The organism is Streptomyces sp. NPDC091209, from assembly GCF_044757755.1.
GTDB lineage: Bacteria > Actinomycetota > Actinomycetes > Streptomycetales > Streptomycetaceae > Streptomyces.
Window position 1 is genome coordinate 81,239 of sequence record NZ_JBIVVR010000003.1, and the last position, 56,685, is coordinate 137,923.

Annotated in this window: 45 protein-coding genes, 1 tRNA gene and 2 pseudogenes (1 of these 48 running past the window's edge); 22 read left to right on the forward strand and 26 right to left on the reverse strand. The window is 70.9% G+C overall.

All coding sequences use genetic code 11. The annotated features are described in order from the left end of the window. Positions 1 to 266: 266 nt before the first annotated feature. The 3 genes from ACIQRL_RS10580 to ACIQRL_RS10590 all read right to left on the reverse strand — a co-directional run bounded on the left by ACIQRL_RS10580 (position 267) and on the right by ACIQRL_RS10590 (position 4,447). Positions 267 to 1,595: a PP2C family protein-serine/threonine phosphatase gene (locus ACIQRL_RS10580; protein ID WP_401329779.1), complete on the reverse strand. Its 1,329-nt coding sequence runs from the start codon at positions 1,593 to 1,595 to the stop codon at positions 267 to 269. Positions 1,596 to 1,998: 403 nt separating this feature from the next. After that, positions 1,999 to 3,090, reverse strand: a complete 1,092-nt coding sequence (locus ACIQRL_RS10585) for an NlpC/P60 family protein (protein WP_401329781.1) — start codon at positions 3,088 to 3,090, stop codon at positions 1,999 to 2,001. A 571-nt stretch (positions 3,091 to 3,661) separates the two neighbouring features. Beyond that, positions 3,662 to 4,447, reverse strand: coding sequence for a class I SAM-dependent methyltransferase (locus ACIQRL_RS10590; RefSeq protein WP_401329784.1), 786 nt, complete (start codon positions 4,445 to 4,447; stop codon positions 3,662 to 3,664). 423 nt (positions 4,448 to 4,870) lie between these two features. Here ACIQRL_RS10590 and mshA point away from each other — a divergent pair, with 423 nt between their 5' ends. From mshA to ACIQRL_RS10605, 3 genes are all read left to right on the forward strand, one after another. Continuing rightward, positions 4,871 to 6,208, forward strand: coding sequence for a D-inositol-3-phosphate glycosyltransferase (mshA, locus tag ACIQRL_RS10595; RefSeq protein WP_401329786.1), 1,338 nt, complete (start codon positions 4,871 to 4,873; stop codon positions 6,206 to 6,208). A 480-nt stretch (positions 6,209 to 6,688) separates the two neighbouring features. Continuing rightward, positions 6,689 to 7,210, forward strand: a complete 522-nt coding sequence (locus ACIQRL_RS10600; protein WP_401329788.1) for a YbjN domain-containing protein — start codon at positions 6,689 to 6,691, stop codon at positions 7,208 to 7,210. 135 nt (positions 7,211 to 7,345) lie between these two features. Beyond that, entirely contained in the window at positions 7,346 to 9,109 is a 1,764-nt protein-coding gene (locus ACIQRL_RS10605; RefSeq protein ID WP_401329791.1) for a glycosyl hydrolase family 28-related protein, read from the forward strand. Between the two features lie 24 nt (positions 9,110 to 9,133). Here ACIQRL_RS10605 and ACIQRL_RS10610 read toward each other — a convergent pair whose 3' ends face one another. After that, on the reverse strand, positions 9,134 to 9,925 hold the full coding sequence (locus ACIQRL_RS10610) for an AraC family transcriptional regulator (RefSeq protein ID WP_401329793.1): 792 nt from the start codon (positions 9,923 to 9,925) through the stop codon (positions 9,134 to 9,136). 232 nt (positions 9,926 to 10,157) lie between these two features. Between ACIQRL_RS10610 and ACIQRL_RS10615 the strand changes: the two genes are divergently transcribed. Beyond that, on the forward strand, positions 10,158 to 10,634 hold the full coding sequence (locus tag ACIQRL_RS10615; protein WP_401330792.1) for a DUF2000 family protein: 477 nt from the start codon (positions 10,158 to 10,160) through the stop codon (positions 10,632 to 10,634). Between the two features lie 91 nt (positions 10,635 to 10,725). On the opposite strand, the gene ACIQRL_RS10620 is transcribed toward ACIQRL_RS10615, so the two are convergent. Beyond that, entirely contained in the window at positions 10,726 to 12,063 is a 1,338-nt protein-coding gene (locus tag ACIQRL_RS10620) for an MDR family MFS transporter (protein WP_401329795.1), read from the reverse strand. A gap of 195 nt (positions 12,064 to 12,258) precedes the next feature. Between ACIQRL_RS10620 and ACIQRL_RS10625 the strand changes: the two genes are divergently transcribed. Then, entirely contained in the window at positions 12,259 to 13,020 is a 762-nt protein-coding gene (locus ACIQRL_RS10625; RefSeq protein ID WP_401329796.1) for a phosphoglyceromutase, read from the forward strand. 77 nt (positions 13,021 to 13,097) lie between these two features. Here ACIQRL_RS10625 and ACIQRL_RS10630 read toward each other — a convergent pair. Then, positions 13,098 to 13,307: pseudogene (locus tag ACIQRL_RS10630) on the reverse strand (tyrosine-type recombinase/integrase); the annotation flags it as partial. A gap of 129 nt (positions 13,308 to 13,436) precedes the next feature. Between ACIQRL_RS10630 and ACIQRL_RS10635 the strand changes: the two are divergent. Next, complete coding sequence (locus ACIQRL_RS10635; RefSeq protein WP_401330865.1) at positions 13,437 to 13,880, forward strand: hypothetical protein; 444 nt, start codon at positions 13,437 to 13,439, stop codon at positions 13,878 to 13,880. Positions 13,881 to 14,040: 160 nt separating this feature from the next. On the opposite strand, the gene ACIQRL_RS10640 is transcribed toward ACIQRL_RS10635, so the two are convergent. Beyond that, on the reverse strand, positions 14,041 to 14,319 hold the full coding sequence (locus tag ACIQRL_RS10640; protein ID WP_401329799.1) for a hypothetical protein: 279 nt from the start codon (positions 14,317 to 14,319) through the stop codon (positions 14,041 to 14,043). A gap of 270 nt (positions 14,320 to 14,589) precedes the next feature. On the opposite strand from ACIQRL_RS10640, the gene ACIQRL_RS10645 reads away from it, so the two are divergent. Both ACIQRL_RS10645 and ACIQRL_RS10650 read left to right on the forward strand, forming a co-directional pair. Next, positions 14,590 to 14,943: a DUF1330 domain-containing protein gene (locus ACIQRL_RS10645; protein ID WP_401329802.1), complete on the forward strand. Its 354-nt coding sequence runs from the start codon at positions 14,590 to 14,592 to the stop codon at positions 14,941 to 14,943. Positions 14,944 to 15,115: 172 nt separating this feature from the next. Next, positions 15,116 to 15,952, forward strand: coding sequence for a PhzF family phenazine biosynthesis protein (locus tag ACIQRL_RS10650; RefSeq protein WP_401330794.1), 837 nt, complete (start codon positions 15,116 to 15,118; stop codon positions 15,950 to 15,952). A gap of 127 nt (positions 15,953 to 16,079) precedes the next feature. Here ACIQRL_RS10650 and ACIQRL_RS10655 read toward each other — a convergent pair whose 3' ends face one another. The 5 genes and pseudogenes from ACIQRL_RS10655 to phoU form a co-directional block, all read right to left on the reverse strand. Further along, entirely contained in the window at positions 16,080 to 16,601 is a 522-nt protein-coding gene (locus ACIQRL_RS10655) for an HAD domain-containing protein (RefSeq protein WP_401330796.1), read from the reverse strand. A 27-nt stretch (positions 16,602 to 16,628) separates the two neighbouring features. Further along, positions 16,629 to 16,850 (reverse strand): annotated as a pseudogene (locus ACIQRL_RS10660) (ribosomal protein L7/L12); the annotation flags it as partial. A gap of 191 nt (positions 16,851 to 17,041) precedes the next feature. Then, positions 17,042 to 20,872 (reverse strand): ATP-binding domain-containing protein, encoded by a 3,831-nt coding sequence (locus tag ACIQRL_RS10665; protein ID WP_401329804.1) that lies wholly within the window; start codon positions 20,870 to 20,872, stop codon positions 17,042 to 17,044. A 419-nt stretch (positions 20,873 to 21,291) separates the two neighbouring features. Then, complete coding sequence (locus tag ACIQRL_RS10670; RefSeq protein ID WP_167455652.1) at positions 21,292 to 21,444, reverse strand: hypothetical protein; 153 nt, start codon at positions 21,442 to 21,444, stop codon at positions 21,292 to 21,294. 1,146 nt (positions 21,445 to 22,590) lie between these two features. After that, positions 22,591 to 23,280 carry a phosphate signaling complex protein PhoU gene (phoU, locus tag ACIQRL_RS10675; RefSeq protein ID WP_401329807.1) on the reverse strand — a complete coding sequence of 230 codons (690 nt, stop codon included), beginning with the start codon at positions 23,278 to 23,280 and terminating at the stop codon, positions 22,591 to 22,593. Positions 23,281 to 23,524: 244 nt separating this feature from the next. On the opposite strand from phoU, the gene ACIQRL_RS10680 reads away from it, so the two are divergent. Both ACIQRL_RS10680 and ACIQRL_RS10685 read left to right on the forward strand, forming a co-directional pair. Then, positions 23,525 to 24,802, forward strand: coding sequence for an ATP-binding protein (locus tag ACIQRL_RS10680; RefSeq protein ID WP_351860206.1), 1,278 nt, complete (start codon positions 23,525 to 23,527; stop codon positions 24,800 to 24,802). After that, positions 24,799 to 25,479, forward strand: coding sequence for a response regulator transcription factor (locus tag ACIQRL_RS10685; RefSeq protein WP_037622332.1), 681 nt, complete (start codon positions 24,799 to 24,801; stop codon positions 25,477 to 25,479). The genes ACIQRL_RS10680 and ACIQRL_RS10685 overlap by 4 nt, the downstream gene beginning before the upstream one ends. A 153-nt stretch (positions 25,480 to 25,632) precedes the next feature. Here the strand turns inward: ACIQRL_RS10685 and ACIQRL_RS10690 are convergent, their stop codons facing one another. Further along, the gene (locus ACIQRL_RS10690) at positions 25,633 to 26,274 is read right to left on the reverse strand and encodes a DUF461 domain-containing protein (RefSeq protein ID WP_401329811.1); all 642 of its coding nucleotides are present in this window, start codon (positions 26,272 to 26,274) and stop codon (positions 25,633 to 25,635) included. A gap of 712 nt (positions 26,275 to 26,986) precedes the next feature. Between ACIQRL_RS10690 and ACIQRL_RS10695 the strand changes: the two genes are divergently transcribed. The 6 genes from ACIQRL_RS10695 to ACIQRL_RS10720 all read left to right on the forward strand — a co-directional run bounded on the left by ACIQRL_RS10695 (position 26,987) and on the right by ACIQRL_RS10720 (position 33,666). Next, positions 26,987 to 27,469 (forward strand): CarD family transcriptional regulator, encoded by a 483-nt coding sequence (locus tag ACIQRL_RS10695; protein WP_003953493.1) that lies wholly within the window; start codon positions 26,987 to 26,989, stop codon positions 27,467 to 27,469. A gap of 347 nt (positions 27,470 to 27,816) precedes the next feature. Further along, positions 27,817 to 28,569 carry a 2-C-methyl-D-erythritol 4-phosphate cytidylyltransferase gene (gene ispD, locus ACIQRL_RS10700; protein WP_401329814.1) on the forward strand — a complete coding sequence of 251 codons (753 nt, stop codon included), beginning with the start codon at positions 27,817 to 27,819 and terminating at the stop codon, positions 28,567 to 28,569. Then, a complete protein-coding gene (ispF, locus tag ACIQRL_RS10705) occupies positions 28,559 to 29,083 on the forward strand; it encodes a 2-C-methyl-D-erythritol 2,4-cyclodiphosphate synthase (RefSeq protein WP_401329817.1) in 525 nt (174 codons plus the stop codon). Before ispD ends, ispF begins: the two co-directional genes overlap by 11 nt. 249 nt (positions 29,084 to 29,332) lie before the next feature. Continuing rightward, on the forward strand, positions 29,333 to 30,733 hold the full coding sequence (gene cysS / locus ACIQRL_RS10710; protein ID WP_401329820.1) for a cysteine--tRNA ligase: 1,401 nt from the start codon (positions 29,333 to 29,335) through the stop codon (positions 30,731 to 30,733). 119 nt (positions 30,734 to 30,852) lie between these two features. Beyond that, a complete protein-coding gene (rlmB, locus tag ACIQRL_RS10715) occupies positions 30,853 to 31,797 on the forward strand; it encodes a 23S rRNA (guanosine(2251)-2'-O)-methyltransferase RlmB (RefSeq protein ID WP_401329821.1) in 945 nt (314 codons plus the stop codon). 117 nt (positions 31,798 to 31,914) lie between these two features. Next, on the forward strand, positions 31,915 to 33,666 hold the full coding sequence (locus tag ACIQRL_RS10720) for a DoxX family protein (RefSeq protein WP_401329824.1): 1,752 nt from the start codon (positions 31,915 to 31,917) through the stop codon (positions 33,664 to 33,666). Positions 33,667 to 33,877: 211 nt separating this feature from the next. Here ACIQRL_RS10720 and ACIQRL_RS10725 read toward each other — a convergent pair whose 3' ends face one another. The 3 genes from ACIQRL_RS10725 to ACIQRL_RS10735 form a co-directional block, all read right to left on the reverse strand. Then, a complete protein-coding gene (locus ACIQRL_RS10725) occupies positions 33,878 to 34,609 on the reverse strand; it encodes a nucleotidyltransferase family protein (protein WP_261702030.1) in 732 nt (243 codons plus the stop codon). A 279-nt stretch (positions 34,610 to 34,888) separates the two neighbouring features. Next, positions 34,889 to 35,338: a hypothetical protein gene (locus ACIQRL_RS10730; RefSeq protein ID WP_401329827.1), complete on the reverse strand. Its 450-nt coding sequence runs from the start codon at positions 35,336 to 35,338 to the stop codon at positions 34,889 to 34,891. Positions 35,339 to 35,572: 234 nt separating this feature from the next. Next, positions 35,573 to 36,709, reverse strand: coding sequence for an ABC transporter ATP-binding protein (locus tag ACIQRL_RS10735; protein WP_401329829.1), 1,137 nt, complete (start codon positions 36,707 to 36,709; stop codon positions 35,573 to 35,575). 237 nt (positions 36,710 to 36,946) lie between these two features. Between ACIQRL_RS10735 and ACIQRL_RS10740 the strand changes: the two genes are divergently transcribed. Further along, positions 36,947 to 37,020 (forward strand) — tRNA-Thr (locus ACIQRL_RS10740). 135 nt (positions 37,021 to 37,155) lie between these two features. Here the strand turns inward: ACIQRL_RS10740 and ACIQRL_RS10745 are convergent. The 4 genes from ACIQRL_RS10745 to ACIQRL_RS10760 form a co-directional block, all read right to left on the reverse strand. Next, positions 37,156 to 38,601 (reverse strand): carboxylesterase/lipase family protein, encoded by a 1,446-nt coding sequence (locus ACIQRL_RS10745; protein WP_401329832.1) that lies wholly within the window; start codon positions 38,599 to 38,601, stop codon positions 37,156 to 37,158. Between the two features lie 81 nt (positions 38,602 to 38,682). After that, entirely contained in the window at positions 38,683 to 39,588 is a 906-nt protein-coding gene (locus ACIQRL_RS10750; protein WP_401329834.1) for an MBL fold metallo-hydrolase, read from the reverse strand. A 136-nt stretch (positions 39,589 to 39,724) separates the two neighbouring features. After that, entirely contained in the window at positions 39,725 to 40,690 is a 966-nt protein-coding gene (locus tag ACIQRL_RS10755; protein WP_401329837.1) for an SMP-30/gluconolactonase/LRE family protein, read from the reverse strand. Positions 40,691 to 40,871: 181 nt separating this feature from the next. Further along, positions 40,872 to 41,771: a helix-turn-helix domain-containing protein gene (locus tag ACIQRL_RS10760; RefSeq protein WP_401329840.1), complete on the reverse strand. Its 900-nt coding sequence runs from the start codon at positions 41,769 to 41,771 to the stop codon at positions 40,872 to 40,874. A 142-nt stretch (positions 41,772 to 41,913) separates the two neighbouring features. Here ACIQRL_RS10760 and ACIQRL_RS10765 point away from each other — a divergent pair, with 142 nt between their 5' ends. Both ACIQRL_RS10765 and ACIQRL_RS10770 read left to right on the forward strand, forming a co-directional pair. After that, positions 41,914 to 42,432: an SRPBCC family protein gene (locus tag ACIQRL_RS10765; RefSeq protein ID WP_401329842.1), complete on the forward strand. Its 519-nt coding sequence runs from the start codon at positions 41,914 to 41,916 to the stop codon at positions 42,430 to 42,432. 368 nt (positions 42,433 to 42,800) lie between these two features. Then, positions 42,801 to 43,097, forward strand: a complete 297-nt coding sequence (locus ACIQRL_RS10770; RefSeq protein WP_401329845.1) for a hypothetical protein — start codon at positions 42,801 to 42,803, stop codon at positions 43,095 to 43,097. Positions 43,098 to 43,446: 349 nt separating this feature from the next. On the opposite strand, the gene ACIQRL_RS10775 is transcribed toward ACIQRL_RS10770, so the two are convergent. Continuing rightward, the gene (locus ACIQRL_RS10775; protein ID WP_401329848.1) at positions 43,447 to 45,234 is read right to left on the reverse strand and encodes a hypothetical protein; all 1,788 of its coding nucleotides are present in this window, start codon (positions 45,232 to 45,234) and stop codon (positions 43,447 to 43,449) included. A gap of 194 nt (positions 45,235 to 45,428) precedes the next feature. On the opposite strand from ACIQRL_RS10775, the gene ACIQRL_RS10780 reads away from it, so the two are divergent. Next, positions 45,429 to 48,362, forward strand: coding sequence for an AfsR/SARP family transcriptional regulator (locus tag ACIQRL_RS10780; RefSeq protein WP_401329850.1), 2,934 nt, complete (start codon positions 45,429 to 45,431; stop codon positions 48,360 to 48,362). Positions 48,363 to 48,606: 244 nt separating this feature from the next. Here the strand turns inward: ACIQRL_RS10780 and ACIQRL_RS10785 are convergent, their stop codons facing one another. The 4 genes from ACIQRL_RS10785 to ACIQRL_RS10800 form a co-directional block, all read right to left on the reverse strand. After that, the gene (locus tag ACIQRL_RS10785; RefSeq protein WP_401329853.1) at positions 48,607 to 50,193 is read right to left on the reverse strand and encodes a glycosyl hydrolase; all 1,587 of its coding nucleotides are present in this window, start codon (positions 50,191 to 50,193) and stop codon (positions 48,607 to 48,609) included. Between the two features lie 103 nt (positions 50,194 to 50,296). Beyond that, positions 50,297 to 51,652 carry a hypothetical protein gene (locus tag ACIQRL_RS10790; RefSeq protein WP_401329856.1) on the reverse strand — a complete coding sequence of 452 codons (1,356 nt, stop codon included), beginning with the start codon at positions 51,650 to 51,652 and terminating at the stop codon, positions 50,297 to 50,299. A gap of 65 nt (positions 51,653 to 51,717) precedes the next feature. Further along, the gene (locus tag ACIQRL_RS10795) at positions 51,718 to 52,083 is read right to left on the reverse strand and encodes a hypothetical protein (RefSeq protein WP_401329859.1); all 366 of its coding nucleotides are present in this window, start codon (positions 52,081 to 52,083) and stop codon (positions 51,718 to 51,720) included. A gap of 229 nt (positions 52,084 to 52,312) precedes the next feature. Then, positions 52,313 to 54,226: a hypothetical protein gene (locus tag ACIQRL_RS10800; protein ID WP_401329861.1), complete on the reverse strand. Its 1,914-nt coding sequence runs from the start codon at positions 54,224 to 54,226 to the stop codon at positions 52,313 to 52,315. Between the two features lie 424 nt (positions 54,227 to 54,650). On the opposite strand from ACIQRL_RS10800, the gene ACIQRL_RS10805 reads away from it, so the two are divergent. Further along, positions 54,651 to 55,181 carry a DUF4913 domain-containing protein gene (locus ACIQRL_RS10805; RefSeq protein WP_401329864.1) on the forward strand — a complete coding sequence of 177 codons (531 nt, stop codon included), beginning with the start codon at positions 54,651 to 54,653 and terminating at the stop codon, positions 55,179 to 55,181. A 139-nt stretch (positions 55,182 to 55,320) separates the two neighbouring features. Here the strand turns inward: ACIQRL_RS10805 and ACIQRL_RS10810 are convergent, their stop codons facing one another. After that, positions 55,321 to 56,355 carry an NlpC/P60 family protein gene (locus ACIQRL_RS10810; protein WP_401329867.1) on the reverse strand — a complete coding sequence of 345 codons (1,035 nt, stop codon included), beginning with the start codon at positions 56,353 to 56,355 and terminating at the stop codon, positions 55,321 to 55,323. A gap of 162 nt (positions 56,356 to 56,517) precedes the next feature. Here ACIQRL_RS10810 and ACIQRL_RS10815 point away from each other — a divergent pair, with 162 nt between their 5' ends. After that, on the forward strand, positions 56,518 to 56,685 hold the start of the coding sequence (locus ACIQRL_RS10815; RefSeq protein WP_401329870.1) for a hypothetical protein. 225 nt of this gene lie beyond the right edge of the window; 168 of the gene's 393 nt are visible here — the first part of the coding sequence; its start codon is at positions 56,518 to 56,520; its stop codon lies off the right edge, out of view.

The following is a 56,685-nucleotide window of genomic DNA, read 5'->3' on the forward strand; positions in this document are numbered from 1 at the left end:
CGCGGGGACCCACGGCCCGAGACGCGCGGGGACCCACGGCCCGAGACGCGCGGGGACCCACCGCCAGAGACACGGCGGGGACCCACGGCCCGAGACGCGCGGGGACCCACGGCCCGAGACGCGCGGGGACCCACGGCCCGAGACGCGCGGGGACCCACCGCCAGAGACACGGCGGGGACCCACGGCCCGAGACACGGCGCACGCGGTGGACCCGATGCCTCGCGACGCGGCGGACGCGGTGGACCGCATGTCTCGCGACGCGGGCGCTACGGCGTCCTGTCCAGGAGCAGTACCGCCACGTCGTCCGCCAGTTCCCCGCCGTTCAGTTCGCGGGCCTCGTTCACCGCCGCGCGCAGCAACTCCTCGCCCTGGAGTCCCTGGGCGAGCTGGCGGCGGACCATCGCCACCATGCCGTCCAGGCCCAGGCGTTCGTTGCCCACGCCGGTGTGGCCCTCGATCAGACCGTCGGTGTAGAGCATCAGGCTCCACGCGGCACCCAGTTCCACCTGCATGCGCGGCCAGCGGGCGTTCGGGAGCAGACCGAGCGCGGGCCCGTTGTTCTCGTACGGCAGCAGTTGGGCGGGCCGGCCCGGACGGGCGATCAGCGGCGACGGGTGACCGGCGAGGCAGAGCCCGGCGCGGCGGCCGTCCGGCGCGATGTCCACGGTGCACAGCGTCGCGAAGATCTCGTCGTTCTCGCGCTCGTGCTCCAGGACCTGCTGCAGCGTGGACAGGAGTTCGTCTCCGCACAGGCCCGCGAACGTCAGCGCGCGCCAGGCGATGCGCAGTTCCACACCGAGCGCCGCCTCGTCGGGCCCGTGCCCGCAGACATCGCCGATCATCGCGTGCACCGTGCCGTCGGCCGTGCGCACGGTGTCGTAGAAGTCCCCGCCGAGCAGCGCGCGGGAGCGGCCCGGACGGTAACGCGCGGCGAAGCGCAGCGGGGAGCCCTCCAGCAGCGGGGTCGGCAGCAGACCGCGCTCCAGACGGGCGTTCTCCTGGGCGCGCAGCTTGGACTCGGTGAGTCGCCGCTCGGCCTTGTCGGAACGTTTCCTCTCCACCGCGTACCGGATCGCGCGGCTGAGCAGCCGGCTGTCCAGCTCGTCGCGGAAGAGGTAGTCCTGGGCGCCGACGCGTACCGCCTCGGTGCCGCGCTCGGCGTCGCCGGACGCGGTGAGCGCGAGGACGGCGTGGCCGGGCGCGAGGCGCAGGACGTGCTTGAGCGTCGCCAGCTCGTCGGCGCCGTCCGCCGCCCGGCCGGGCGCGGGCAGCGCGAGGTCGAGCAGGATGCAGTGGACGTCGTCGGTGAGCAGCCGCTCGGCCTCGGTGAGGTTGCGGGCGGTACGGATCCGGATCGGCTTGCCGGCCGCGTCGAGCATTTCGGGCACGCCGAGCGAACCCGCCGGGTCGTCTTCGATGACCAGGAGAGTCAGGTTGGTGGTGCCGGCGATCGGGGTCGTGGTGCGGGCTTCCGGTGCTGTCCCGGCGGGGCCGCCGGTGATGTCTCCGGATGGGCCGCCGGGTGAGAACACGGCTTGAGCCTGACCACTTTCCACGGCCGGGATCGCTCTCTGCCGCGGTACGGGTACGGGCATCGTCTGGGTTCCTTCCCTCCCCCCGAGGGCGTGGTGGTCGAAGGACCTCGACCCACCGACGGGGACCATAGCGCCCGCCGGTGCCGCAACGGAATGGCGGACGGCGCGGCGTCCGGCGAAGGGCCACCGTCATATGCCGCATCCCGTAACGCACTTGGACAGGACGCGGTTCCGTCAGGGATGACGAAGGTCACGTCCCCGGGGTTGCGAGGGTGGGGCAACCGTGCTGTGCGTCACGTGCGGCGCGTCACGCGTGCCGTGGCATCGCGTGACGCCTCTCGCGGTTCGCGGTTTTGGGCACGTTGCAGGGCGTTCTGTGCGGTGACGCGCGGGTGACGTGCGCGGCGTCCTGCGCGTCTCGTCCTACGCGCCCTGCTGCGCGCCCCGACCTGCGCGTCCCGTCCTACGCGTCCGGCCGTACGACGCCGAGGATCTGCATCGAACCCGCCCCCGTGATCGTGATCGTGCGTCCGGGGCGCGGGGCGTGCACGATCGCGCCGTCCCCTATGTACATCCCGACATGGCTGGCGTCGTCGAAGTAGATGATCAGGTCCCCTGGGCGCATGTCCTTGATGTCGACGTGCTTGAGCTGCTTCCACTGCTCCTGCGAGGTGCGGGGGATGGGGTGACCGGCCGCCGCCCAGGCCTGTGAGGTGAGCCCCGAGCAGTCGAAGGTCCTCGGGCCCTCGGCGCCCCATTCGTACGGCTTGCCGATCTGGTCGGTCGCGAACTTCACGGCCTTCTTGCCCTGCTCGGACGCGTCACTCTTGATGTCCGCGAGGACGCCGGAGCTCAGCCAGACCGACTGCGCCTGGTACGCGGCCTCCTCCTCCAGCTTCGCCAGCCGTTCCTTCTCCTTCTTCTCCAGCCGGGACTCCAGCTTCTCGGCGTCGGAGATCCGCTGCTTGATCTTCTTCTTGGCCTCGGCCCTGGCCTCGCGGTCGCCCTCCAGCTTCCGCCACTGCGCGGAGGCGTCTTTCGCGTACTGCTGCAAGTCCTGCTGGGTGCGCGCCATCTCGTCGAGCAGTCCCTTGGTGGCGTGCTCGCCCTGCCGCACCCGTCCCGCGCCGTCGAGGAACTCCTGCGGGTCGTTGCTGAGCCACAGCCGCGCCTCGGGCGGCAGCCCGCCGCCCCGGTACTGCGCTCGGGCCGCGGCGCCCGCGCGGTCCTTCAACTCGTCCAGCCGCGCCTGGCCCTTGACGATCTCCTGGGCCAGACCGATGATCTCGGCGGACTGCTTCTGGGCCTTCTCCTCGGCGGCGTTGTACGCGTCCGTGGCGACCGCCGCGTCGTGGTAGAGCTTGTCCAGCTTCTTGCGGACGGCTTCAAGGTCCTTGGTGCTCACGGGAACCGGGATCGCCGTGGGAGTTCTGGGCGGCGCCGGTTTCGGTGCCGGGCTCGCGTAGGCCGTCCCTGGTGACGCCAGTACCACGCAGGCACATGCGCAGGCCAGGGCCATGGCCGCCGTGGTCAGGCTCCCCTTGCCGGATCCCATTACTCCGCCCCCAAACTGATTTACCGTCAGTAACATACGGACGCCTGGGGGATCGTGCCATGTCGACGCGCAATGCGACAGAGCCGGGCAAGAACTCCCTTCCCCTCGCGTGCGAGGCGGGCACGAACTCCCTTCCCCCGGGCCCGCTTCGGCATGACGATCTCATTCCCCCGCCTGTGTGACGTGCGACTCACCGAGATCGTTCCCCGCAGGACACGCACTCGCCGCCTCCCGGCCGCCTGGGCGGATCGGTTCGGCGTTCCGTGCCGATCGGCTCGGCGTCCCTGTGCCGATCGACTCGCCGTTCCGCGCCGATCAGTTCGCCGTTCCCGCGCGGGCCGATGAGTTCGCCGTTCCCGCGCGGGCCGATGAGTTCGCCGTTCCCGCGCGGGCCGATGAGTTCGCGGTTCCCGCGCGGGCCGATCGGTTGGACGCTTCTGGGCGGATCGGCTCGGGCGCTCGTGCGCCGATCAGCTCGGGCGCTCGTGGGCCGATCGGCTCGTGGCTCCTGGTCCGTCCGGTCCGCACCGCGCCGGGCGCTGTCGTGGTCCGCGGGGTGTGCGGCGCCCGGTCAGGTGCGGGGTGCCAACGCCTCCCAGCGCACGGTCACTTCGCCCTGGCGCCAGCGTGCGATCCCGTCCGTGACCGGCCAGTCGGCCGTCAGGTCGCGGACCGTGCGTATCCAGCGCTGCCGGGCGCCGTACGCGGCGTACGGCGCGGCTGCCGCCCAGGCGCGGTCGAAGTCGCGCAGGAAGGTGTGCACGGGCTCGCCCGGAACATTGCGGTGGATGAGCGCCTTCGGCAGCCGTTCGGCCAGGTCGGACGGACGGTCGAGCGAGCCGAGCCGGGTGGCGAACGTGACCGTGCGCGGGCCTTCCGGGCCGAGGGCGACCCACACGTGCCGACGGCCGATCTCGTCGCAGGTGCCCTCGACGAGCAGTCCGCCCCGGGAGCCGCGGCCGGCCGGCGCGAGCCGCGCGCAGAGCCGCCGCCAGACGTCGGCGACCTGTTCCTCGTCGTACTGGCGCAGGACGTTCGCGGCCCGGATCAGGTGCGGCCGGCCCGGCACCGGGACCTCGAAGCCACCGTGCCGGAAGGCGAGACCCTCGCGTTCGTACGGGCGGGCGGCGGCGACCCGTGCCGGTTCGATCTCGACGCCGAAGACATGGGTGCGGGGTGCGGCGGCGCGCAGCCGGGTCAGCAGCTCGACCGCCGTCCAGGGCGCGGCGCCATAGCCGAGGTCGACCGCCACCGGCTCCGGCGTCCTGCGGAGTTCGGCGCCGTGCACCGCCGCGATCCAGCGGTCCATGCGGCGCAGCCGGTTGGGGTTCGTCGTCCCGCGCGTCACCGTACCCACGATGGGGGTACCCCTGCTCGAGCGAAGCCGAGAGGGAGGGAGGGGCGCTGCGCGGGTTGTCATGCGTACGAGAGTAGGCGGCCCCGGCGGGGGCCGGGCGACCCTGTGGACAACCCTGAGGACGCCTGCGGCCCGCTGTGGAAAACCTGGCGGAACCCGGGCGGGAACCCGGCCAGGAACCTGACGGGAACCCGGCGGAGACCGTGGCCGAGAACCCGCGAGAACGCCGACGGAGACGCTGGGGAAACCCTTGCGCAATCCCTGGCCGGCAGGGAAGCAGACGCATCGTGGGATCGAACGGTTGAGCGATCAATGGTAATGATTCGGCAAAGGGGAAATGGGGCGGACACCTCCGGCGTTCCATCACCTGGAGGGCGTGACACGTCCTCCGGCAGGCATGCCCGGAGCGAGGAGGAACGCCACGTGAGCCAGTACGTGAGCAGGCTCGGGCGTCGCTCTCCGGCGGCACCCTCACGGCTCAGGCTGCATCGCAGGCCCCGTCGCGTGGCGATGCTCTCCGTGCACACCTCGCCCCTGCACCAGCCGGGCACCGGCGACGCGGGCGGGATGAACGTATACATCGTCGAACTCGCCCAGCGCCTCGCCGCGATCAACATCGAGGTCGAGATCTTCACGCGGGCCACCACGGCGGCCCTCCCGCCGAGCGTCGAGCTGGCTCCGGGTGTCCTCGTCCGGCACGTCGACGCCGGTCCCTACGAAGGCCTCGCCAAGGAAGACCTCCCCGCCCAGCTGTGCGCCTTCACCCACGGCGTCATGCAGGCCTGGGCAGGTCACCGCCCCGGCTACTACGACCTCGTGCACTCGCACTACTGGCTCTCCGGCCACGTCGGCTGGCTGGCCGCCGAGCGCTGGGGCGCGCCCCTGGTGCACGCGATGCACACCATGGCCAAGGTCAAGAACGCGGCGCTGGCCGAGGGCGACACCCCCGAGCCCGCCGCCCGCGTCATCGGCGAGACCCAGATCGTGCGCGCCGCCGACCGCCTCATCGCGAACACCGCGGAGGAGGCCGACGAACTCGTACGCCATTACGGAGCGCAGGCCGGCAAGGTCGCCGTCGTCCACCCGGGCGTCAATCTCGACCGCTTCCGGCCCGCCGACGGCCGCGCCGCCGCCCGCGCCCGGCTCGACCTGCCGCAGGACGCTCTGATCCCCCTCTTCGCCGGCCGCATACAGCCCCTGAAGGCGCCCGACGTGCTGCTCCGCGCGGTCGCCGTGTTGCTCGACGAGCGCCCGGAACTGCGCCGCAGGATCGTCGTCCCCGTGGTGGGCGGTCCGAGCGGCAGCGGGCTCGCCAAGCCCGAAGGGCTCCAGAAGCTGGCCGCGCGGCTGGGCATCGCCGATGTCGTGCGGTTCCGGCCGCCCGTCGGACAGGATCAGCTCGCGGACTGGTTCCGGGCCGCGTCCGTGCTGGTCATGCCCTCGTACAACGAGTCCTTCGGGCTCGTCGCCATCGAGGCCCAGGCGGCCGGTACGCCGGTGCTCGCGGCCGAGGTGGGCGGCCTGCCGGTGGCCGTGCGCCACCAGGAGACCGGCTTCCTGGTTCCCGGCCACCATCCCGCCGACTACGCGCGCGTGCTGGGCGAATTCGCCGACGACGAGACGCTCGTGACCCGTATGGGTGCCGCCGCGGCGCGGCACGCGGAGCAGTTCGGCTGGGACACCGCGGCGGCGGCCACGGCGGACGTGTACACGGCGGCGACCCAGGACCACCGACGTGGGATCCGGGCGTCCCACGCCTGACGACGCGTCCCGCTCCTGCCCCGCGCGGTCCGTCCGGCGGCGGCGTTTTACGCCTGATGGCGGCTCCCTACACCGGACGGCGGTGCCGCGCCTGCCCCCGCGCGGGTCTGCCGGACGGCGGTGCCGCGCCTTGACCCCTCGCGGGTCTGCCCAACGGCGGCTTCCTACGTCTGATGGCGGTGCAGTACCTGACCCGCGCGGGTCTGCCCGCCGCCGGCGTCCTACGTCTGATGGCGGCTGTCCATGCCCGACGGCGGTGCCGTGCCTGACCCCTCGCGGGTCCGTCCGGCGGCGTCCTACGTCTGATGGCCGGTGCCCATGCCCGATGGCGGGGCCGCGTCTGGCCCGCGCGGTCCGTCCGGCGGGTGCGTCCCGCGGCTCGTTGGTGGTTCCGCGCCCGGCTCCTGGGCCGCGCGAACAGTGGCCGCACCCCGTCTGACCGGCGCGTCGCCCCCGCCGCGGGTCACGTACGCTCGCCTCATGGCTGACGCAGCGTCGATCATCGAGCGGGTCCTCACCGAGGCCGAGTTGGAGTGGGAGAGCCCCGGGGCGGGCTCGTACGTCGTGAAACTGCCCGGCACCCGCAAGCTCTCGACGACGGTCTCGCTGATCGTCGGCAAACACTCGCTGTCGCTGAACGCCTTCGTGATCCGCCACCCCGACGAGAACCACGAAGAGGTTCACCGCTGGCTCCTGGAGCGCAACCTCAAGCTCTACGGGGTCGCCTACGCGGTCGACTCCCTGGGTGACGTGTACCTGGTCGGCAAGCTGCCGCTGACCGCCGTCACCCCGGAGGAGGTCGACCGTCTCCTCGGGTCCGTCCTCGAAGCCGCCGACGGCTCCTTCAACACGCTCCTGCAACTCGGTTTCGCCTCCGCGATCCGCAAGGAGTACGCCTGGCGGGTGGCCCGCGGCGAGTCGACGCGCAATCTGGACGCGTTCACACATCTGACCCAGCGGCCCTCACGCAGCGCCCCGCCAACTGACCGCTGCCCTCCGTGAATTAAGCATTACGTGACCCCTTCCGTGCCCGGGGTTGGCGTGGCATGCTCGCCGCCGACGCAGATCTGAACGTCGTTCACATCCATGAAAAGTCGCATGAGGCCGCATGAGCGCCACATGGAAGGGCGGACGGGCATGACCGACAGGAACGGATACGCGGGGATCACCAGACGGGCCCTGCTCGGCAGTGCCACGGCCGTGGCGGCCACCGCCGTGACCGGCACGACGGCGGCGACGGCGGCCGCATCGCCCGGAGCCACGGCGGCAGTGCCGTCACCCGCGCGGGCGACGGCCGTCGCGACCTCCGGGGGCGCCCCGGGAACACCCGCCCGGCCGGGCGGCGAAGTCCCTGCGCTCTGGCGCGAGTTCACCCGCTCCCCGTTCACCCACCCGCAGATCCCGTACGTCGGCAGGTCCGGTGCGCGCGGCGGGGCGGCGCGCTTCCCCCGCCGCCCCGTCGTGGCCGACATCCGTGACCACGGCGCCGTCGCCGACGACGGAACGACGGACTGCGCTCCCGCGATCAACCGTGCCATCGCCGCTGCCGGAAGGGCCGGCGGTGGCACGGTCACCCTCCCCGCCGGAACGTTCCGCATCGACGACCTGATCCACATCGGTCACTCGAACGTGGTCCTCCGGGGCGCCGGCAGCGGCCGTACGACGCTGTACGCGACCAGGAACCTCACCGAACTGATCGGGGTCTACGGATCCCGCTACGGCGGCGACAAGTCGTCCTGGTCCTGGGCCGGAGGCCTCATCTGGCTCGCCCCCACGGCCCGTTGGGACTCCCTCGTCGCCGCCATCAGGGCGAAGGCGTGGCCCTTCGAGGGCTGGACCGGCAACGGACGCGACGCCTGGCAGACCCTCACGACCGTCGAGCCCGCACGCCAGGGATCCTGGACGGTCACCGTCGCGGACGCCTCGAAACTGCGCCCCGGCACGCTCGTCCTCCTCCGTCTCGCCGACGACGCCGACCACACCCTCCTGGAACACATGTCGGGCGACGGACCCGGACCCGAGGCGTACTTCTGGGACGACAAGACGAAACTGACCTCGTACGTGCCCTACGAGTGGCCCGTCCGCGTCGCGCGTGTGCGCGGCCGGAGGGTGACCCTCGAACGCCCCCTCCCGCTCGACGTACGCCCGGAGTGGGATCCGCGGCTGACCACGCACGTCGAGGAATTGACGGGCTCGGGGGTGGAGGGGCTGACCCTGGAGGCGGTGGAGACACCGCAGTCCCCGCACCTCCTCGACAAGGGCTACAACGGTGTCGTCCTGCAATGCGCCTACGACTGCTGGGTGGACGACGTCACGGTCCGCCACGTCGACAACGGATTCGGCCTCGTCGCCGCCTCAGCCTGCACCCTGCGCCGCACGACCGTCGCCGGACGCGGTTCGCACCATCCGTACTTCTGCCGCGAGGGCTCGCACGACAACCTGATCGTGGACTTCACCGTCGAGGAGCGCACCGTCCCCGCGCCCGCCGGAACCCAACTGCACGGCATCAACGTCGAGGGCCTGTCCTCGTACAACGTATGGTCGCGCGGCGACATGCGGATGGGCACCTTCGACTCCCACCGCGGACTGCCCTTCGCGAACGTCCGCACCGACATCACCGTCGACAACGACGGTCGGCACGGCGGCGACGCCTCCGCCGGGCCCCTGTTCGGCGCGCGCTTCACCCACTGGAACATCCGGGTCACCAACGGCCGCGCCGGCCTCGTGAAGATCGACGGCCTCGCCCCCCGCAGCGCAACCGTCGGCGTCAACGAGGTCACCGAGTTCGACCAGATCGACGTACCCGACTTCACCGGGGACCTGCGTTCCCGACTGGAGCTGTACGGCACGACGGACGTCGTCCGGCCGCGCAATCTGTACGAGGCCCAGCGCGATCTCTAGATCACGGCGCTTCCCCCGCCGGGCTCACGACCGTGCGTACCGTCCCGGGGTGACGCCCACCAACCGCCGGAAATGGCGGGTGAGATGGGACTGGTCGTAGAAGCCGGTCGCGGCGGCCACCTCGCCCGGTGGCCGTCCGTCCAGGAGCAGGCGGCGGGCACGGTCGACGCGGCGGGACATCAGGTACTGGTGCGGGGCGATGCCGAACGCGCCGCTGAACGCCCGGACCAGATGGGCGGGGTGGGCGGGCACGAGCCGTGCGGCCTCGTCGAGGGCGATCCCCTCGACGAGCCGTTCGTCGAGGAGCGCGCGCAGACGGTGGGCCAGCGGCCGGTCGGGGCGCGACAGCTCCTCGGCGGACCGGGGGCGCAGCAGACCCCGCAGCCGGTCCGCGATCAGCGTCAGTCTGCTGTCGGCCTCCAGTTCGTCCCCGGGGTGCGCGAGTGCCGTGTGCAACTGGCCGACCCGGCGGCGCAGTACGGGTTCCACCAGATCGGGCCCGTCCATCGCCGGTCCGATGAGGTCGTCGGCCAGGCGGGAACTGTCGAGGTAGAGGACCCGTTTGCGGAAGCCGTCCTCGGTGGCGGGCGCGCCGTTGTGCGGGATGTACGGCGGCAGCAGCGACACCGTGTCGTGCGGGGTGCCGTGCTGATGCCGGTCGAGGTCGTAGCGCACCGCGCCGTCGTCGACGATGAGCAGGGTCCAGGCCTCGTGCACGTGCATCGGGTACGCGTACTCGGTGTAGTGCGCGTGGAAGACCTCGACGATGCCGGGGACGCTCGGGCGCCACGCGGATATCTCGCGCTGAGGGGCCATGCAAAGAACGTACAAGACGAGGGCGCACGCGGGTCGGCAGTCTCTTCGCATGAGCAGCGAGAACGACATGAGCCCGTCCGGTCCGGGCGCCGAGAGCGACATGAGCCCGTCCGGTCCGGGCGCCGAGAGCGACATGAGTCCGTCCGGTCCGGGCGCCGAGAGCGACACGAGCCCGTCCGGTCCGGGCGCCGAGAGCGACACGAGCCCGTCCGGCGCGGGCGCCGAGAGCGACATGGACCCTTCCGGTACCAGCGGCGCGAACAGCCGGATCGGGCTGAGTCCTTCGGGCGACGCACCCGTCCGCTTCGACACCAAGATCGCCGTCGTCCTGCGGGACGACCTGGAGCCCTGGCAGCGGCTCAATGTGACCGCCTTCCTCGTCAGCGGCCTGGGGACGGCGGTCTCCGAGGTGATCGGGGAGCCGTACGAGGACGCCGACGGGGTGTCCTACCTTCCGATGTTCCGGCAGCCCGTGCTGGTCTTCGAAGCGTCGAAGGAGACGCTGACCGCCGCCCACGGCCGCGCACTGTCCCGTGTGCTGCCCCGCTCGGTCTTCACGTCGGACCTGTTCACCACGGGAAACGACCGGGACAACCGCGCGGCCGTACGGGCCGTGCCGACCGGCGGACTGGACCTGGCGGGACTCGCGGTGTACGGGCCGCGGAACGCGGTGGACAAGGTGGTGAAGGGGGCGCGGATGCATCCGTGAGGTGCGGACGCTTTCCCGGAGGGCGCCTTTGCACCCTCCGGGCCCCGAGGCCGGGGTGTCCCGAGGTCGGGGTGTCCCTGGACCGGTTTCCTCAGGTCGGGATGACTCCGGCCCCGGCCCCGGCTCCGGCCCCGGCTCCGGCGCCCTGGGACGGCTCCCGCACGGAGTCCGGCGCGAACCCTCGTACAGGCTCCGGTACGGACTCCCGCACCGGCTCCCGCACCGACGACTCCTCCGCCGGGAGCCGGCGCATGAGCAGCCCGTACCCGAGCCCCGCCGCCGTACCGACCACCGCGCACAGCCCCCAGAGCCAGGCCGCGCCGAAGCGGTCGATGACGACACCCGACATCACCGGGGCGATGAGCGCGGCGAGGGCCCAGGAAAGCGTGTACATGCCCTGGTAGCGACCACGGCCGTGGACGGGGGAGAGACGGACGACGAGACCGGTCTGCGTCGGGGCGTTGACGATCTCGGCGAGGGTCCACACGCAGACGGTGAGCGTGAAGACCCCGACCGACCCGGCGAAGACGGTGAGCCCGAACCCGTACCCGGCGAGCAGCGACGAGATCACGAGCAGCCGCTTGGGGTCCCGGTGCTCGATGAAACGGGTGACCGGGATCTGGAGTGCGACGATGAGTACGCCGTTGACGGCCATCGCCGTGCCGTAGTCGGCCGGGGTGAAACCGGCCCTGCCCATGGCGACCGGCAGTCCGACGGAACCCTGCTGGAAGACGAGGGCGACGAGGAACGACAGCCCGACGACGCTCATGAACCGTCCGTCGCGCAGCACGGTCCCGAGCCCGACCGCGGGTTCCGTCTCCTTGGCCGCCTGTACGGGCCTGGACTCCGGGAGCTTCGCGAAGACGACGAGTGCGCAGACGAGGGTCATGCCGGCCTCGATGAGGAAGCCCGCGAGGTAGCTGTATTCGGCGATGAAGCCGGCGCCCATCGAGGAGACGGCGAAACCGAGGTTGATGGCCCAGTAGTTGAGGGAGAAGGCGCGGACGCGGTCCTCGGGCCGGACGATGTCGGCCATCATCGCCTGCACGGCGGGCCGGGAGGCGTTGCTGGCCATGCCGACCAGGAAGGCGACCGCGGCGATGGCCACCGGGTCGTGCATGAAGCCGAGCAACGCGACCGAGCCGGCCGTCGACACCTGCGCGACGAGCAGGGTGGGCCGCCGGCCGAACCGGTCGGTCATCACTCCTGCGGCGAGCGAGGAGACCACGCCGCCGAGGCCGTGCAAGGACGCGACCAGACCCGCGTACGAGGCGGAGTAGCCGCGGTCGAGGGTCAGATACAGGGCCATGAAGGTGGCGACGAAGGCCCCGAGCCGGTTGATCAGCGTGCTGGTCCACAGCCACCAGAACTCGCGGGGGAGCCCTGAGACGGTCTCCCGGACGGCACGTCTCATGACGGCGGCTGGCATGGATCCCCCACGGATGTAAGCGGCTCAGGCGGTGATCACAACTTACGAGGGAGCTGTCTCGGAGAGCCACTCAATTAACAGATGCCGTCAACTGAAGGACGCCGAAGTGGGGGCGGCGCGGCCAAGCGGGGGTTCCCGTGTCCGACTGATGGCCGGGGGCGCGAGCGGTCGCGGGGTTCGATTACGCTCGGAGCCATGGCCGACGCACCGTACAAGCTGATCCTCCTCCGCCACGGCGAGAGCGAATGGAACGCGAAGAACCTGTTCACCGGTTGGGTGGACGTCAACCTCAACGAGAAGGGCGAGAAGGAGGCAGTACGCGGCGGTGAGCTGCTCAAGGACGCCGGCCTGCTGCCCGACGTGGTCCACACCTCGCTCCAGAAGCGCGCGATCCGCACCGCGCAGCTGGCCCTGGAGTCCGCGGACCGCCAATGGATCCCGGTCCACCGCAGCTGGCGCCTGAACGAGCGTCACTACGGCGCCCTGCAGGGCAAGGACAAGGCCCAGACGCTCGCCGAGTTCGGCGAGGAGCAGTTCATGCTCTGGCGCCGCTCGTACGACACCCCGCCGCCGGCGCTCGACCGCGACTCCGAGTACTCCCAGTTCGACGACGCGCGCTACGCGGCGCTGCCGCCGGAGCTGCGCCCGCAGACGGAGTGCCTCAAGGACGTCGTCGTCCGCATGCTTCCGTACTGGTTCGACGGCATCGTCCCGGACCTGCTGACCGGCCGTACGGTCCTGGTCGCAGCCCACGGCAACAGCCTCCGCGCCCTGGTCAAGCACCTCGACGGCATCTCCGACGCCGACATCGCGGGCCTGAACATCCCCACCGGCATCCCCCTCTCCTACGAGCTGGACGCCGACTTCAAGCCCCTCAACCCGGGCGGCACCTACCTCGACCCGGACGCTGCAGCGGCGGCGATCGAGGCGGTCAAGAACCAGGGCAAGAAGAAGTAACCTCCGCGATCACGCCCTCGACCTGCGCTTATGGCGCGGATCGGGGCGTTTTCACGGCCTGGGCCCTCTGTGGGACCTCAGCGCGGCGGCTTCTGCGGCGGTCGGAGTGCCTCGCCGAGAGCCTTCCGGGCCCGGTCCCGGCTGCTCGGCATGAGGTGCGCGTACACCTTCAGCGTCAGACCCGGGTCGGAGTGCCCGAGGTACTCCGCGAGAGCCTTGATGCTCTCCCCAGCATCCAGAAGCACGGACGCGTAGAAGTGCCGCAGCGCGTGCATGCCGTTTTCACGGGATTCGGCGTACGGCTGTCCAGGCTCGGGGGACTGGGATGACCCCCCGGCGCCGGCCGGCGCCCGCTGCCCGTGGTGAGCTCCGCTGGGTCCTTGTGGGCCTACGCCCTGGCTGTCAAGATCATCGCCATGACCGCCCCGAGAGCTGCCCGGCGTGCCGCCGGTACGCAAAACGTCACCGATCTGCTTCTCGCCCTGACCTTCATCAGGCGTCGTACTCCCGCACAGGACGCCGCTGATCTGCTCCAGGGCCAAGTCTTCGAAGTGGCCGCGCTCAGTAAAACCATCGGCCGAACAGTTCTGTTGAACATCGGCAAGGGCCGACAGATACAGCACCTCAAGATAGGCACCCTGTTCGTTGCCCAAGGGCAGCCGCTGATGTGGCGGGAGCGCCGTACTGGCCAGGAGACGGTACTCAACGGTCCGTTCACGCTCACGCAGCTCGACAAGAAGCTCCCGCTGAACGGCAGGCTTTCGTTCTACGAGCTGAACACGGTTGATGGAAGCCATGAGGTGGCGCTGCCGAAGAAGGACGCCCCACTGGTTCTGATCGCGATAGGCCAGGATTTCTGAAGACGTAGGCCCTGCCGTGGAAGAGCGCTCGATGGTGACCAGCGTCGACAACTGCCGACAGCTCAGCGGCAGGTCAGAGCGGTGATCGATAAGGCGGCCGCAGGTCACGGCCGCCCATGGTCAGTTGTGGCTGAACAGGCGCCTACCAACCGGCCTTGCCTCAGTTCCCTTGCTCCTCGATCATGCCAATGGAGAACGGGAACGACTCCAGGAACTCGCGCCGCGCAGGGTTTTGCTCCGCTTCGGCCAAGTCCGCCACCACCTGCAAGAGCTTCTGCCGTTGGTCTGAGGAAAGTTGCAGGAGGGCCCCGCCCACACCCTCCATCATCTTCACCGCGGAGTCGGGATCCACTTCCTCATCCCCGCAGGTCTCCAGCCACCACACGACGTCGACGAGCAGGCCGGTGAGTGCCGGTACGAGCGGATCCCTGTCGGTCATGCGTGCAACTTAGCCGAGCCCTACGACACCGCCGCGTGGGTCGGTGAGTGTCTAGTAGCCACCGCGGCTGGAACCCAGGATCTGGGGCAGGTCAAACCTGTCACCCAAACCTGCAGCAGACCGGACGACGGGACGGTGACAGTTGCCGCTGAATGGGGTGTGCGCGGAGGGTTCCCCTCCTGGCCGGGGATTACCTCGCAGGAAATCGCGGAGTGCTGAGCGGGCGGCTACGTTCAGGTCGTCTCGCTGGAGCGAAGGAAGGAAGCGGACGTGCCCGCATATGGTTTTGCGCATCTCCATGACCGCCGTCACCACCCCGACGTCCTTGAGTACTTGGAACGCATCCAGGACACCCTCGACCCGTTTCACGGCCGCTTCCTGATCCACGGCCCGCCGACCGAGGTGGTGGAGGGGAAATGGCCGGGCAGCATGGTGCTGATCGAGTTCCCCGGCTTGACCGAGGCCCGCGCCTGGTACGCGTCCCCTGCGTACCAGGAAATCCTGCGGCTGCGGACCGACCACATTGACGGGGACCTTGTGCTGGTCGAGGGCGTCTCCTCCGGGTACGACCCGCGCGAGCGTGCGATGAAACTCAGGGCGGAGACGACCGGGGAACCGGCCTAGCACGCAGAGCAGGATCCCGGTGACCGACCTGAAAGGCGCGTCGTATCCCTCCATGAAGTCCGCATACGACCACTGCCTGGACAGAACCTTCCCCACCGTCTCGCCCCATGTTCGCGGGTGACCGATGGCCGCACCGGGGACGGCTCGTGGCGGTTACCGTGGGTGAATGGGAATGGATGTTCTGCGCTATGTGGCCTTCAGCGATGTTCCGGAGGGCGGAAACCCGGCCGGCGTGGTCCTGGACGCCGCCGGGGCCGATGAAGCCGCCATGTCGGCCGTCGCCGCCGAAATCGGATATTCCGAAACGGCCTTTGTGGTGCCCCGCGATGACGGCAGCCTGGACGTGAGGTACTTCAGCCCCCTCATGGAGGTGCCGTTCTGCGGCCACGCGACCGTGGCGACGGCGGTCGCGTACGCGCGGCGGCACGGAGTGGGGGAGTTGACGTTCCACACCCAGGCCGGTCCGGTACGGGTGTCCACCGCTCACCGCCCCGATGGGGCCGTGTCCGCGACGCTCGTGAGCGTACCCCCGAGGACCGCGCCGATCGCCTCGGCCGACCTGGCGGACCTGCTCGGGGCGCTGCGCTGGTCGGCCGACGAACTGGACCCGGGGTTGCCGCCGCGGGTCGCGTACGCCGGGGCGTGGCACCCGGTCATCGCCGCCGCGAGCCGCGAGCGTCTGGCCGTACTCGACTACGACACCGAGGCGCTTCCCAGGCTGATGAGCCGCCACGGCTGGACCACCGTCGACCTGGTGTGGCGGGAGTCCCCGTCCGTCTTCCACGCCCGTAATCCCTTCCCGACCGGGGGCGTCTTCGAGGATCCCGCCACCGGCGCGGCCGCCGCGGCGCTCGGTGGTTACCTACGCGATCTGGGGCTCGTCGATCCGCCGGTGACACTGACGATTCATCAGGGTGACGACATGGGGCGCCCGAGTGTCATCGGCGTCACCGTCCCCGGCGGTCTCGACACCGGTATCGCGGTCACCGGGACCGCTGTCGCCCTTTAGGCAGCCGGCATCTGGCCCGCCGCGGGCCGCTGTTGCGGAGGGTGGCGGAATGCCGGTGTGTGGGCGTCGGTCTCGGCACGGCAAGAGCCGACGGGCCCGAATTGAGCCCGGGGTCCCCGCCGGGTTCTCACCGGGCGGCGACGGTCGTACGGAGCCAGTCGGCCAGTGTGGAGAAGTCGTCCTCGGTCAGGCCCTTGGACGGGTCGACTCGGTGAAGCAGGGAAGGGCCCTCGTGCTGCGAGTCGACCCAGAACCGATCCACCGGGCCGATCTCGTCGTCGACCCAGACGAACGGGCGGCCGGCGGCCCACTCCACGAGGGTGCGGGTCTTCCAGTGAAGGCCACGCGGACCCTCGTCGGCGGTGGCCTCGGGCCACTCCACCACAGGCAGCCAGGGCAGTCCGATCCGTGGACCGACGGACGCGTTCGCCTCGTTCATCCACGTCGTGGCCCACACCAGCTCGCATCCCAGCGCCGTCAGACGCGGGCCCACGGTCGGATCGAGCCGCCCGAGCAGGGGATTTCCCGCTTCGGGGAGCGCTTCGGAGGCGGGGGCGGTGTCCGTGTCGGAGGCCCGGTGGTGACCGGGCCCTCCGCCGAGCGGGATGAGGGGGCCATCGACGTCGAGGAAGAGGATCGGGCGCCCCATCGCGTGTTCCCTCGTCTCCGCCCGCGCGCCCACGGCATGGAGAGCCGCGACCGCCGCCTCGGCCTCCCGCTGGGGCAGGCCGTCGAGGATCACCACCGGGGCCCGGTCCGCGAGAACCTTGCTGCGCCACAGACTCAGTCCGGTCAGCCGGCGTACGACGTGAGCCGTGTCCAGTCGACCGGGGCCGGGGCCGGTGAGCACCACGTCATGGGGCACGTCGTCGCACACCAGCAGGAAGTACTCCGTCATCGCTCTCCCCACGCCCCTTCTGTTCGGAGCATACGAGTCCGCAGTCCGCGTGGCGCCTCGATTTCGGCTGCCGGGGACACCTGGACACCGTGGCCAGGGGTTTCCTGTTCGCGGGTGTCTTCCCGGCCGGACAGGAGGTGGTCGGACGGTAGATGGCGGGGCGGTCGCCGGGGTCGGTCGGGGGCTGTGGGTCAGTCGGTCAGGTGCAAGGCGGTTCGGGCGTTCGGGCCGTGCCAGCCGGCTGCGGTCCGCCAGACGACGTGCACGCCGAAGACCTCCCGGATCGCGTCGGGGGCCCAGTCCTCCACGGGCGGTTCGGACAGGACCAGGTAACGGGTGTCCGCGGAGCGGGCTTCCACCCGGTCGAGTTCCATGAGGCGGACCGCTCCCGCACGCAGGTGCGTGAACCCGGAACGGTCGGCGCCGAGCACCTCGTAGCGGAAGAAGCCGTCCGGCCCGTCGAGGATCACGTCGGAGACGCCGGAGTCCGAAGGGCGTAGTCCCGCTCGCAGGAGCGCGGCCCGCAGTTCGAAGCGCACGGCCTCGTGCGTGTTGCAGTCCCGGTCGCTCCGCGCCTCGAGGTCCAGGTGCCGCGCGAGTGCCTCGCTCCACACCGGCCGTCCCTCGGACGGGGCGGGGTCGGTGTCCAGGAGAGCGGCAGTGTTCATGGGGTCGGCGTCCTTCTGCTCGTGTGGCCGGCGCGGCTCGGTCGGTGGAGCCGTGATCGCCTCGGGTCGTGCGCTGTCGGCTTTGGTTCCGGTTTCGGTTTCGGCTTCGGCTTGGGGGCTGCTGTCGGGCTTGGGCTCGGGTGTCGTGTCGGGCTCCGGCACGCGCTCTCGTACGGGCTGCGCGGGTACGAGTTTTCGTACGGGTTCTGCGTTCGGCTCCGGGGCCGGTTCGGGGTCGAATCGGTGGCGCAGTTCGAAACGAGCCCGGTCGAGGGCGTCGGCCCAGTGACGGAACGCCGGATCGTCCGTCAGGGCGGCTCGCAGGCCGGGAGCGTCCGACACGACCGCTTGTCGTGTGCGCCCGGCGAGATCCGCCAGATCGCCCAGACGGTCGCGGTCGGCGGAACCCAGCAGGCGCCAGACGCTCAGCCAGTCGACCCGGTCGCGGCGCAGGCAACGGGCGGCCATGCCCTTCAGTTCGGACAGGAGGGCCGTCGTTTCCGGCGGAGCCGCGCCGCCGTGGGCGATGTCCCGCAGGACACCGAGCGCGGCTTCGTAACGGAGCGCCATCCGGGCGGAGATGGGTCTGCGGCCGAAGTCGCCGGCCGAGACCAGACTCAGCCTGCCTTCGTTCCGGGTCACCCAGCCGTCCATGAGGGAGCCCGTGGCCGGGGTGGGTTCGCCGTGGCGGGGAACAAGGAGAACCGTCCGCTCCGTGGCGGGGGCGAGGACCTTCACCTTCCAGTGGGATCCGGGGCCGGGGCCGAGCACACGCACCTCGACGGAGGTGCCGACCGGCAGTTCATCGGCCGGGGCGTCATCGGGAGTGGAGCCGTCGGGAGCCGAGCCGTCGGGAGTGGCGTCATCGAGGTTGGAACCGTCGGGAGTTGAGCTGTCGGTGCCCGGAGTTCCCTTCGACGGTGTCGTGGCGGGCGCCAAGTGCGTGAGCGTGGGCGGGGCTTCGGCGTCCGCGTCGTCGGCCGGAAGGCCGAGTTCGAGCGGCAGCGGTGTCGTGTGGAGGATCGTGAGCGTCTGGGTGCTGCGGGTCAGGGCCACGTACAGCTGGCGCAGTCCGGCGGGGCCCCGGTTGGCGATGGTCGTCGGCTCCAGGACCAGCACATGGTCGAACTCCATGCCCTTGGCCTGCGCCGCGGGGAGCACGGACACCGTGCGGAGCGTGTCGTCGGTCATGCCGTCCACGAGGTCGACGCGTCGGCGGACCTCCTCCAGCCAGTCGGAGTCGTCGGGAACGATCACGGCGATCGAGCGGGGGGACCGTCCGTCATCGGTGCCCACGAGGCGTGCCGTCCGGGTCGCCGCGTCGTCGAGCAGCTCCCAGGGAGTCGTGGCGACGAGCCGCACCGCTTCGTCGCCGGCCCGTCGCACGGCCGCCGGGTAGGGCAGGGAGGGCGCGACGGCTCGGGCCAGCGGCGCCACGAACTCCATGATCTCCGCCGGCACGCGGTAGCTGGTGTTCAACTCGGCCACGCGCCAGTCCCCTTGGGCGGACAGGATTCCGCCCAACTGGTCCCAGGCGGTGTAGGAATGCGGTCCGGTGGCCTGGGCCAGATCCCCGAGCACGGTCATCGAACCGGTCGGGCACCGTCTGCGCAGCGACCTCGCCTGCATCGGGGTGAGGTCCTGCGCCTCGTCGACCACGATGTGCCGGTACCTCTGCGGGCTCTCGCCCGCGATGAGGAAACGCAGCTCCTCAAGGCATACCAAGTCGTCGATGGTCCAGGGCTCTTCGGCCGCGCTCTCGGCCTTCAGCCTTTGAAGAAGCGCCTGTTCACCGGCGTCGAGGATTCCGGAGGCGCACTCGGCCAGTCTGGTGGGCGAGTTGAGGAGACCGCGCAGCGCTTCCTCGGGACTGAGGGCGGGCCAGACCCGGTCGACGAGGGTCGCGACCTGCCGGTTGCGCTCCAGATCGCGGCGTACCGTCGCGTCCCTGCTGCGGCGCGGAGCGATCCGGACGAGCTCACCCAGCAACCGGTCCACCAGCAGGGTGCGGAACCGGTCCCTGCGTGCCCGGTAGCCCTCCGGTCCCTCGCGGGCGTCCTGGAGGAGACCGAGCACCTCCGAGCGTGGCAGCCGCAGGGAAGTGCTGCCCACGACAACGACGAAGGACGGTTCGTCCTGGGCGTGGGAAGCGGCGGAGACGACGGTGTCGAGGGCTTCGGGCCGGCACTCGCTCTCCACCCGTCCGCGCAGGACGGCCGCCATCCGTTCGTCGGACTTCACCAGCCGCGCGGCGGTGGAGTCCGTGCCCCGGATCTCTCCTTCCCAGAGGCGGGCCAGTTGGACGGCGGTGACGTTGCGGGTGCCGAGGGTCGGCAGTACACGCCCCACGTACTCCAGGAAGTTCTGGTGCGGTCCGACGACCAGGATGTCCTGGGCGCGGAAGTGGTCGTTGTTGACGAGCCAGGTCACGCGGTGCAGACCGACCGCCGACTTTCCGGTGCCGGGCCCGCCCTGGATGACGAGGATGTCCGCGGGCGAACCGGTGACCAGTGCCATCTGGTCACGTCTGATCGTCTCGACGATGTCGCGCATCCGGCCGCTGCGGGAGCGACGCAGTTCCCGCAGCAGGAACTCGTCGACCGGTTGCGGCTTCTGACGCCGTCGGCCGACGCCATGCCGTGGCGACGGGACGGTACGCGGCCGTCCGATGTCGTCCCGGGCGGGCGGGGCGGTGGTGCTTGCCGGTTGCTCCTGGGCCTCCTCCGACCCAAGGGGTTCGAGAGCGTCAGAGGCATCAGAGGCATCAGAGCCTTCAGGGGCGTCAACGGCGTCACTGGTGTCCGCGGTGTCCGCGGTGTCAGGAGCTTCGAGGGGAGCGGGCTCCTCCTCGAAAGCCGTTGGTAAGGCGGCCTCTTGCCCGGGGCCCAGTAAGCCGGTGTGCGGTTCCGCGGCCGGGGTGATCTCGTCCAGGAAGTCCTCGACCGTGCGCTCGGCGCAGCGCAGCCGGCGCCGCAGGAGCACTTCGCCCGGTGTCTCCGGGCGGGCGTTCTGCCAGCTCACGGCGATCGGGTTCGTCCAGGAGACGACCACCTGATCGCGGGTCACGGTGTCGAAGACATGGCGTCGCCCGACGTAGAACGTCTCCGGCTCGGCGTCGCCCGCTTCCTGGACGTCGACGCGGCTGATGACCAGGGCCTCGCCCCCGAGACCGTCGTACTCCTCCGCCGTGCTCTCCGCCTCCTTGCGGACCGCGATGCCGTCCTTGCCGCTCGCGGAAGCCGTGGCCGCCGACGGCGACGTCATCTCCGCGAGCCGGGCCTCGTAGCAGTCGTAGGCGCGGTCGACCGCCTTCTGCTCGATGGCGATGACCGCGTCCCGTGGTGTCGTGCTCACGTGTGTCCCCTCCTGGCAACGCCCCTCGCGCTGCCGCGGGCCAGGGCCCGCCTCCCCGGTCCCAGAGGTAGCAGAGTTCACCGGTCAGACCACGGCCAATCGGACAACAGCCCCATAATCGAGCAGAGTTCGGTCCGTCGCGAGCACATCCGGTCCTCGGAGGTCTCGCGCGGTCCTCGGAGATCCCGACCGATCTTCGGAGTTTTCGAGTGGCCCTCCGGGATTTCGGTCTGACCTACGGGATTCGCCCGGTCGAGAGGACCGTCCGGCGGCCCGCGCGGTGCGACACGGCCGTATCGAGGGCGGGTCGCCGTCCCTCCCGGTGGACCACGAGCCGGCAGAAGCCGGGCGAAGGGCGAACGGGGAAGGGGGAAGGGCCCCGTCGCGGTGACGGGGCCCTTCCGGACGTACGTATGCGATCAGCCGCACTGGCAGGGATTGCCCGACTGGCAGCCGCAGCCGCAGCCGGAGCCGCAGCCGCAGGCGCCGAACAAAGGGAGACTTTTGATCTCGGCGGGCTGTTGGGTGTCGCGGTCCTGGGTCGGGTCGGGCGTGCTGGGGGATTCGGCCATGGGTCCCTCCTTCAGGCACGGAGGCGTACGACGCACACCGCGCCGCACAGCTCCTGTCGCCCATCTCATGCCCAGCCAGGCGGGCGCATCAACGGCGCACTGAGGCGTCTCACGCTCCCGGGGCGTGAATCCCGCGCGGGGCGGGCCGGGAGCGGAGCGCGCTGCCCGTGCCCGCGCGGCGGGTCGTCCGGGTCAATGCCTGGGTCCCGGTCCCCGCCCGTCCCCGACGGCAACGGCTGGGTCCGCCGCCCACGCCCGCCGACGAGAGATCGGTCCGCGGTCCTCACCGCCGAGAAGTACCGGGCGGGGCTGCCGCCTCCCGAGAGGGACGCGACGCACCGCCCTCGCCCGCCCACGAGGGGTCGCCCGCGACAATCTCCAGGCCTCTGCCTTTGACGGGAGATGCCCTCGGCCGTCTCCGGCCGGGGCAGCGGCCGGGCCCAGCCGTCGCCCGTCGGGGAAAGAGGCGGGGCCCAGTTGTCGCTCGCCGGGGAAGAGGCCGGGTCCGGTTGTCGGCCGTCGGGGAAAGAGGCGGGGCCCAGTTGTCGCTCGCCGGGGAAGAGGCCGGGTCCGGTTGTCGGCCGCCGGGGCAGCGGCCGGGCCCAGCCGTCCGCCGCCGGGGAAAGAGGCCGGGCCCGACCGTCTCCCGGGAGGAGACGGTCGGGCCCGCGGGCTTCGTACGTCCGGAAGGGCCGCGCCCCTCCGAGGAGAGCCGGATCGACCGGTCGCCCCTGCCCTGGCGCCCGTGGACGTTGGCCCCCTAACGCCAGAACCCGTCCGGGATGAACCCGGGCCCACAGCCCTGGCTCGTCCAGGGAGGGCCGGGGCGGCCGAGTGCCTTGGCTCCTCCACGAGGGGCGGGGCTGTGGCCTTGGCCCTCCCAGGAGAGCCGGGCCAGGCGATAGCCGTCCTGCTCGGGGCGGAGGGGGCCGGGGCGGCCTCTAGCCCTGGTGTTCCCGAGGGAAGGGCCGGGGTGGGCAGCCGCCCTGGCGTCTCCGGGGGAGGGCCGGTGTGGTCCGTAGTCCTGGCGCTCCCGAGGGAATCGCCGGGGGTGGACCGCAGCCCCCTGGCAGCCCTGGCAAGCCCTGGCGCCCCCCGAGGGGACGGGGCCCGGGTGGGCCATGGTCCCCGGGGCGCCGGAGAGGGCTACACGCTTTCCACTCCCGTGACCGGCTGGATGTCCGCCTGGAGTTCGTCGGCGTGCTCGCCGGTGACCAGGTAGACGACACGCTTGGCGACCGAGACGGCGTGGTCGGCGAAGCGCTCGTAGTAGCGGCCGAGGAGGGTGACGTCGACGGCGGTCTCGATGCCGTGCTTCCACTTGTCGTCCAGCAGGTGCTGGAAGAGCGTGCGGTGCAGGAGGTCCATGTCGTCGTCGTCCTGCTCCAGCTGCATCGCCAGGTCGACGTCCTTGGTGATGATGACCTCGGCGGCCTTGGCCATCAGGCGCTGCGCGAGCTGGCCCATCTCCAGGATCGTGGCGTGCAGGTCGTGCGGGATGGCGCGGTCGGGGAAGCGCAGCCGGGCCAGCTTGGCCACGTGCTGGGCCAGGTCGCCGGAACGCTCCAGGTCGGCCGACATCCGCAGAGAGGTGACGACGATACGGAGATCCGTCGCCACCGGCTGCTGGCGGGCCAGCAGGGCTATCGCGCGGGCTTCCAGCTCGTGCTGGAGATCGTCGACCTTCTGGTCGGCCGCGATCACGCTCTCGGCCAGCTTCAGATCGGAATCGAGGATGGCCGTCGTGGCGCGCCCGATCGCCGACCCGACGAGCCGGGCCATCTCGACCAGGCCGTCGCCGATCGAGTCAAGTTCCTCGTGATACGCGTCACGCATGTGGTTGTCCCTCTCGTACGTCAGCTTCGGGGGGTCCGGGGTCCGGGACCTGGCTGTTCCGGCCGCCGGACGGCCGCCGGAGGGACCCGTGAACCCCACGCTCCCACGTTCGGGCCCGTACGCGTCCGTTTCCGGCACCTCAAGTGAATCAGTACTGGCTCCTGGGTGAACTCTGGGCGACGAGTGTTCGAGCTCGCACTCGGATGGCTGTGGCCAGGAGCGACGGCATGCCTAACCTGGGTGCATGGACGTGAACGCGGCGGTCGCCGCAGCGGCAGCGATCGCCGGAGTGCTTACCGGTGTCATCGCCATGCTGGCGTTCCGCTGGAGCGAGCGCGACCAGAAACGCCCGACCCGCACCTCTCTGCACACGGACGCGGTGCTTCCGCCCGGTGTCGACACCGTGCTGTCGGTGCTCAGGTCTTCGGCGGTCGTACTCGACGAAGCGGACGCCGTGGTCAAGGCCAGTTCGGCGGCGTACGCCCTCGGACTGGTGCGCGGCGGCAAGCTGGCCGTCGAACCGATGCTCCACATGGCGCGTGACACCCGTCGTGACGGGGAGATACGGCAGGTGGAGCTGGACCTGCCCAGAAGGGGCACGGGGAGGGGTGAGGCACTCGCCGTCTCCGCGCGTGTGGCACCCCTCGGGTCGCGACTCGTCCTCCTCCTCGTGGAGGACCTGACGGAGGCGCGCCGGATCGAAGCCGTACGGCGGGACTTCGTCGCGAACGTGAGCCATGAGCTCAAGACTCCCGTCGGGGCGCTCTCCCTGCTCTCCGAGGCCGTCATGGACGCCTCGGACGACCCGGAGGCCGTCGAGCGCTTCGCCGGACGCATGCAGATAGAGGCCACCCGGCTCACCAACCTCGTCCAGGAGCTCATCGACCTGTCGAGGGTGCAGAACGACGACCCCCTGGAGGACGCCGAGCCGGTCCGTGTCGACGAGCTGGTCGCCGAGGCGATCGACCGCTGCCGCCACCAGGCCGGCACGAAGCAGATCACCATGGCCGCCGGCGGCACCGCCGACCTGAGCCTGTGGGGGAACCGGGGCCAGCTCGCCGCGGCCCTCGGCAACCTCGTCGAGAACGCCGTCAACTACTCGCCCGCCCGCACCCGCGTCGGGATAGCCGCCCGCCGGGTGACGGCACCCGGTGGGGAACACATCGAGATCGCCGTGACCGACCAGGGCATCGGCATCTCGGACAAGGACAAGGAGCGCATCTTCGAGCGCTTCTACCGTGTCGATCCGGCCCGCTCCCGTGCCACCGGCGGTACGGGCCTCGGGCTGGCGATCGTCAAACACGTGGCCGCCTCGCACGGCGGGGAGGTCACGGTGTGGAGCTCCGAGGGTCAGGGCTCCACGTTCACCCTGCGGCTGCCGGAGGCGACCGCGGCGCGCGACCGTGTCACCGATCACCACATGCCCGGACTCGACGAAGAGGACGAGACCGGACAGCCCGACGGGACGACCACCGTCACATCCCCGTATGAACCGCTTCCTGCCCCGGAGGTCCTTCCGTGACCCGTGTGCTCGTCGTCGAGGACGAGGAGTCCTTCTCCGACGCCCTGTCGTACATGCTCCGCAAGGAGGGCTTCGAGGTCGCCATCGCGACCACCGGGCCCGACGGACTCGACGAGTTCGAGCGCAATGGCGCCGACCTCGTCCTCCTCGACCTGATGCTGCCGGGGCTGCCCGGCACCGAGGTCTGCCGCCAGCTGCGTGGCCGCTCCAACGTCCCGGTGATCATGGTCACCGCCAAGGACAGCGAGATCGACAAGGTGGTCGGGCTCGAAATAGGAGCCGACGACTATGTCACCAAGCCCTTCTCCTCCCGGGAGCTGGTCGCCCGTATCCGGGCCGTCCTGCGCCGCCGCGGGGAGCCGGAGGAGGTCGCCCCGGCGGCCCTTGAGGCCGGTCCCGTCCGGATGGACGTCGACCGTCACGTGGTCACCGTCTCCGGCGGCAAGGTCGACCTCCCGCTGAAGGAGTTCGACCTCCTGGAGATGCTGCTGCGCAACGCCGGCCGCGTGCTGACCCGTATGCAGCTCATCGACCGGGTCTGGGGTGCCGACTACGTCGGTGACACCAAGACCCTCGACGTCCACGTCAAGCGTCTGCGCGCGAAGATCGAGCCGGACCCGGGCGCGCCCCGGTACCTGGTGACGGTGCGCGGTCTCGGCTACAAGTTCGAGCCGTAGACCGGCCCCACCTCCGGGCGCGAGCCCGGAGCACGGCGCAGAGCGTGAACTGAGAGCCACGACGAAGGGCGGGACCCCTGGCCAGGGGTCCCGCCCTTCGTCGTACGGCATGTCGTACGACGGCTCGTCGTACTGTCGTACGGCGGGGTCACGTCACTGCGAGGCGGACGCCGAGGGGTTGGCCGACGCGCTGTTGCTCGGCTGGCCCGAGGCGGGCGCCGACGGGGAGCCCGTGATCGACGCGGACGGCGCAGTGGCCGGGGACGACGTCGGCGCGGCGGGGATGTCGCTCGGACCCCACTTGGAGAAGTAGCTCTCGGCCGGGACGACGTAGGCGCTCAGGCTCACGTCACCGGTCTCGCTGAAGGCGAAGGTCACTTTCTGGACGCTGCCGTTCAGGACGGTCTGGGAGGGGCTGGAGAGCGCCGCCGAGGCGTTGCCCTTGCCGCCGATGACGACCGAGCCGCCGGCCGGGACGGTCAGCTTGCCCTTGCCGCCGACGGGCGTGATCTGGGCGGTGCCCTCGCCCTCGACGTTGATCGAGTCCAGGGTCTGCGCGGTGGTGCCGTTGTTGAACAGCGTCGCGGAGACCACCGCCGGACCGGTGGCCTTCACGTCGGGCTGGGTGATGACGAGCGCGTTCTGGACCTTGATGTCGCCCACGGAGGTGGCCGCGTTGTCCGGCTTGACCTCCAACGTCTGGGCGTCGCTGCCGGCAGCGCACGCGGCGAGCGAGGCGAACGAGAACGCGATGACGGCGGCGGCGAGAGTGCCGCGTCGAAGGCTGCTGCTCACGGCGGCGGCAACTCCTTGAACGTGGGCGAAGCAGGGCGGCCTCTGTGTAAAGCCGCCCTAAGGGTCTGTCAGCGGCCTTAGGTTACCGATCCGTTCCCGCGCGACCGCACCCGACCCTCCCCAAGCCGCCGACTTTGCCCGCCCGAGGGGGAAACGGGGGAGCGGTCCGGGTGGCGGCGGGCCGGTGGGGCATGCGCCCGCGGGCTCCATTGCGCCGGATGTGCGCCCCACTGTTCACGCTCCGCTCTCGCGGCGCGTCGGCTACTTTGATCGCGCGCTCGTCCGCCATTCACATAAGTTCCGCAGACTTAGGCTTGCGCATTTCGTGGAATGAATGCCCGGCTCTCCGGAAAATGGATCACGGGGTCAACGGGGGTCGATGAGTGCGTGATCTTCGAACCCCTTGATCAATTCCGGATTCGTCTCGTACTCGGCTGCGCCCATCGAACGGAGTAGCGGAAGTCGCGCTCTTGGAGCCGGACAAAACGGGATGTTCAGACCCTGACCGTGGGCTTCGGGTGCCTGTAACGTACGCGTTTCACTCTGCCTGGACAGCGGCTCCGACCTGCGAATACCCTCTTCCGCTCGTCCCTCGCAGCACGTTCCTGTTGCGGTTGTCAAGCCCCGAGATATGCCCTGACCTGCGAAAACGCCATTCAGAAGACGCCGTTTCCGTGTTACTCTGGATAGCCACGGAAGGGGTACCTGTCACATGACGTTCAAGGTTGGCGACACCGTGGTCTATCCCCATCACGGGGCCGCGCTGATCGAGGCCATCGAAACTCGCCAGATCAAAGGCGTGGACAAGACCTACTTGGTGCTGAAGGTCGCCCAGGGTGACCTGACGGTACGTGTGCCAGCGGACAATGCGGAGTTCGTCGGCGTGCGTGATGTGGTCGGTCAGGACGGACTGGACCGGGTCTTCGAGGTGCTGCGCGCGCCGTACGCCGAGGAGCCCACGAACTGGTCGCGTCGCTACAAGGCAAATCTGGAGAAGCTCGCCTCCGGCGATGTCATCAAGGTCGCGGAAGTCGTGCGTGACCTGTGGCGTCGTGAGCGCGAGCGCGGACTCTCCGCAGGTGAGAAGCGCATGCTCGCCAAGGCGCGCCAGATTCTGGTGAGCGAGCTCGCCCTCGCGGAGAACACCAACGAGGACAAGGCCGAGGCCCTGCTCGACGAGGTCCTCGCGTCCTGACGCCGGCTCAGTCGCCGAGACGCCAGCCGTCTTGACGTACGCACAAGCCCGCGCAGCAGCGCAATGAAAATGCCGCGGTGCCCGATGACGCAATTGCTGTCGCCGGGCGCTGCGGCATGTTCGTACCCGCGCCCATTCGGTAAACCGGACGTTCACCCGGCATCGGCTTTCCCGCGGTATACCGGCGTATCCGATACTTGAGGTGCCGACCCGGGCCCTCGACTCGACCGGATGTCACGGAAGGGTCCGGTCAAGGCGTCGCGCCCGGCGCTCCCCCAGCTCTCCGAGCAGGGGGTACCCCCAGGCCATACCCATCCCGGTCGAGCACACAAACCTGACAGGAACCGATGTCTGACGTTTCGCTCCCTTCGCCGCCGGAGGCCCGCACCGCCGCCGTGATCCCGGCCGCCGGACGAGGTGTGCGCCTCGGTCCGGGCGCCCCCAAGGCGCTCCGCGCGCTGAACGGCACGCCCATGCTCATCCACGCGGTCCGCGCGATGGCCGCGTCCCGTGCCGTCTCGCTGGTCGTCGTCGTGGCTCCGCCGGACGGCACGGCCGAGGTCAAGACACTGCTCGACGCGCACGCGCTGCCCGACCGCACCGACTTCCTCGTCGTCCCGGGCGGTGACAGGCGCCAGGAGTCCGTGAAGTACGGGCTCGACGCGCTGCCGCCCGGTATCGACATCGTCCTCGTGCACGACGCGGCCCGGCCACTCGTCCCCGTGGACACCGTGGACGCCGTCATCGAGGCCGTCCGGGACGGCGCTCCCGCCGTCGTACCGGCGCTGCCGCTCGCCGACACCGTCAAGGAGGTCGAGCCCGCGGCCGTCGCCGGGGAGCCCGAGCCGGTCGTGGCGACCCCCGAGCGGGCGCGGCTGCGTGCCGTGCAGACGCCCCAGGGCTTCGACCGCGAGACGCTGGTGCGGGCCCACGAGACCGTCACCGACAACGTGACCGACGACGCGAGCATGGTCGAGCAGCTGGGCGTGCGGGTCGTGGTCGTGCCGGGCCACGCGGAGGCGTTCAAGGTGACGCGTCCGCTCGATCTGGTGCTCGCGGAGGCGGTCCTCGCACGGCGGAGGCTGAACGATGGGTTCTGAGACACCGGAGCGGACGCCGGACCCCGGCCCGGGGCCGGTGCTCCCGCTCGTCGGGATCGGCACCGACATCCACGCCTTCGAGGAAGGCCGGGAGCTGTGGTGCGCCGGCCTGAAGTGGGAGGGGGAGGGACCCGGACTCGCCGGGCACTCCGACGCGGACGTCGTCGCGCACGCCGCGTGCAACGCGCTCTTCTCGGCGGCGGGCCTCGGTGACCTCGGTGCCCACTTCGGCACCGGGCGCCCCGAGTGGTCCGGGGCGTCGGGGGTCGTGCTGCTGACGGAGGCGGCGCGGATCGTCCGCGAGGCCGGTTTCACCGTCGGCAACGTCGCGGTCCAGGTCGTCGGACCCCGCCCGAAGATCGGCAAGCGGCGGGACGAGGCCCAGAAGATCCTGTCGGAGGCCGTCGGCGCGCCGGTCTCGGTGTCGGGCGCCACGACGGACGGACTCGGATTCCCGGGCCGCGCCGAGGGCCTGATGGCGGTCGCCACGGCACTGGTCGTCCGTACGGGCTGAGGTGGGCCGTGCGGACGGACCGAGCCGTGGCGTTCGTACGGGCTGACACGGGTCGTCCGTACGGGCCTGACACGGGTCGTCCGTTCGGGCCGACACGGGCAGGGTTCCGTTCGGCCGAACGGGTGATCCTCGTACGCCGAAGGGGGCGGGCGGGGTGAACGGGGCGGGCGGTCCTCCGTGTGTCACGAATACGTGGCCTTGCGGGGGAAGGGTCGCGGGGCACTACCCGGGGCCCACTACCCTGGAGGCGTGACCATTCGCCTGTACGACACCAGCGCCCGGCAGATCCGTGACTTCACCCCGCTCGTGCCGGGTTGCGTCTCGATCTACCTCTGTGGCGCGACCGTGCAGGCCGCACCGCACATCGGGCACATCCGCTCGGGCCTCGACTTCGACATCATGCGCCGCTGGTTCGAGTACCGCGGCTATGACGTGACGTTCGTCAGGAACGTCACGGACATCGACGACAAGATCATCGCCAAGTCGGCCGACCAGGGCCGCCCCTGGTGGTCCATCGGCTACGAGAACGAGCGCGCGTTCAACGACGGCTACGACGCGCTCGGCTGCCTGCCGCCCACGTACGAACCCCGTGCAACCGGCCACATCCCCGAGATGATCGAGATGATGCGCGGGCTCATCGAGCGCGGTCACGCGTACGCGTCCGACGGGAACGTCTACTTCGACGTGCGGTCCTTCCCGGGTTACCTCCAGCTCTCCAACCAGGAGCTCGACAACCTGCTCCAGCCGTCGGGCGAGGGCGAGACCGGCAAGCGCGACCCGCGCGACTTCGCCATGTGGAAGGCCGTGAAGCCGGGCGAGCCGAGCTGGGAGACGCCCTGGGGCCGGGGCCGTCCCGGCTGGCACCTGGAGTGCTCGGCCATGGCCCACAAGTACCTGGGCACCGTCTTCGACATCCACGGCGGCGGGATCGACCTGATCTTCCCGCACCACGAGAACGAGATCGCGCAGGCCAAGGCCTTCGGGGACGAGTTCGCGAAGTACTGGGTGCACAACGCCTGGGTCACCATGAGCGGCGAGAAGATGTCGAAGTCCCTCGGGAACTCGGTCCTCGTCTCCGAGATGGTCAAGGCGTGGCGCCCCATCGTGCTGCGCTACTACCTCGGCACCCCGCACTACCGCTCGATGATCGAGTACAGCGAAGAGGCCCTGCGCGAGGCCGAGTCGGCCTTCGCGCGCATCGAGGGCTTCGTCCAGCGGGTGGTCGAGAAGGCGGGGGGCGTCGTCGAGCCGTCCGCCGAGGTGCCGCCCGCGTTCGCCGAGGCGATGGACGACGACCTGGGCGTCCCGCAGGCGCTCGCCATCGTGCACACGACGGTCCGCCAGGGGAACTCCGCCCTCGCCGCCGACGACAAGGAAGCCGCCGTCGCCCGCCTCGCCGAGGTGCGGGCCATGCTCGGCGTCCTCGGACTCGACCCGCTCGACCCGCAGTGGGCGGACGACAGCGATCGCGGCGATGACCTGCACGGCGTCGTCGACACCCTGGTCCGGATGGTCCTCGACCAGCGCGAGGCCGCCCGCACCCGCAAGGACTGGGCCACCGCGGACGCCATCCGTGACCAGCTCAACCAGTCCGGCCTGGTCATCGAGGACGGCCCGCAGGGGCCGCGCTGGACGCTCGGACCGCGCTGAGCAGCCGTTCCGGCGGCCCCGGCCGACCCTCGTCGGCCTTGATCGATTGTGCCGCCCGGACCTCCGGGCGGCACACTTCATATACGTACGCACGCACGTCTCACACAGACAGGTAGGTCATGGCTGCTAACAACCGCCGCATGTCCGGCAAGAAGGGCGCGCAGGTCGGCAGTGGCGGCCAGCGGCGCCGGGGCCTGGAAGGCAAGGGTCCGACCCCGCCCGCCGAGGCGCGCAAGGGTCACAAGAAGAACCGCGTCGCCAACGCCAAGGCGAAGCAGATCGTCCGCCGCCCCGCCCACCCCAAGGGTCGCGGCGGCAAGGGCACGTCCGAGATGGTCGTCGGGCGCAACTCCGTCGTCGAGGCGCTGCGCGAGGGCGTGCCGGCGACGACGCTGTACGTGCAGCAGTTCATCGACAACGACGAGCGGGTCCGCGAGGCGCTCCAGCTCGTCGCCGAGCGCGGCGGCATCCACCTGATGGAGGCCCCGCGTCCCGAGCTCGACCGCATGACCAACGGGCTCAACCACCAGGGTCTCGTCCTCCAGGTCCCGCCGTACGAGTACGCGCACCCCGAGGACCTCGCCGCCGCCGCGTACGACGAGGGCCAGGACCCGCTGATCGTCGCCCTCGACGGCGTGACCGACCCCCGCAACCTCGGCGCGGTCGTCCGTTCCGCCTCCGCCTTCGGCGGCCACGGCGTCGTCGTGCCCGAGCGCCGTGCGGCCGGCATGACCGCCGGTGCCTGGAAGACGTCGGCCGGTGCCGCCGCCCGTACGCCCGTCGCGCGCGCCGCCAACCTGACGCGCGCCCTGGAGACGTACAAGAAGGCCGGTCTCGTGGTGGTCGGACTCGCCGCGGACGGCGAGGTCGAGGTCGGTGACCTGGAGGCGCTGGGCGGCCCCGTCGTCATCGTCGTCGGCAGCGAGGGCAAGGGCCTGTCCCGACTGGTCGGCGAGACCTGCGACTTCCGGGTGCGGATCCCGATGCCCGGTGGCGCGGAGTCGCTGAACGCCGGTGTGGCGGCGGGAGTTGTGCTGTACGAGGCGGCACGCCGACGCGCCTGACCAGGCGTCCGGGCGGCCACCCTCGTGGGGCGAACGGGACGTTCTGGATGATCTTGACGCGGTCCGGACAGTTCGGCGTGGTCAAAGCAGTGTCCTAAGCACACGTCACTCGGTTAGATGAGTGTGGACACCAGAACACCCCGCACACCCACGGGGGACCGCTCGTCGGGATTCGACGACGTTCCCGCGCTGAGCATGGTGAAGGTGCCGAGCGATCCGGCGCAGGTCATCGTCAATCATGCGAGCTTCCGCGTTCAACTGGCGAGCCCCTCGCGGCGCCAGTCCCCGCGCATCGCACGGCACTTGGGCTCTCCCGGCGCCGGTGCGCCGGGCCGGGCGGGCGGGGCCGGTCCGGCCGACGGGGCCCGCCGCCGCGCTCCCGTCGTCTGGAGCGGGAAGTCCGCGCCGGACGACACCGGCGCCCACCGCCTGCTCCAGGCCGTACGGAGCGCGGGGCTGACGCACGGCTCCACCGGACCGACGGCCGACGCCGGTTCGACCCAGGTCATCCCGCGCATCGGCGAACAGCCCGGCTACGCGGGCGATCTGACCGTCGACACGGTCGAGACCCCCCTTGTCGGCAGCCCGCGCACCCCCGTCGGCGATGAGCAGCGACTGCTGCCGCAGATGCGCGGCGTGGGCAGCGCCTATGACGAACAGGCCTACGACGGACGGCCGTACGGCGATCGGCCCTACGGCGAGCGGTCCTACGGCGAACAGGCCTACGCGGACGGCGACTTCGAGGACGGCTTCGAGGGCGACGGCTTCGACGAGACGGCGGGTGACGCCCCCGCCAGGCGGCGCAGCTCCGACCCGGTACGGCACGCCTATCACCCGGGCCGCCGGATGAACCTCGGCGTCGTGCTGCTCCCGCTGCGCGTCTTCCTCGGATTCATCTCCGTCTACGCCGGCATGGGCAAGCTCTGCGATCCGGTCTACTTCGACGGCGGCAAGCGCGGCTCCATGACGAAGTGGCTCAACACGCTGCACCCGTGGGAAGTCGCCGAGCCGCTGCGGCAGTTCGCGTTCCAGCACCCCGTCGGCTCCGGGCTCGTCATCGCTTTCCTCCAGGTCATCGTCGGCGTCCTGACCGTCCTCGGGCTGTGGCAGCGGGTGGCCGCGGTCGTCGGCGCGATGCTCTCGGCGGCGCTCATCGTCACGGTGAGCTGGAAGACGGTTCCCGCGTACGACGCGCCCGACATCATCTACCTCGCCGCCTGGTCCCCGCTGATCATCGCGGGCGCCCCGGTCTACTCCGCCGACGGGCGACTGGCCAGTGAGGCCTGGCGGACACTCGGGCCGCGCGCCGACATCTGGGACCTGCGCGCTCGCGTGCTGCGCCGGGGCGCGCTGCTCACGGCCGTCGTCGTCGGACTCACCCTGCTCATCGGGTCGCTCCTCGGCGGCGCCGTCCGTGATTCGGGCCGGATCGTCGTCCCCGGACCCGGCGAGGCCCCGCGCAACGAACTGCCCGGTTCCCCGCTCCCCGAGACGCCCGGCAAGCGGCACCAGAAGGCCACCCCGTCGGCCTCGGTGGCGCCCAGCCGGAGCAGCTCCGCGCCTCCGTCGACGGCGGCCAGTACGCCGGGTGCGACCCAGGAGACCGGCCGGGCCGGCGGCGGGCAGCCCAGCCGGACCCAGGGCAGCGGTCAGGCCCCGCCCCAGCAGTCCTCCCCGGTCGGCCAGGCCCCGAGCACCAGCGCGGGCCCCACCAGCAGCGGCGGCACGTCGACCGGCGGTGGGGGTGGCGGAGGCGGTGGCGTCGGCGGTGGTGGCGGCACCGGCGGTACGGGCGCGGCGAATGGCACCACCACCGGCGGGAGTTCGTCCACCGGCCAGCCGGGCCTGGTGGGCGGCCTGCTGGGCTGACACCCCGGCCATCCGCGACGAACGGCAGGACCCCGCACGCAAGCGTGCGGGGTCCTGCCGTGGTGCGTGCGCGTGGTGCCACGTGCCGCGGTGCGTGTACGTCGTGAGCGATGCGTGGTGCGTGGGTGCGTGGGTGCGCGTACGTCGCGTTGGGCGGGCGCGGGCCCTGTCGTCGTGCCTGGGTGGCTCTCGTAGGGCCGGAGGGCGGTCTCTAGCGGCCCAGGGCCGCGAGTTCCTTCGCCGCCTCCGTGAGGTCCTTGGCGGTGTCGATGGCGCGCCAGTAAGCACCCTGCGGGATCGGGAAGCCGGACAGCCGGCGTTCGCGGGCCAGGCGCGGGAAGGTGGTGCGCTCGTGGTCGCCGCGCTCGGGGAGCATGTCGGTGAACTCGGGCGAGAAGACGTAGACGCCCGCGTTGATCTCGAACGTGGAGGGCGGGGCCTCGATGAAGTCCGTGATGTGACCGAAGCCGTCCGTCTTGACGGCGCCCCACGGGATACGGGGGCGGGCCAGTGCGAGGGTGGCGACCGCGTCGCGCTCGGCGTGGAAGTCCGCCATGTCGCGCAGCGAGAAACGGGTCCAGATGTCGCCGTTCGTCGCGTACCAGGGCAGGTCCGGGTGCGGGAGGTGCGCGGCGGCGTACTTGAGACCGCCACCGCGGCCGAGGGGCTCCGTCTCGACGACCGTCGTGACGTTGAGCGGGAGGTCGGCCGAGTCCAGCCACTTCTGCAGGACGTCGGCGAGGTGACCGCAGGAGACGACGACGTCGGTCACGCCTTCTTCGGCGAGCCAGGTCAGCTGGTGGCCGATGATCGGTGTCCCGGTGCCGGGGATCTCGACCATCGGCTTGGGCCGGTCGTCGGTGTAGGGACGCAGCCGGGAGCCCTGGCCGCCGGCCAGGACGACGGCTTGAACGGGGCGCGACGCGGCGTTCGGATCGGTCATGCCCGAACTGTACGTGGCGCCCCGCGCGCGGCCTCTCGCGGCAACCGTTCCTTAATCAGCTGTTACCGGGCGGCCCGGAATCAGCCGATGTGCGAGGTGATCGACCGGATGGCGTGAGGCGTGAGGCGTGATCGACCGGACGGCGCGCGACGCGTCGGACCGGATGACGCGCGCTGCCGTCGGCGGGCGGGCGGGCGTGAGCGGGCGGCCGTGGAGGCCGTGCCCCTCGGAGGGAACTGTGGTCTCCGAGGGGGCGGGCCGGGGGCGGGGGCGGTGGCCTCAGAAATGGGTGGCCGCGACCCCCGAGGCGAACGCCGTGTCGCAGACGGGCCGGGCGAAGGACTGGGCCCGGGTCGGTCCGTACGCACGGACCGCCGCGCGGCCCAGGGCGCGGGCGATGGAGACGCAGTGCTTCCCGAGCGACGGACGGTCGTTCACCGCCTCCTGGAGGTCGGTGAGGGCCACGCCCGGGTTCTGCTCCTGGAGTTCCAGGAGCAGCTTGTCGCGCAGGACGTCCTGCGGGGCACGGGAGACGGCTCGCGCCGAGACGTCTTCGGAGGACGCGGTGAGCACCGAGCTCGAGGAATTCCCCGACCAGTTGACTCGGGTGACCGCGAGAGTCCCGGAGAGCACCAGGACGACAGGCAGAACGAGGGCGAGGGTGCGGCCGATCCGGCGGGCGGGGCCACGGCCACGCCGGGTCTGTTGGTTAGTGGTGGAGTGCTTCACGCGAGTGAGGGTAGCGCGGGGTGATGATTTGGCGACATTTAGTCACCGGTTCGGGGGATGGGGAAGCGGTGTCTTCTGGGTACCGCGTTGACGTACACATATCGAAATGCCCGGTCTGCCGGGGTATTTGTCGACAACGAACAGGGCCCCGCAGCAGGCTGCCGGGCCCTCTTCGTCAACTTGGGTGAATTCAACCCCTACGGGGTGTGCGCTTCCGCCCGGATGACGCGGACGTCAGTCGGACAGGCGCTCGCCCGTCGAGGTGGAGAACACGTGGATCTCGCCCGGACGCGGGACGACGTGCAGCGTGGCGCCCTTGTCCGGGACCGAGCGGCCGCTGACGCGGACGACGAGGTCCGTGAGCTTGTCGTCGACCTTGGCGGAGCCGTAGACGTAGCCGTCGGCGCCGAGCTCCTCGACGACGTTCACCGAGACGGCGAGGCCGGCCGGGGCGTCCTCGGTGTCCTTCGACAGCGACTTCGCGGCCTCGCCGTTGTGCTCGACGACGTCGAAGTGCTCGGGGCGGACGCCGACGGTGACCGTGCGGTCGCCCTTGTCGGCGGCGGCCTTGAGGGCCTCGCGGTTGACCGGGACGACGCTGTTGCCGAACTTCACGCCGCCATCGGTGATCGGGACCTCGACCAGGTTCATGGCCGGGGAGCCGATGAAGCCGGCGACGAAGAGGTTGGCCGGACGGTCGTACATGTTGCGCGGCGAGTCGACCTGCTGGAGCAGACCGTCCTTGAGCACGGCCACCCGGTCGCCCATGGTCATGGCCTCGACCTGGTCGTGGGTGACGTACACCGTGGTGATGCCGAGGCGGCGCTGCAGCGAGGCGATCTGCGTACGGGTGGAGACGCGGAGCTTGGCGTCGAGGTTCGACAGCGGCTCGTCCATGAGGAAGACCTGGGGCTCACGCACGATGGCGCGGCCCATGGCGACACGCTGGCGCTGACCGCCGGAGAGGGCCTTCGGCTTGCGGCCGAGGTACTCGGTGAGGTCGAGGATCTTCGCCGCGTCCTCGACCTTCTGGCGGATCTCGGCCTTGTTGACGCCGGCGATCTTGAGCGCGAAGCCCATGTTGTCGGCGACGGTCATGTGCGGGTACAGCGCGTAGTTCTGGAACACCATCGCGATGTCCCGGTCCTTGGGCGGCAGGTGCGTGACGTCGCGGTCACCGATGCGGATGGCGCCGGCGTTCACGTCCTCGAGCCCCGCGAGCATGCGGAGCGAGGTGGACTTGCCGCAGCCGGAGGGACCGACGAGGACGAGGAACTCGCCGTCCTCGATGTCGATCTCCAGGGCATCGACGGCGGGCTTCTCGGAACCCGGGTAGATCCGGGTCGCCTTGTCGAACGAGACAGTGGCCATGGTGATGGGCCCCCTTCACCGGCAGGAACGTGCCGGACGATCCGTTGTAAAGGTGGTGATCCACTACGGAAACGCCCATAGTGGTGTAGTCCACATGAGTGAACCGGGTCAGGACGCTACCTGGCGTTCATGTGTTCTGTCAGTACCCGGGCACCGGTGAAGTTCGCGGAAACTCTCGACAGGCCCCCGCTGCGACGTGGGTACACTGCACGGGCACGCCCGCCCCGCGCGCGGCAGGCCTCCTTAGCTCAGATGGCCAGAGCAACGCACTTGTAATGCGTAGGTCGTCGGTTCGAATCCGACAGGGGGCTCCGGAAGGCCTCAGGACGCACTCGTTGTGACCTGGGGCTTCTGCCTTTCCGTGATGACTTCATGGTCTGAACCACTTGCGGATCGGGCCTCTAAGTGGCCCGATGGGGCCACTATGGGGCCCGCGCGGTTGGCCGTCAGGCGGCGCCGATGTGCTGGACGTGGCCTCCGGCCGGTTCGTGGATGGGCCAGCCGGGATCGCCGGTCTCGGCAAACCGTATCCACGATCGGTGGATCCGGGTGGCGAGTGGGGCGGGCGGTTCGGCGTTGCCGAGGAGCCCTCGTGGGCCGCGCAGCGACGGCAGGGACAGGCGGTCGAAGACGAACGGCAACTCCATGACATGGCTCGCGCCCAGTCGTCCGTCGTTCGCGTCGGAGCGCCAGACGAATTCGTAGCAGTACGTCCGTCTGGCCGCGGCGCTCGCGTGTGCGGCGGCCATCTTCCGGGTACCGGCTGTGAACAGTCCGTCACCGAGGATGGTGGTGCGCAGATCGGCGGCTGAGGCGGACGGGTGCTGTGCCCGGTAGGCACGGACGGCTTCGTCGGGGTCGGGGTGGAACCGTGCCGCGGTGGCCCGGACATCGGCGTCGGTGGTGTTCGCCAGGAGTCCCGACGGGGCCAGGTAGAGACTGCCCTCGTCGAGATTGGCGCCGATCAGCAGTTCGACCTCGCCTCCCTGGCCGGCGGCGACCGCGGTGGCCGGCTGGTGCTCGCCGACCAGGCTGAAGGACGTGATTCCGCCGAGCGGGTCGTGGTGGGTGGACGTGCGCAGGTCCAGGCCGGTCAGGCCGGCCATGACGGAGACCAGGCGCTCGTCGGGGACATCGGCCAGGGTCTTGACGGTGGGGTCGAGGTCCAGCTCGCGTCCGACCGCCGCGGTGACGATGCCCGCCTGGTCGGGAGTGAAGGCGCCGGTGCCGCTGCCGCTCTGGATGATCGCCCGTCGGACCAGGCCCGAGGATGCCGGGTCGGCCAGGATGCCGCCGACGATGATGGCTCCGGCGGACTGGCCGAAGAGCGTGAGGTTGTCGGGGTCGCCGCCGAAGCGCGCGGCGTTCTCCCGGATCCAGTGCAGGGCGGCCAGGACGTCGAGCATGCCGCGGTTGTCCGGGGCGTCGGGCAGGTGCAGGAAGCCGGGGATGCCCAGGCGGTAGTTGACGGTGATCAGGACGACGCCGTCGCGGGCGAAAGCCGTTCCGTCGTAGAGCGGTGCGCGGTTGGAGCCCGCGACGAACCCGCCGCCGTGCACGAACACCATGACCGGCCGGGTCGGTCCATCCGGCTGCGGGGCCCAGATGTTCACGGTGAGGTAGTCGTCGCCGCGCTGCCAGCCCGGGCCGAAGTAGGGCGACATGTCGAGGGTGCCGAAGGAGTCCCGGGCGGGCTGGGGCGCAGTCGGTCCCGGCTGTGTCGCGTCACGGATCCCGGTCCACCGTTCGTGCGGGCTCGGTGCGGCGAAACGCCCGCGTCCGACGGGCGGTGCGCCGTAGGGCACATTGAGGAAGACGGACCCGTGCCGGTGGAGGCGACCACGGATCGGGCCCGAGGTGGTGGTGACGGTGGCGGGATCGGCGGGTGCCATCTGGGTCCTCCTGGCTGCTGGTTGGTCAGGTGGGTGCCGCCGCTCCGGGACGGCCGGAGCGGCGGCGGGGTCGAGTCGGGGTCAGTACCGGGTGATCGGTGCCCACTCCTTGATCGCGAATCCGCTGCCCTTGTGCTCGACTTCGAGGGCGCTGTGGCCGCTGAAGTGGGCGGGCAGAACGAGGGCGCCTGTGTCGGCGGCCCAGCCGAGCAGCCTGCGGCGGGTGGTGCGGGCCTGGGCCGGGTCCTGGCAGAAGCAGCTGTTGTGGTCGGGGTGTGTGACCTGCAGGGGGGTGTGCATCAGGTCGCCGGCGAACAGGGCCCGGTCGCTTCCGGAGGTCAGCTTGACGACGCTGGATCCGGGCGTGTGGCCGGGGGCTGCTTCCAGGCACAGGCCGGCGTCGATGGTGTGGGCTTCCTCCCACAACTGGACCTGGCCCGCGGCGTGCACGGGGGCGACGCTGTCCTCGAAGACGTTCTCGTTGACGCCGCCGGCGATGTCCGGGTTGTTCGCCGGGTTCCAGAACTCGAAGTCGGCCTTGGGCATCAGGTAGGTGGCGTTCGGGAACGTGGGTACCCAGGCGCCTTCGATCAGGCGGGTGTTCCAGCCGACGTGGTCGACGTGCAGGTGGGTGTTGACCACCAGGTCGACGTCCTCGGGCCGTACGCCGGCGCGGACGAGGTTGCCGAGGTAGTCCAGCCGCAGGTGGTCCCATCCGGCGACCGCTGGGCGGGTCTTGTCGTTGCCGACGCCGGTGTCGATCAGGATGGTCCGGCCCTCGCTGCGCAGCAGCCAGGTCTGCATCGCGATGTTGACTATCGCGTCGTCGGCACCCAGATGGTCGGGAACCAGCATCTCGCGGTGTTCCTGCCAGGCGTGCTCGGGCAGGTCGGGGAAGAACTGGTCCGGGGGCATGATCGGACCGTGCATCTCCTCGATGCGGGTGACGGTGACGTCGCCGAGTTTGAGCTCGTGCGTGTTCTGCATGACGTTCTCCTGAGGTGCGGGCCTTCCGGGAGACCGGGCGGCCGTGACGGGCTGAGCGGGAGTTGACGGAGCGGGGCGTCCCGAGGGGCCGGTGTGCTTCCCCGGGGGTGCGCTTCCGGCCGGCGCGGGACGGGCCTCAGTCGTTCAGGTGGGCGAGGAGAAGGCCGGGATCCTTGGCGGTGACGTAGGCGGCGCTCAGCACGTAGACGGTGTCGCCGCGCAGGGCGACGGACGTGGGGTTCTGCAGGCCGTCGGCCGCGGTCAGCACGACGGAGTGGCTGCCGTCGGGCTGGACGAGCGCGACCTCACCGGGGCCGTTGAGCGCGGCCAGCAGCCGGTCGCCGTGGCCGGTGAAGGCGAAGTCGTCGATCCCCGGCAGGCCGGTGGCCTCGGTCCGGACCGAACCGGCGCGCCCGTCTCGGAGAATGGGGATGCGCAGGACGGTGCCCTTGTCGAGGTTGGTGGCCCAGACGGCACCGTTGTGGATCTTCAGGCCGTTGGCGCCGAGGAAGCCGGTGGAGGCCAGTTCGGGGGCAGTGGACCAGGCAGTGGGGGTGCCGCCGGTGGTGGGCAGACTCCAGACGGTGCCCAGCACGGAGTCGGTGACGTAGAGGGTGCGGGTGCGCGGGTCCAGCGCCAGGCCGTTGGGCAGGCCGTCGGCGGGCAGCGCGGCGATCCGCTGGGGTTCGCCGCCGGGGCGCAGGCGCCACACCCCGGTGAGGTCGGGGGTGCCGGTGGCGTAGAGGAAGTACAGGGTTCCGTCGTGGGCACGGACGATGCCGACGGTCAGCGGGAAGCCCAGGACCGGGGTGTGGACACCCCCGTCGGCGGGCTTGGGCAGGGTGGCCAGGATCCGGATGGCGCCCTTGCGGGAGACCTCGGCGATCTGGCGGCCCTCGGCGAAGGTGACGTACGCGGTGCCACCCGGTGCCAGGGCGATGTTCTCCGGCGTCTGGCCCTTGGCCAGGTCGAAGTGCACGGCGATCCGCGGGCTGCTCAGCGGGGCGGAGACGGCCGACGCCGCGGCCGGGCTGAGCGCTGCGGCAGCGGCCGCGACAAGGACGGCCGCCGACACGGCGGGCGCGGAGATCTTCTTGAACATGGTTCCTTCACTGGTTTTCGGGCATGCGACAGCAACACGCCGACGCATGCGTGGAGACAGGCGGATTCCGCACGGGGCCCTGTGGCCCCGGGGGCTGATGCCGGCGGCTGGTCGTCAGCCGTGCCCGGGTGGGACGGGTGCTCGCACGTGCCGGCCGAGCGCCCCGTGGCGTTGCGTGAGGTCAGCCGACGTCGGCCCGTGGCGCAGGCTGCGCCGGGTCGGCCGGGACGGTGTCCTGGGTGATGGCCTGGGCGAGCAGGGCCAGCGCGGCCCGTGAGGGCGAGCCCGTCTCCGTGGTGGCGACCACCATGTTGGGGCCCGGCCCATGGCTCAGGGTCTGCTGAAAGACGGTCAGCGGGCCGACCAGCGGGTGCCGCATCTCATAGGCGGCGACGGCACACGCCTTGACCCGGTGGTCGGCCCACATCGAGGCGAACTCACCGCTCTTTGCGCTCAGTTCACCCAGCAGCGCGTGCAACGCCGTGTCCTGCGGATGCTGGGCCGCCACCAGGCGCAGATTCCCCACCACCGCCCTGGCCTTGCTCGGCCAGTCCGCGTACAGGTCGCGGGTATGACAGTCGAGGAACACCAGTCTGGCCATGTTGGGACGCTGCGTCGGCAGGTCCGGGGCGCCCGGGTCCAGGTGCCCGGCGAACAGCGCGTGACCCAGGCGATTCCACGCCAGCACGTCGCTGCGCCGGCCGAGCACGATCGCGGGAACGTCCGCCAGCGCGTCCAGCAACTGAGCCGTCGCCTCGGTCACACGCTCCGGCGCAGGCCGCCGACCCCGGGTACGAGGCCTGTCCACCCGGGCCAGATCGTGCAGGTACCGCCGCTCGGACTCGTCCAGCCGCAGCGCCCCGGCGATCGCGTCCAGCACTTCAGGCGAGGCGCTCAGTGACTGCCCCTGCTCGAGCCGGGTGTAGTAAGAGGCGCTCACACCCGCCAGCAGCGCCAACTCCTCGCGCCGAAGCCCCGGCACACGCCGACGCTCCCCGTAGGTGGGCATCCCGACATCCTCGGGACGCAGCTGGGAGCGCCGTGCCTGCAGGAAGTCCCCGAGCTGCGATTTTCCGGTCATGGATCCGAGTATGGGCCGACTCGAAACGCACAGCCTGCCCCAACTGTGGATAGGCACCAGCCGGTCTGGCTCCCCGACAGGACTGGTGATGACGTGGGCGTCGCCGACCCGGCACCACCCCGCACGCACCCAGGAGGACGCCTTGAGCGCCACCACCAGCGAACACGACCTCTTCGAGACTCTGGACGCGTCAGGCTTCGCCTTCACCAGACGCGCATGGGTCGATGCCGCACCCGCCCGGGTCTATGACCTGGTCAGTGACGTGTCCGCGATCGGCCGCTGGAGCCCCAACGCGACCGACGTCACGTTCGACCAGGGCGCCGGGCCTCGGGTCGGCGCCTGGTTCAGCGGCCGCAATCAGAAGGACGGCAGGGAATGGACGACCCGCTCCCAGATCGTACGAGCCGACCCCGGCGACGCCTTCACCTTCGTTGTCGGCGGCGCCGAAGACGGCATCGTGCGGTGGAGCTGGACCTTCCGCCCCCAGGGACGCGGAACCGTCGTCGAGCAGTCCTGGCAACTCCTCCGCCTCGACCCGGTACTGGGCACCACCCGCGGCGACCTCGACGCACTCCGCGACTACATGGCGAACAGCGTCGAATCCACCCTGCTCTCCCTCGCCCAATGGATCGCCGCGCCCACGGGACCCCGTATTCGATGACCTACTGGCGGACGCTCTTGCAGGGAAACCCCGTGAACGATCACCGAGCGCCGGACACCCCCATCACCGCAATGCCATCTGACCTGCACGGACGGTGAAACGGGGAACGTCGGGGAAGCCCGGGGCAACGCTCTGGCGATCTTGCAATGCCTAGGTCGGCGGTTCGAGTCCGACAGGGGGATCAGCTTGAAGCCCAACTCGGACAGTGTCTGAGCTGGGCTTTTGCGTTCAGTGGCGGTGGCGGTGGCGGTGGCGCTTGGCGCGGGCGGCGGCGGGATCGGCCCCGATCGAGTTGGCTGGTCAGAGCGCGAGGGCGTAGCGTTTTTAGGCGAGGCAAGGTGATTTTCCTATCGGCACGGGGAGTTCCCATGATCGGCGCCACCGTCACCTTCTCCTACACCGGCGACTTCGATCGCTCACGGATAACCAAGGTGGCCGAGGACGCTCGGGGCATGTTCGAAGGCATGCCAGGCGTGCGGTTCAAGTTCTTCACCTTCGACGAGAAGCAGCAGCAGGCGGTCAACTTCTACGTCTGGGACTCGAAAGAACAGGCGGAGCAGTTCTTCTCCGACGAGTTGCGCGAGCGCGTGACCGGTCTGTACGGGGTCACGCCAGTCATCGAGTTCGTGGAGATCGCCGAGATCGTCGACAATTCGGCTCCGTAGCGGCACGCTCGTTCTTCAAGCCCAACTCGGACAGTGTCTGAGCTGGGCTTTTGCGTTCAGTGGATGCGGCGGTGACGGCGGCGGTCGAGGGGGCAGGCGGCTGTCGGGGTCCGGTCAGGTGTCGTGGTCGGTGATGCAGCGGGGAGTGGTCGTGCCCCCGAGCCCCCTGGTCAGCAGTTCTGGAAGGCCGCCGTCGGCCGGGCGAGCGGGGTGCCGTCGCGGCCGAGCGTCACGAACTCGCAGGTGCGGTAGGCGTCGATGGTCTCGGCGAGCACCGGGGACAGGGATATCGCTGAAGCAACCTAGCTATGGGTCAAGGTAGTTGGCGAAGGGTTCGTGCGCTCGGGCTTCAGACCGTGAACTTCACCGCTTCGAGCCAGCGGTCGTTCTCCAGGGCGCCACCGAAGATGTAGCCGGGGCGCGCGTCGGCGCAGCCCTGGCCGCCCCAGTCGAAGCCGTGGAGCTTGGCCGTCTGGCAGATCCGGCCGCTGCCGATGTTGATGGCGAAGCCCGACATGGCGGGGGCGCTCGCCTTCGTGCTGCCGATGTAGTTGTTCCTGCCGTCGGCGATGACGGCCGTCCATTGCGGTTCCCACCTGCCCTGCCCAGTGGACGACTTGGGGTCGTGGACAAAGGCGTTCGCGGCCGAACCGCCGCTGCCGGACACCGCGATGTTGAGGGCCTTGATCGGACGGTTCCGGCCCGAGGTGCCGGCCATCGTGCCGTCGCACACGGGCTTCTGCCAGCCCTGTCCGGAGACATAGGCGCGGTAGCAGATGTGCCGCCCCGAGGGATCGTTGCGGGCCAGACGGTTCACGGCGGTGGCGGCGGTGTCCTGCGCGGGCTTCGCGGTCACCGTGGCCTGCGGCGGCCTCGCGGTCACCGTGACCGTGACCCCTCCGCCGCTCCTCGGGTCCCTGGTGCCCTTGGGGCCCTTCGACTCCTTCGCGCCCTTGGACTCCTTCGGCCCGGCCGACGGCGAGGCCGAGGAACTGGGTGGCGGCGACATGCTCGCGGACGAGGTGGAGATCGGCCCCGACTTCTCGGCCCGCGGGCGTCCGCTGGTCTCGTCGCTCGACCGGGCGGCCTGTTTCTGGCGCCCGCCGTCGTCCGACCCGCCACTGCCCAGGATCACCAGCGGAACGATGACGAGGGCGGCCACGACGAGGGCCACCGGCCCGACCACCAGGGGCCTGTGAAGCAGGCCGGGCCCCACGTACTCGTCGTCCGACTGACGCGTTCCGCTCCTGCGGACGAGTTGCGGTACGAGGTGCGGGACGGGCCTCACGCCGGGGTCGCCGCCCTCGCCGAGGTCGCTGCCCCCGCCGGGGGAGGGCGGCGGGGGCAGCGACGCGGATTCCCGCCAGCGCTGCCGCGCCAGCGTGTACGCCTCGACGTCGAAGTCGTCATCGTCATCGTCGGCATCGTCGAGTCCGTCTTCGGCATCGGCATCGTCGAGTTCGTCTTCGGCGTCCAGATCCTCTTCGGTCCGGTCGTCGGCGTCCAGGTTGTTGTCGACGTCCTCGTCGAGCGGCTCGTCGGGGGTTGCCTCTTCGGCGAAGTCCTCGGCGGATCCTCCGGCGGGGCCGTCTCCGGCGGGTCCGGTTCCCGCGTGCGCCGCGGCCGTGTTCTCGTTCTCGGCCGGTTCCGGAGACCCCTCGGCGGTCCAGGAAGGCTCTGGCCGCTCCCGCTGGTCCACCAGCGTGCTCGAACCGTCCGGGGCCACCTCGACGTACGCCACGTAGCCGGCGGAGGGGTCCGAGACGGTGGCGGCCACGGTGGTGCCGCGGTCCCGTGCGTATCCGTGCAGCACGTCGAGGATCGCTGCGTCGACCGTCACCCCGTCCGCCGACGGTACGGGCTCACCGTCGATGGTGGCGGAGCCGTCGCCGGAGATGACCACCGCGAAGCGGGGGGCCGACTCGGACACCTCCCCCACGAGCCCGGGCGCGGATGCCTCCCCGAGGGTCACAGGCGCTGATGCCTCCCCCAGGACCACGGGCGCGGACGTCTTCCCCAGGACCACGGGCGCGGACGCCTCCCCCACGGGTTCCGGCCCGCTGAGATCCGTCGGCTTCCCGGGTGCGGCGGGGTCGCCCCCGGTGGTCGGTTCGGGTGTCTCTGCATCCCGGCTCATGGCGTTTCCTTCCTGACGATCCCGGTCGCGTGGCGTCGGCCGGGCCCGTCGCGTCGGTTCCTCGTAGCGCAACGGGCGCCGTCCGGGATCGGTTCAATTCCGGGGCGGCGCGGGACGGGACCGGAGGGGTGTGTGGGCTCCTCCACATCGCCGACACCCCTGACATGACACGGGTGTTCAGTAGAGTGCAGAGAGTGAACGCCTACGAGGATTCCGTACGCTTCGCCGTACTGGGGCCGGTCCGGGCATGGCGCGGTGAGCGGGAGGTGGACGTCGGTTCCCCGCAGCAGCGGGCGGTGCTGGCGGCGCTGCTGCTCCGGCGAGGACGTCCCGTCACGCTCGGCGAACTCATCGACGCGGTCTGGGGCGAGGAGCCGCCGGCGGCCGCCGTGTCGGTCGTACGGACGTATGTGTCGCGTCTGCGCAAGGGGCTGGAGCCGGGACGCGAAGCCGCCGACGCTCCTCGGGTCGTTGTCTCGGTCGGTGACGGATATCTGCTCCGGATCCCCGAAGGCGCCCTGGATCTCGGGGTGTTCGAGCAGCGGGTCGCCGAGGCCAGGAAACTGCGCGCCGGTGGCGATCCGTCCGCGGCGGCCGGTCTGCTGCACGCCGCGCTCGGCGGCTGGCAGGGAGCGGCCCTGGCCGGAGTGCCCGGACCGCTCGCCGAGTCCGAGGGCTCCCGGCTGAACGAACAGCGGCTGGCCGCGCTGGAGATGCGGCTGGACGTCGACGTGGAACTCGGACGCCACGGCGAAGTCATCGCCGAACTGGTCTCGTTGACCGGGAAGTACCCGCTGCGGGAGCAACTGTGCAAGCTGCTCATGCTGGCGCTGTACAGGTCCGGTCGGCAGGCCGAGGCGCTGGCCGCCTACCGCGGGACGCGCGGCACTCTGGTGGCCGAGCTGGGCATCGAGCCCGGCACGCCGCTGAAGGACCTGCACGACCGCATCCTGGCCGCCGACGCGTCTCTGGACGCCCGGCCGCCCCGGCGGACCCGGCCGCCCGAACCCGAACCCGGACCGTCCGTGAAACCGGCCTCGCCGGTCGTCGCGCACGCGGCGATTCCGGCTCAACTGCCCGCCGACCTGCCGACGTTCATCGGTAGAGAGGCAGAACTCGACCGAGTACGGGCCCTGTTGCCCGAAACGGACGACGTTCCGACGACGGTGGTGATCGGCGCGATCGGCGGTATGGCCGGTATCGGCAAGACGACCCTGGCCGTGCACTGGGCCCACGAGATGGCCGACCGCTTCCCCGACGGACAGCTCTACGTCAACCTGCGCGGTTTCGACCCGACCGGCGTGGTGGTGACGCCGGACGACGCCATCCGGACGTTCCTCGACGCGTTCGGCGTCCCCCCGATGCGGATTCCCGCGAGTCTCGACGCCCAGGCGGCGCTCTACCGCAGCATGCTCGCCCAGCGGCGGGTGCTCGTCCTGCTCGACAACGCCCGCGACACCGAGCAGGTGCGCCCGCTGCTGCCCGGTTCCCCCGGCTGTCTGGTCATCGTCACCAGCCGCAACCAGCTCACCGGTCTGGTCGCCGCGGAGGGGGCGCACCCGCTGACGCTGGACCAGCTCACACCCGCCGAGGCGTACGACCTCCTGGCGCGCCGCCTCGGCGCCGACCGGCCGGCGGCGGAACCGCGGGCGGTGGAGGAGATCATCACGCGGTGCGCCCGGCTGCCGCTGGCGCTGTCCATCGTCGCCGCCCACGCGGCCGCGTATCCCGGCTTCCCGCTCAGTGCCATCGTCGACGAGCTCCGCGAGAGCCACGGCAGCCTGGACGCCTTCGCGGGAGGCGACGACATCACCACGGACGTACGGGCCGTCTTCTCCTGGTCGTGCAAGGCGCTGTCCGCTCCGGCCGCGCGCCTCTTCCACCTGCTGAGCCTGCATTCCGGGCCCGACATCTCCGCGCCCGCCGCGGCCGCGCTCGCCGGGCTCCCGCCGCGCGAGGCCCGGGGCCTGCTCGTCGAACTCACCCGCGCCCATCTGCTCACGGAACACTTCCCCGGCCGCTACACCCTGCACGACCTGCTGCGCGTGTACGCCGCCGAGCGGGTCCACGCCGAGGAGACACCGGGGGAGCGGGACCGGGCGACGGAGCGGCTGCTCTCCTGGTATCTGCACACCGCCGACGCCGCCTACCCGTACATCACCCCGCGCCGCCTTCGGATCCCCCTCGATCCGCTGCCTCCCCTGTGCAGGCCACGGGAGTTCAGCACGCACGACGAGGCGCTCGGCTGGTGCGAGACGGAACGGAGCAACCTGGTCAGCGTGGTGCACCAGGCCGCCGCCTCCGGGTATCCGGGTATCGCCTGGCGGCTGCCCGCCGTCCTGTGGGGGTTCTTCTATCTCCGCAGCCACATGCACGACTGGCTCGACACCGCCGGGGTGGGGCTGGCCGCCGCCCGCGCCGCCCATGACCGGGTGGGGGAGGCCCAGGGCCTCGCGGACCTGGGCGCCGCCCTGCGCAGCTCGGGCCGGCTCGACGAGACGATCGACCACCTGCGTCAGGCGATGGTCGCGTACCGGGATCTCGGGGACCACGACGGCAGGGGGTCGGCCGTGTCCAACCTGGGCGACGCCTATCTCCAGACCGGACAGCTCGCCAAGGCCGTCGAGTACACCCGCCGCGGGCTGGCCATCGAACGGGTCATCGGGAGTGCCTGGGGCGAGGGGATCGCCCTGAGCAACCTGGGTGACGCCTACCAGCGGCTCGGCCGGTTCGACGAGGCCGTCGACTGCCTGGACCAGGCGCTGGCCGTTCTGCGCGTCAACGGCAACCGGTGGGTCGAGGGCGTCACCCTCGACATCCTCGGCACCGTCCACCGGCGTCTCGGGCGCCATGGCGCCGCGGTCGAGTACCACCTCCAGGCGCTCAGGACCCACCGGGACATCGGCAACCGGTGGGGCGAGGGCCACACCCTGAGCAACCTCGGCGACGTCCGTCTGGAGGCCCGGGAGCCGGAGGCCGCGCGCGAGAGCTGGCTTCAGGCGCTGGCCATCTTCGTGGAGTTCGATCATCCGGACGCCGAGAAGGTCCGTGCGCGGCTCGGCCGCCTGGAGAACGGCCCGCCCGGCGCCCGCGCCCAAGGGGCTGCCGAGCCGGGGCGGACCGCCTGACATACGTCTCCTTCGCTTCCCGCGCTGCCGATGTCTTCGGTGCGTTCGGTGCGTTCGGTGCGTTCGGTGCGTTCGGTGCGTTCGGTGCCTTCGAAGTCTCCGACGTCTTCGGTGTCTTGGAACTCCCAGGCGTCTTCGGCGTCTTCGGTGTCTCGATCAAGGTCCGGCCGAGGCTCCGGGGGGAGGAGCCCCGGCCGGGTTCACCCGAACAACGGACCGCGGCGGAGGTCGGTTCAACCGTGGGTCAGCTCGCGTCGTGGTAGACGCGACCACTGGCGTTGGCCGTCGCTCCGTCGTAGAGGCCGGTCGGGCTGGTCACGGTCGAGAGCGTGAACCACGCGTAGCGCTCGACGAAGTCCAGGCCGTCCAGCATCGTCGTCGACGACCTGATGAAGTCGGTCTGCTCCTGCTCGCCGGGATAGCGGGGTGTGCCCCGGGAGAAGTCGATCAGGCCGTACTCGGTCAGCCAGATCGGCTTGTGGTAGCGGTCGTGTACGGCCTGGAGGTAGCCGCGCAGCTGGTCGGTGGCCGCCGGGCCGAAGTCGGCGCCGTACCAGTGCAGGGGGATGAAGTCCACCCGCAGACCGCGCTGGGCGGCTCCCTGCATGAAGCGGTCCAGCCAGCCGCCGGCCACGTCGGCGCCGGTGGCGACCGCGGGAGCGCCCAGGCGCAGGCCGGTCGCCTCCAGCCGCGGCCACAGGTCGAGCGCCTGCTCGGGAGTCATGGCGGCCTGTTTCGGTGAGTCCGGCTCGTTGAAGCCGAGCAGTTCCCTGCCCTCCGTGGCGGCCTGGCCCAGTTCGGCGTCGGTGACCGAGCCGGGGCCCCAGATCATCGGGACGTAGTCGACACCGGCCGGCTTGGTGACGGCACCGGTGGAGGACGCCCAGTCGAAGTACCAGGACGCGCCGGAATCGGCCAGCGCCTGGGAGGCGCCGTCGACGGGGTTCAGGCTGACGCCCTTGCGGCCGGCGGCCGGGGTCTGCTTCCCGGGACCCGGCGGGGCGGCCGTGGTGGCGGGGTCGGTCGGGGCGGCGGCGCCGGTGCCGAAGGCGACGGTCAGGCCGGCGCACCTCGTGCACTGGTACATGACCTTGTTGCCGGGCTCGGCGTCCTGCTTGGACCAGGCGTACGCGGTGGGGCACTTCTGGTTGATCATGTCGCTGTAGGGGGTCTTCGCGTCCCGGTCCGGGTTGACGCACACCAGAGGCGTGCCCGTGCCCGGGTCCTTGACGAGGTTGTCGGCCGGGCAGCCGGACAGCAGGTCCTCCGCGCAGCCGGCGACCGCGCACGCCCCGCTCGTCGGCGGTGCCTCGCCGTCGGGCGTGATGGTGACGGGTGCCGCGACGGCGTTGACGTAACTGACGTCGTACCAGGGTGCCAGGGAGTCGGCCGGATCGAAGTTGAACTCGGCGAGCCCCGTGGGCTGTTCGCCCGTGGAGCAGCGGTCCGCGAAGGGTCCGCAGTCACCGACGGCACAGTGGAACGTACTGCCCTCCTCGCCGCCGCAGCCCTGGCGGGCGAAGAAGGTGCCGCGCCAGTGACCGGCCCCCTCGCGCTCGGGGACGGTGAGGGTGGCGGACTGGCCCGGGTCCAGCACCGGCAGGCCGGTGAGCGCGGTCGAGCCGTCGGCGTTGACCGTGCTGCCGACCCAGATGCGGCTGTCCGTCCTGTTCTGGAGGGTGACGGTGTGCTCGGCGGTGCCGACGTCGGCGGCGGGTCTTCCGTGGAGGTCTGCGCTGCCGGAGCGATGCCGTTGCATCGCCATGGCCGTGCCGGTCACGCCGACGACGACCAGGAGCAGAGCCAGGAGTAACGAGGTGCGTCTGCGCATAGAGCGGGTGCCTCTCCATCGGGCGGGGGCTGAAACGGCGACGAGATCGTCGCCGCAGGCACGACGGGCGGGCGGGGGTGGATGGTTCACCCGGCGGCGGATGTCAGCCCTGTCGAGCCCTCGAGGTGGTCGCGTTCGTGTTCTGCCCGGTGTGCACGCGGGTGGGCACGGGGGTGGAACGTGAGGGGGAGCCCGTACCGCGGGAGACCGAGTGAGTGGAGGAGACCGAGTGCGTGGAGGAGATCGAGTCGAGCGCGGACCTGCGTCCCGCGTCGCTGAGCGGGGGCGGCGGCTCGTTCGTCGCCAGGTGCGCGGGACCGACCAGCGCGGACAGGGGCGTCATGGGGCTGAGGAGAGCAAGGGGCACGGGGTCGTGGCTCCCGAACAGCGGGGTGGTCTCGGTCAGGGGGAAGGCATGGCCGTGGACCGTCGGTTCCCAGCCCGGGTCGCTGAAGTCGGTGTCGCTCAAGGCGCGGACGGCCTGCCCGGCCTGCTGGACGGGGGTGGGTGTCGGGCTCACGGGGACGGCGGTGACTCTTTCGAGTCTCGCGTTCTGGGCAGCCTGGAAGCCGATGGCGTCACTGAGCTGGTCCTGGCCCGGATCGCGGGAGTTGTCGGTGCTGGAGGCGTACCGCGCCCGCTGGGCCGCCTGGAAGGCGAGGCCGTCGCTCATCTCGTTCTCGCCCGGATGGTCGAAATCACTCCTGACCGACGACGCGACCGAGTTCCGCCGAGTCGACGCCGGGCGCTCCCAGAGTGCGCGGACCTGCTCGAACTGCTGTCGGTCCTGGGCCATGGCGGTGGTCTGGGCGTTGGTCATGGCCTCGGCGGCCGTGGCCGTCCGCGGTACTGGGCCCTGCGACAGGTTCCGCGTTCGCCGCGGCGGGTCATCGCTCGGGGGAGCGTTGCGCCGCAGCTCCCTGAGGTACGCGTTGTTGGCGTACATCGCGACGCTCGGCATGCTCGTGGGGGATCTGTCGTACGCCTTCCTCCACTTCTTCTCGGTTCTGACCAGCTCCAGAACCGCGTCCTCGAAGGCCTCCCGCGCACCGGGCGGAAGCCGGCTGATCGTCGCTTCGAAGGCTTCCCTCGACGCGGGCGCCGGCTGGGTGGAGAGAGCCTGCTCGGGCGACCCGCCCCTCGTCCCCGAAGCCGAGTCGGGCTCGCTCCGGCCGGATCCGTCGGCCTCCGGCCCGCCGCCGGCCGAGGGAGCGCCCCCGCGCGACGGTGACCGGCCTCTGAGGCTGTCGATGAAGCGCCGCAGCTCGTCCGCCAGTTGATCCCAGGCGCTACCGGTGTCCCTCGGGCGCGCTGTGCCGCCGGGACGCCTGCCTCGCAGGGCGTACTCGGTCTGGAGCAGGCTGCGCGCCAGCCCGAGTTCGGGGGAATTCGGCTGCGCGGGCAGGGTGTTTCTGGTCGGCCGCCTCCCGGCCGGGGAAGCGACGCTGTCATTCGCCATGGTTGCCCCTCATCCCTGTCTGAACCTCGCCATGCCGGATGTGCGACGTCGGGTCGGCGCGCGGGTCACGCCCCGCGCAGCTCGAACCCGTGCGGCAACGGCAGCAGACCGGGAGGCAGCGGGGCCTCTCGGAACCACGCGGCGCCCTCCTCGGGAAACCACGCGGCGCCCTCCTCGGGAAACCACGCGGCGCCCTCCTCGGGAAACCACGCGGCGCCCTCCTCGGGAAACCGCGAGGCTCCGCCCTCGGGAAACCGCGAGGTGGCGTCCTCGGGAAACCGCGAGGTGGCGTCCTCCTGGAACGACGGGGTGTCGGCGACCGGTCGCGCGGGGGCCGTCCGACGGGCGTAGCAGCCGTCCGCGCCGGACGCGGACCGGCGGCGTTCCAGCAGACCCTGCGACGCGGACCGCCACGCGTGGGCTGTGGTCATGGGCGAACCTCCCGAACCTGTCGGCTGTGATCCGTCGGCCGGGTGCCGACGCCAGTCGGAGGAGAACAACGGACCCGGCGCGCCCGGCGGTTCAACCAGTCGCCCCCGAAAGGGGCTTCGGTGTCCCGTGATCGTGCCGCTCGTGGGCGTGCCGCTGGTCGTGCCGTCGGCGCGTCCCACGGCCGGGCCCGCACCGCCGCGAGCACGCTGCGGGCCCGGGTGGGGACCGTCAGCTCCTGCGGGAGCCGCCGGGCTTCTTCTTCTGCTGGGACCCTGTCGTCCCGCCGCTCGGCTTCGGCTTCCTGCTGCTGTGCCCGTGCCCCGACGAACTGCTCTGCACCGGGGCCTCGGGCGGAGGACTGGGGTTCCTGGGGGCGGGTTCCAGGGGTGCTCCGAAGCCCGAGGAGGCCGAGCCCGTGCTCGGGGTGCGCTCCTGGGCGTCGTACGAGGAGTTGTACGGCCCCGTCCCCGCAGCGGGAGCGGGGGTGTAGTCGTTGGCGTTGACCCGGTTCAGGGGTTCGCCGAACTGGCTGTCGGAGGAGGTGCTGCCACCGCCGCGATTCGCCTGAGAATTGGGGAAGTAGGACTGACGGTCCACCGAATCGATCTGTGGCGTGGCACTCATGGTGTACCCGGAGTAAGGGCCGGAGGCCGTTGCGCCCGGGCCGCCGCCGTAGGTCTGCCTCGCGTTCTGGTTGCCGTAGTACTGGTCGAAATACGAAGACCGAACGGCACCCGGTTCCTCACTGGGTGAGACCGCCAGGCTCATGTTGGACATGGTGGTCGCGAGCGGATTCTCGATTTCGTAGTTCGGGGTGTCGAAGTGCGGCGCCGGGCCGCTGGTTGCCGTGTAGCCACTGAACATCTGGCCTCCGGTGGGAAGCTGATTGCGGGCGTTGGACATGTACACGCCCTGCTCGCTGCTCAGGGTGTTCACCGGGCCCAGATAACCGCCGGAGCCGTGACTGGAGACCGTGGAGTCCGTCTGGAAGGACTCCCTCACCGTGTTTCCGGGCGGGAACTGCGGGTTGGAGCCCGACGACCGGGACGACTCGCTTCCTCGCGCCTCCTGCGCGGAAGCGACGGCCTGGAGCCTGTCCTCCAGCGTTTGCGCCGCCGAGGGCGCGGCGGGCCAGTTCTGACCGGCCTGCGAGCTCTGCGAAGGATGACGTTGCCATCCTGCGATCTGCTCACGGGTCGCCGTGCTGTGCGGGAACTCCGTGCCGGCGGCCGTCACGAAGACGGCCTGGTCGGGGTCCCACTTCGCGTTGTCGAGAATGCTCCTGAAACCGTCGAGCGACTGCTGAAGTCCCTGACGGTTCCTGAGTATCGAGCGCGCCACCTGCTGGGTCTGATACTCCCGGCTCTGCTCCTCGAGATACGACGGCGTCCGATCGAGGGTCATGACCTGGTCCCAGGAACTCTGGGATCGGACCGTGAACGTGTCGACCTCGTCCAGTACGGCCGTTTGCTGGTTCCGCCGCCGTACGTGGAACGTCACGCCATCGACTTCCCCCCTCGCCATCTTGTTCAGCAGTTCAGGCATCTCGATCGTCTTCAGCACGCTGTTCTCGTCTATCCCCCGGTAGACGTCCGCGTGAACCGTCCCGCGGGATTGGGCCATGAAGGTCTGAGATGCTTCGCCCCACATGTAGTTCAACGAGGGCGAGGACGACGCACGGTCGTGTCCCGTCTCTAGCCCGTCGAGGATCGCCGCCCCGGGAGTACTCTCCAGCGTCCTTCCGTTGTTGAACTCCGCCCTCAACTCCGCCGGCATCCCGGTCGTCTTCGACCATGCGCCGGTGTTCCTGACGTGCTTGGCGCCCGCCTCCACCAGAGCGTCGGCCCATTTACGGGGCTTGCTGTACGCACTCTTGCTCTGATTGTCCAGCCACCAGCGGGCCCGGACCGAGAAGGCGCCCTGCTTGTTCAGCTCACGCACCAGGTTGTGGACCACCTGGGTGTTCGCCACGGGCTGCCGTCCCGCGTTGATCTCGCGCCCCTCGAACCTCACTTGGTTGTAGAAGGCGGTCATGGCGGCGTGGAGAGCGGGATTGTCCGCCTCTCGCAGACCCCGGTAGCGGTTCAGACGTTCGAAGGATTTGTCTCGCCCCCGCCGGAATGCCCTTTCGTCGAAAGCCATCGCGGTGCCTTCCCTTTCTGCCCGACGAGCAGCCGCCGCCTACCCGCACAGCGGATCGAACGGGACGGGACCGGCGATTGCTCACGTGATCGTGTGCGGTTGCCTTGCGGGCGGTTGCCACCGCCCTGTCTTTCTCGACAGGCAACAACGGCAGGCGCCCTGCCACGGTTCACCCGCCCTCGGCCTGAATCCGGCGGGGATCCGGCGGGGATCCTGGACCTTCCCGGTACGGCAGCGCGGTCAGTGGTCGAGCGCTGACGGTCGTGCCGAGTGATCTTCTCCGACGCCGGGGAATCGCCGGATCCGTGAACCCCGTACCTCACGCGTGCGTTGTGGTGACCGGACGGGACCCGGACTTCGTTGTTCCGCGGGTTCCTCGACCACTGTCCGACGCGGCTCTCACCGCACATCAGGAAGGAGCGCCATGACGGTCCAGACGCCTGACGCCGAGCAGGCGACCGCAGCGCCCCCGGAACCCTCCCGGGCAGCGCCCCCGGAACCTTCCCCGGAATCCGCAGCTCAGGCCCCGCAGGGCAGTCCGCCACCGTCCCCCGCGCCGAAGTTCATCCTCTATCTGGAGTCGCCGGAGTACGGACGGGCGCTGCGGCAGCTCACCCTGTGGGTGCACCACGTGCTGCTGCCGGTCTACGGCCGGGAGGTCACCTCCATGGCCCTGTGGTGCTCGCGCTGGTGGGAGCACCCGGAGGCGGTGGCCCAGCTGCACGGGCTGTGGCTCGCCTGGGGGGAGCTGAGCGACACCGGCTCCGAGTCCGGCTTGAGCGGCCCGGCGAGCTGGCACCGGGACTTCCTGGGCCCGATCATGCAGAACCTGCGCGACCCGTCGGGTGTGTTCGCCGGCTGCAAGCCGGGTTCGCACCGCCCCAAGGAGGTGCCCGCCGTCGACGCCGTCGACCCGTTCGGGCCGCCGCCCGGGCCGCGGCCCGCCCAGGGCTGACGGACCCGTTCGGCGTTCCGGCGGAACGAGGGGCGGGCCACGGCGGCTCGCCCCTCGTCCCCGTTCTCGTCCCGGTCCTTTTCCTCCCTCTCCGCGTCCCCGTCCTGTGCCCTGTCCTCGTCCTCGTGTGCGTCGAAGGTCAGGCGTCCGGCCGGACCACCCCGAGGATCTCCATCGACGCGGCCGGGGAGACGTACACCCAGCGGCCGGGCCGGGGAGCCTGGATGATCTTGCCGCCGCCGATGTAGAGGGCGACATGGCTGGCGTCGGCGAAGTAGATGATGAGGTCGCCGGGGCGCATGTCCTCGATGGGGACGTGCTTGAGCCGGCGCCACTGCTCCTCCGAGGTGCGCGGGATCGGGTGGCCCGCCGCCAGCCAGGCCTGCGAGGTGAGGCCGGAGCAGTCGAAGGAGTCGGGGCCCTCGGCTCCCCATACGTAGGGCTTGCCGAGCTGCTGGGTGGCGAAGGCGATGGCCTTCTTGCCGGCCGGGGTCGCGTCGGTGCCGACCTTCTCGAGGATGCCCGTGCCCACCCACTTCGCCTGGGCGTCGGCGGCCTCCTGCTTCTCCAGCGCGGCGAGCCGCTCGACCTCCTTCTTCTCCAGCCGTGACTCCAGATTCTTCGCGTCGTCGATGTGCTTCTCGATCGCCTGGCGCTCGGTGTCCTTGGTGCGGCGGCTCGCCCGCAGACTCCTCAGTTCGTCCGCGGCCTCGTCGGTGCGGGTCCCCAGGTCCTTGCGGGTGGCACTCAGGGCGGTCAGCACGCCTTGGGTGGCCTGCTGTGCCTGCCGGGCCAAGGACGCGTTGTCCAGGGCGCGTTCGGGGTTGTCGGAGAGGGCGAACTGCATCTCGGCGGGCAGGCTGTCGCCCCGGTACTGGGCGCGGGCCGCCGCCCCCGCCAGGTAGGTGAGGCGGCCCAGTCTCGACTCGGCCGCCTCGATCCGGCCCTGGAGCGTGTGGACGCGCTTCTCCTGCTCGCCCACCTTCTCGTCGGCGGCGTCGTACTTGTTCGTGGCGACCTCCGCGTCGTGGTAGAGGCGCTTGAGTTCGGCGCGTACCTCGGTGAGGGTGCTGGGCTCGGCCCGGGCCGGCTGCGGGGCCGTCGCCGTCAGGGCGAGGGCCAGGGTGACGGTCGCCGCCGTCCGGTGGCCGTGTGCGCGCAGAGTCCGTCTCATCTGTGCCGAAGCTCCTTTCGTGGGCGTCGCGTGGGGTGTGCGGGGCGGGGTCGTCACCACAACGGGGCAGTGGCGTCCGGTGGTTCAAAGCGGGGGGTGAACCGGCCGGACGCGCGACCCGTTGTGCGTCCCAGGTGCGGTTTCGCGGACGAAGGGATCGGTATGGGCGCGGAGTTGGTGCTGCTGGCGCTGTGCACGGGGTTCGGCCTCGGCTTTCTGACGCTGGCGACACGGTCGGCGCTGGGGGCCGTACGGCTGTGGGTGCGCGGACTGCGGGTCATGGGCCACGTGACGCCCCGTAAGGCGTCGGACCGGCGGTGGGGCGGGCTC

What these genes read in the sequence shown, in the direction of transcription:
- ACIQRL_RS10580 (WP_401329779.1), bottom strand. Translation starts at nt 1,595, where the DNA reads ATGCCCGTACCCGTACCGCGGCAGAGAGCGATCCCGGCCGTGGAAAGT.
- ACIQRL_RS10585 (WP_401329781.1), bottom strand. Translation starts at nt 3,090, where the DNA reads ATGGGATCCGGCAAGGGGAGCCTGACCACGGCGGCCATGGCCCTGGCC.
- ACIQRL_RS10600 (WP_401329788.1), top strand. Translation starts at nt 6,689, where the DNA reads ATGGCTGACGCAGCGTCGATCATCGAGCGGGTCCTCACCGAGGCCGAG.
- ACIQRL_RS10605 (WP_401329791.1), top strand. Translation starts at nt 7,346, where the DNA reads ATGACCGACAGGAACGGATACGCGGGGATCACCAGACGGGCCCTGCTC.
- ACIQRL_RS10610 (WP_401329793.1), bottom strand. Translation starts at nt 9,925, where the DNA reads ATGGCCCCTCAGCGCGAGATATCCGCGTGGCGCCCGAGCGTCCCCGGC.
- ACIQRL_RS10615 (WP_401330792.1), top strand. Translation starts at nt 10,158, where the DNA reads ATGGACCCTTCCGGTACCAGCGGCGCGAACAGCCGGATCGGGCTGAGT.
- ACIQRL_RS10620 (WP_401329795.1), bottom strand. Translation starts at nt 12,063, where the DNA reads ATGCCAGCCGCCGTCATGAGACGTGCCGTCCGGGAGACCGTCTCAGGG.
- ACIQRL_RS10625 (WP_401329796.1), top strand. Translation starts at nt 12,259, where the DNA reads ATGGCCGACGCACCGTACAAGCTGATCCTCCTCCGCCACGGCGAGAGC.
- ACIQRL_RS10635 (WP_401330865.1), top strand. Translation starts at nt 13,437, where the DNA reads ATGACCGCCCCGAGAGCTGCCCGGCGTGCCGCCGGTACGCAAAACGTC.
- ACIQRL_RS10640 (WP_401329799.1), bottom strand. Translation starts at nt 14,319, where the DNA reads ATGACCGACAGGGATCCGCTCGTACCGGCACTCACCGGCCTGCTCGTC.
- ACIQRL_RS10650 (WP_401330794.1), top strand. Translation starts at nt 15,116, where the DNA reads ATGGATGTTCTGCGCTATGTGGCCTTCAGCGATGTTCCGGAGGGCGGA.
- ACIQRL_RS10655 (WP_401330796.1), bottom strand. Translation starts at nt 16,601, where the DNA reads ATGGGGCGCCCGATCCTCTTCCTCGACGTCGATGGCCCCCTCATCCCG.
- ACIQRL_RS10670 (WP_167455652.1), bottom strand. Translation starts at nt 21,444, where the DNA reads ATGGCCGAATCCCCCAGCACGCCCGACCCGACCCAGGACCGCGACACC.
- phoU (WP_401329807.1), bottom strand. Translation starts at nt 23,280, where the DNA reads ATGCGTGACGCGTATCACGAGGAACTTGACTCGATCGGCGACGGCCTG.
- ACIQRL_RS10680 (WP_351860206.1), top strand. Translation starts at nt 23,525, where the DNA reads ATGGACGTGAACGCGGCGGTCGCCGCAGCGGCAGCGATCGCCGGAGTG.
- ACIQRL_RS10695 (WP_003953493.1), top strand. Translation starts at nt 26,987, where the DNA reads ATGACGTTCAAGGTTGGCGACACCGTGGTCTATCCCCATCACGGGGCC.
- ispD (WP_401329814.1), top strand. Translation starts at nt 27,817, where the DNA reads ATGTCTGACGTTTCGCTCCCTTCGCCGCCGGAGGCCCGCACCGCCGCC.
- ispF (WP_401329817.1), top strand. Translation starts at nt 28,559, where the DNA reads ATGGGTTCTGAGACACCGGAGCGGACGCCGGACCCCGGCCCGGGGCCG.
- rlmB (WP_401329821.1), top strand. Translation starts at nt 30,853, where the DNA reads ATGGCTGCTAACAACCGCCGCATGTCCGGCAAGAAGGGCGCGCAGGTC.
- ACIQRL_RS10720 (WP_401329824.1), top strand. Translation starts at nt 31,915, where the DNA reads ATGAGTGTGGACACCAGAACACCCCGCACACCCACGGGGGACCGCTCG.
- ACIQRL_RS10725 (WP_261702030.1), bottom strand. Translation starts at nt 34,609, where the DNA reads ATGACCGATCCGAACGCCGCGTCGCGCCCCGTTCAAGCCGTCGTCCTG.
- ACIQRL_RS10735 (WP_401329829.1), bottom strand. Translation starts at nt 36,709, where the DNA reads ATGGCCACTGTCTCGTTCGACAAGGCGACCCGGATCTACCCGGGTTCC.
- ACIQRL_RS10745 (WP_401329832.1), bottom strand. Translation starts at nt 38,601, where the DNA reads ATGGCACCCGCCGATCCCGCCACCGTCACCACCACCTCGGGCCCGATC.
- ACIQRL_RS10750 (WP_401329834.1), bottom strand. Translation starts at nt 39,588, where the DNA reads ATGCAGAACACGCACGAGCTCAAACTCGGCGACGTCACCGTCACCCGC.
- ACIQRL_RS10755 (WP_401329837.1), bottom strand. Translation starts at nt 40,690, where the DNA reads ATGTTCAAGAAGATCTCCGCGCCCGCCGTGTCGGCGGCCGTCCTTGTC.
- ACIQRL_RS10760 (WP_401329840.1), bottom strand. Translation starts at nt 41,771, where the DNA reads ATGACCGGAAAATCGCAGCTCGGGGACTTCCTGCAGGCACGGCGCTCC.
- ACIQRL_RS10770 (WP_401329845.1), top strand. Translation starts at nt 42,801, where the DNA reads ATGATCGGCGCCACCGTCACCTTCTCCTACACCGGCGACTTCGATCGC.
- ACIQRL_RS10775 (WP_401329848.1), bottom strand. Translation starts at nt 45,234, where the DNA reads ATGAGCCGGGATGCAGAGACACCCGAACCGACCACCGGGGGCGACCCC.
- ACIQRL_RS10785 (WP_401329853.1), bottom strand. Translation starts at nt 50,193, where the DNA reads ATGCGCAGACGCACCTCGTTACTCCTGGCTCTGCTCCTGGTCGTCGTC.
- ACIQRL_RS10790 (WP_401329856.1), bottom strand. Translation starts at nt 51,652, where the DNA reads ATGGCGAATGACAGCGTCGCTTCCCCGGCCGGGAGGCGGCCGACCAGA.
- ACIQRL_RS10795 (WP_401329859.1), bottom strand. Translation starts at nt 52,083, where the DNA reads ATGACCACAGCCCACGCGTGGCGGTCCGCGTCGCAGGGTCTGCTGGAA.
- ACIQRL_RS10800 (WP_401329861.1), bottom strand. Translation starts at nt 54,226, where the DNA reads ATGGCTTTCGACGAAAGGGCATTCCGGCGGGGGCGAGACAAATCCTTC.
- ACIQRL_RS10805 (WP_401329864.1), top strand. Translation starts at nt 54,651, where the DNA reads ATGACGGTCCAGACGCCTGACGCCGAGCAGGCGACCGCAGCGCCCCCG.
- ACIQRL_RS10810 (WP_401329867.1), bottom strand. Translation starts at nt 56,355, where the DNA reads ATGAGACGGACTCTGCGCGCACACGGCCACCGGACGGCGGCGACCGTC.